The following is a 54,373-nucleotide window of genomic DNA, read 5'->3' as shown; positions in this document are numbered from 1 at the left end:
ATACGGCGGTTTTGTTACTTTTGTCAAAAGTAACGCAAAAGCACTTTCGACAGCCGTACCGTCCATCAAAAGTACCCTTGCGCCCTGCCGGGGGCTATTCCTCCCGTTGGTCGGTTCACTCCTGCGTTACTTGTATGGCTGAATTATCCCGGTATCCTTGCCCGGATATATTCCAGATCACCACAATACGGTGTTCCTACAAGATACCATTCTCTTGCAGGATTCATTTCCATTCTAGTCTGAACCCATTCATCATCAAGCAACACTTCCAGGCATTCTCCACAGTGAAATCCTGTATCAATCCATAGATCTGATGATAATAATCCATATCTTTTGTTATAACTGTTATATCCTAATCTTCCTTCTCGCATTATGCCATTCTCCTTTCATTTAGCGTTTCCGCAGGGACGCCCTGAATCAGGGCTCCCTTTTGAAAATTCTCTTCTCCACCAACAAACTCCCGGCTACATCTTACCAGCTTTCTACTTGTCTGCTATCTACAGGTGCGTGACACGCTCCTGTAATAAAGTAGTCAGAAAGAACCTTTACCATCGAAAGTTCTCCGGTATTCCCCGTCTGTCCAGATATTCCTGCCGGAACTTTTCCCTTTCTTCTTCCGTTGGTGCTGTTTTGGATTTGCTATACACTTCACGATTCACCATTGCATCCAGTTTTTTCTCCAATCCCAACCGGATTATTTCTTCGCCATCGTAGTTATCCATCAAAAAATATTGCAGGAGTTGAAAAAATAACTCGTATGGAATCTGTACATTTTTATTTTGCATCTGTTCTCCTTTCAAGGTGGCAAGATTCCCTCTTCTTAAGAAATGGTAATCTTGCCATCTTCCATTTTTATTCTGGCAGCATCCAATACCATTGCTTTCCACGTTTTACAGAATCAATTTCAAGTTCCCGTTTGGCATTCCATAACGTTTTACTTTTTATTCCTCTGGTTTCGGCTTCTTCTGCAATTTTCTTTTGAGTCATTCCTCCATTTGCCAGTATTTCAAGGAGAAATTCTTTTGCTTTCCGACTTTTCTGCCCTCTGCCGTCTCCATTAAGAAGTTCATCGGCACTGATATCATATTCTCCAATCCATTCAAAGCCATTATTCTTATCCAGTCTGAATGCAATGGACGTTCCTTCCGGTGCAAGAGAACTCTTCGTATGACATACCACTCTTACTTCTGGTTCATCTTTCACTCGCCCGACAATCAGGACACTTCTTGCAGCAGCCTGAAAATCAATGGAGCCAAGTCCTCGATAAGAAGATTTGCCGTTACTGTTTTTGTTCATATGACCGATTAAAATGACTGCACAATGATATTTTTCTGCCAGCACTGCGACACGCTTCATCAATGGCCTGATCTCATTTGCCCTGTGCATGTCTACCTCTGCTCCCAGGAATCCCTGAATCGGATCAAGAACAACCATTTTGGCTTTTGTCTGCACGATTGCTTCTTCTAATCTGGCATCTGCCATTGTCAGTGGCTGGTCACTGTCATCAATCACCAGCACCCTCGAACAATCTGCACCTGCAGCAAGTAATCTGGGTTTGATAGTATCTCCTAGACCATCTTCCGCTGTCTGATAAATCACATTTACAGGTGACATAGAAGACTGTTCCTGAATATTATCTTTGGCATCTAGATCTTCATTCTCACTACCGACTTCATCACTTCGTTTTTCTTTTGTTGTATCAGTAACAGGAAGAATCGGCTCTCCTCTGGTCAGTTTTGCAATAATCTGAAGTACCATTGTTGTCTTTCCTTCTCCTGGATCTCCCTGTATAATGGTCACTTTTCCATAAGGAATAAACGGATAAAGCAGCCATTCTACCTGTTCCACCTCTACTGAATCCATATTGATCAGTTTCAGTTTTGGTTCTATTCTGCAATTCTTAATTTTGTTTTTTTCATTCATATTCATTCCATCATCTCCTCCTGCCCTTCCGGGCAAGTCTCTGATGAACAGATATTCGGGAATTGTCGTATTTCTCGATTCGTGATATACTGAATCTGCCAAGATGGTATATCAGTTAATCTGATTATCAGAGAACTTGCTCAGATTATTTATCTGGGCTTTTTCTTTTGCCTTTTCAACATTCATCTCTTTCTTCTCCCAATCCGGTAACTGCATTTTCATTATCCAGCAGATTTGCAATCTTCCTCTGCTGATTTGGATAAAGATGTCCATAAGTATTCAATGTGATACGAATATCTTTATGACCCAATCTGTCCCGGATCAGTAACGGTTCTACACCTTTCTCAATGAGATAAGCCACATGACTGTGTCTGAGATCATGCACTCGGATTTTCTTTACTCCTGCCAGTTCAATCTGCCGTTTCATCTTATGCTGTACCGCTTCCTGAACAACTGGAAACAATCTTTCTGTATCCGGCATTCCGTAGTGACCATCTACAAATTCCTTAATTTCCTCTTTCAAAAATTCTGGAATTTCGATTGTTCGAAATGACTGTTTTGTTTTTGGTTCTGTGATAATATCCTGCATTCCTGTTCGGTAATAAGTCTTATTGATACTAAGCTGATTCTTTTCAAAATTGATATCAGCTTTTGTAATCGCAAGCAGCTCCCCAATCCTGCACCCAGTCCAGAACAGCATCTCAAATATAAGATAATATCTTGTTCCCGGCTCCATTGTCTGTATAAACTGTTTGTACTCGTCCAGTGTCCAGAAGTTCAAACTTCTCGAATCCGAATTTCCCATTCGTTTCACTTTCTTGCATGGATTAACTGGCAAATCATATATTTTAGCTGCATGTGTAAACAGACTGGTCAACTGATTCTGAATCATTCTCAGATAAGAATCTGAATATCCTTTTTTCTGAATTTCATTCTGCCACTGAATAATCTGTGAAGCCTTGATCTCACTCATCATCTGATTTCCAAAGTATGGAACGATATGCTGTTGCATCATATATCTTTTATTTTTGATTGTTCGATCTTTTAGGTCATTCTGTTTGTCTGAAAAATAAATCTCAATAAAATCGCTCAGTTTCATATCCATACTTCGCTCAGTGCTCAACTTTTTACTTCGTTCAAACTCCAATGCTTCTCGCTTTGTTTCAAATCCACGCTTTCTGCGTTTTTTCTTCTCACCCATAACATTTGTCTCAAACCACTGGGCTGTCCATTTTTTTGTGTCTTTTTCTCTGTAAGCCATATTAATCCTCCCTAATTTCCTGCTATTTCATAGCCATACATCTTTTTTGCCCAAAACGCCTTTGGTATTCTTCCAGCCATCGTAATATATCCCTGTGCAGCCAGTTCCTTATTCATAGCTTTCACCAGTTTATAAGCATAAGATTTTGAGCAGTTTAATTCCTGTGCCACTTCATCAGCACTCATCATATAATTGTAGCTTGCCATACTGCATCCTCCTTTCCTCTCCAGATACAGAATACGTTTACTGTATTTCTATGTCTGTACGATTTTCGTAAATTGATAATATCATGTATTTATTTCATTGTCAATATTTCGTAAACATATTTTTACGAACTTCGTATATTATTTTCTCTTTATTTTATTCCAGGTCTGTGCTATGATATTCTATAGATTTATGTTTTTCGTAATTTTGCAATATATGAAAAAGGAGGATTCTATGGGTGACGGTAAAAATTTAAAGAAATATCTTGATGAAAACGGCACAAATGTCCGTAAAATTGCAAAGGCAACCGGAATCAGTGCCACAACCTTATATTCAATTATTCAAAAAGATTCCAATATTCGATTTGATTTTGCTTTAAGACTTGCAAATGAATTACAAATTGATGTGAATGAGATATGTTCTGCCAGTCCATTTTCTGGCACAATTAAGGAAGAAGAGATTTATCCTACACTTCCAGACGGTTTGAACGGAGCATTAGACGCAAGCCGTGTAAAGACTTATTTAAAAAATTCTATGTACCCGTTGATGTATCTTTTCGGTAAGAACAGTATGCCTGATGTAGATAATCTGCTCACATCGTTCTATCAGCTTGATGATGAAGCCAGACAGGAAGTTGTGGAAACGATCCGTCTGAAACTGCAATATCATCGTGATCCGGAACGTGCTGAACAGATCAAACAGATCAAAGGCTGGTAAAAAAATTACTCCTGTGAATAGCAAATATTCGCAGGAGTTTCTTTTTGGCACCGTTTTGGCACCGCTAGACTGATTTTTCAATTTTAAATTTATCCGTATTTCATCTTTCTGATAAACGTTTCACTGTTTCTAATCTGATAATTTTACAAACAATTCTTTTCTTAGAGTACAGAAAAACCCCAGAAACACAAGGTTTCTGGGGTATCTTACGTTTGGACACAAGTTATCTTGCGATAACAAATCTATTTTCAGATTGTATTACTCGATGATTGTAGCAACACGTCCTGATCCTACAGTACGTCCACCTTCACGGATAGCGAAACGAAGTCCCTGCTCCATAGCTACTGGATGGATCAGTTCGATTGTCATTTCTACGTTATCTCCAGGCATGCACATTTCTACACCTTCTGGCAGATCGCAAACACCTGTTACGTCTGTTGTTCTGAAGTAGAACTGTGGACGATAGTTGTTGAAGAATGGAGTATGACGTCCACCTTCATCTTTTGTCAGTACATAAACCTGAGCTGTGAATTTGTGGTGGCATGTTACTGAACCTGGTTTAACAAGAACCTGTCCTCTTTCGATTTCAGTTCTCTGGATACCACGAAGCAGAGCTCCGATGTTATCTCCAGCCTGAGCCTCATCAAGAAGCTTACGGAACATCTCAACACCTGTTACAACAGTTTTCTTTGTTTCTTCGTGAATACCAACGATTTCAACCTCGTCAGATACATGAAGAACACCACGCTCTACTCTACCAGTAGCAACTGTTCCACGTCCTGTGATAGAGAATACATCCTCTACAGGCATCAGGAATGGCTGGTCTGTTGCACGCTGTGGGTCTGGAATGTAGCTGTCAACAGCATCCATAAGTTCCATGATCTTGTCTCCCCACTCTCCTGAAGGATCTTCAAGAGCTTTAAGAGCTGATCCCTGGATGATCGGTGTGTCATCTCCTGGGAATTCATACTCGTCTAACAGTTCACGAATTTCCATCTCTACTAATTCAAGAAGTTCTTCGTCATCTACCATATCACATTTGTTCATGAATACTACGATGTACGGTACACCTACCTGACGAGAAAGCAGGATATGCTCTCTTGTCTGAGCCATAACACCATCAGTAGCAGCTACAACAAGGATAGCTCCATCCATCTGAGCAGCACCAGTGATCATGTTCTTAACGTAGTCAGCATGTCCTGGGCAGTCAACGTGTGCATAGTGACGTTTCTCTGTCTCATACTCAACGTGAGCTGTAGAAATAGTGATTCCACGCTCTCTCTCTTCTGGAGCCTTATCAATGTTTTCAAAATCTACAGCAGCGTTTCCTGCTACTCTCTGAGAAAGAGTTTTTGTGATAGCAGCTGTAAGAGTTGTTTTACCGTGGTCAACGTGACCGATAGTACCGATATTACAATGCGGTTTTGTTCTTTCAAATTTAGCTTTAGCCATTTTGAATAATCCTCCTTATTATAGTGCCATAAAAGGCAAATTTATAATTTACGTTTGCTCGGCTATCTCTGATTATATTTCATATCAGTAGGTTTTTCAAGCACTTTTCAAGCTTTTTTCAAGCTTTTTAACGATTATTAGTCGTTTTTGCTGGATAATACTTTTTCCTGTACAGACTTCGGAACTGGTTCATATTTCTCGAAGAACATTGAGTAGTTACCACGTCCCTGTGTTCTGGAACGAAGATCTGTAGAATATCCGAACATCTCGGACAACGGAACATATCCACGAACGATCTTACCGCCGCCAAGATCATCCATTCCTTCGATACGTCCACGACGTGAGTTAATGTCACCAATAACGTCACCCATGTACTCTTCCGGCATAGTAACTTCAACCTTCATAATAGGCTCAAGAAGTACCGGAGATGCCTTCTTCATAGCATCCTTGAATGCTAATGATCCGGCAATGTGGAATGCCATTTCACTTGAATCGACTTCATGGTAAGAACCATCATATACGTTAGCCTTAAGACCAACAACCGGGAATCCTCCAAGGATACCAGACTGCATAGCCTCTTCGATACCTTCACCGATCTTCGGAATGTATTCTTTCGGAATAGCTCCTCCGACTACAGAAGATTCGAATTTGAATGTCTCCTCACCGTTAACATCCATTGGCTCAAATTTAACTTTACAGTGTCCGTACTGTCCACGTCCACCTGACTGTTTAGCATATTTGCTGTCAACGTCAACTGCTTTTGTAAATGCTTCTTTGTAAGCAACCTGTGGAGCACCCACATTAGCCTCTACCTTAAACTCACGCAGAAGTCTGTCTACGATGATTTCCAGGTGAAGCTCACCCATTCCGGCGATGATTGTCTGACCAGTTTCCTGATCTGTATGAGCACGGAATGTCGGGTCTTCTTCAGCAAGTTTTGCTAAAGACTCACCAAGTTTACCCTGAGAAGCTTTTGTCTTAGGCTCGATAGCGAGCTCGATAACCGGCTCTGGGAATTCCATGGACTCCAGAATTACCGGATGCTGCTCGTCACAGATTGTATCACCTGTTGAAGTGAACTTAAATCCGATTGCTGCAGCAATATCTCCAGAATATACTTTTGAAAGTTCTTCTCTCTTATTAGCATGCATCTGCAGGATACGTCCCACACGCTCTTTTTTGTTCTTTGTTGCATTCAGTACATAGGAACCTGCGTTCATTGTACCAGAGTAAACTCTGAAGTATGCCAGTTTACCAACGAATGGGTCTGTCATAATCTTAAATGCAAGTGCTGAGAACGGTTCTTCGTCTGAAGAATGTCTTACAACATCATTTCCGTCTTCGTCAACACCCTCGATTGGAGGAATGTCTGTCGGAGCCGGCATGTATTCAAGAATAGCATCCAACAGTTTCTGTACACCTTTGTTTCTGTAAGCAGATCCGCAGCATACCGGAACAGCTGTACACTCACATGTAGCTTTTCTTAAAACTTTCTTCATATCTTCGATAGAAGGTTCGTTTCCTTCCAGATACTCCATCATAAGATCATCATCCAGATCACAGATCTTCTCTACTAATTCTGTACGATAAAGTTCTGCATCATCTTTCATATCTTCCGGAATATCTACGATAGAAATGTCATCACCTTTTTCATCATTGTAGATGTAAGCTTTCATTTCCATCAGGTCAATGATTCCCTTGAAATCATCTTCTTTACCGATTGGCAGCTGCAGACAGATAGCATTCTTGCCAAGTCTTGTCTTAATCTGCTCTACGGCATTGTAAAAATCTGCACCAAGGATATCCATCTTATTGATGAATGCCATACGTGGTACGTTATATGTGTCAGCCTGACGCCAAACGTTCTCTGACTGTGGCTCAACACCACCCTTTGCGCAGAACACACCTACAGCTCCGTCAAGTACACGAAGTGAACGCTCAACCTCAACTGTAAAGTCAACGTGTCCCGGTGTATCAATGATATTGATACGGTGCTCTAAAGCGCCCGGTTTCGGTTTGCAATTCTCTTCCAATGTCCAGTGACAAGTTGTAGCTGCTGAAGTGATTGTGATACCTCTTTCCTGCTCCTGTTCCATCCAGTCCATGGTAGCAGTTCCTTCATGAGTATCACCAATTTTATAGTTTACACCGGTATAGTAAAGAATACGCTCTGTAAGTGTAGTCTTTCCTGCATCAATATGAGCCATGATACCGATATTTCTGGTTCTCTCTAATGGGTATTCTCTTCCAGCCATTGTAGCCTCCTAAATAATTAGAAACGATAATGAGCAAATGCTTTGTTTGCTTCTGCCATCTTGTGCATATCTTCTTTCTTCTTTACAGATGCGCCTGTATTGTTTGCTGCATCCAGAAGTTCGTTTGCCAGTCTCTCTTCCATTGTCTTTTCTCCTCTTTTACGAGAATACAATGTGATCCAACGAAGTGCTAAAGCCTGTCTTCTGTCAGCTCTAACCTCGATCGGTACCTGGTATGTTGCTCCACCGATACGTCTTGCCTTTACCTCAAGTACTGGCATGATGTTGTTCATAGCCTCTTCGAATACTTCGATAGCTGGCTTATCGGCTTTTTCCGCAATTCTTTCAAATGCTCCATATACAATCTTCTGAGCTACGCCTTTCTTACCATCAAGCATGATGTTGTTGATCAGCTTTGTAACCACTTTATTGTTGTATAACGGATCCGCTAATACGTCTCTTTTCTGAGTATGTCCTTTACGTGGCACGGTCCTTCCCTCCTTAAACATATAATTTAATTCATCGGTACTCACATGTGTCTTTCTAATGATCATGTGTAGCGCTGGGCATACATATCTATATACCTTGCAGCTTACTTAATCATAGTTCTGTTTGTGACTACAGTTTCTAGATTCTAGATTCGCTAATTATTTGATTTATTTCTTAGCGTCTTTTGGTCTCTTAGCACCGTATTTAGAACGTGCCTGTCTTCTCTTGGCTACACCTGCTGTATCAAGTGTACCTCTGACGATGTGATAACGTGTACCTGGAAGGTCTTTTACTCTTCCTCCACGAATCAGAACAACGCTATGCTCCTGAAGGTTGTGTCCTTCACCTGGGATGTAGCTTGTTACTTCAATACCGTTTGAAAGACGAACTCTGGCGATTTTTCTAAGTGCTGAGTTAGGCTTCTTCGGTGTTGCTGTCTTAACAGCTGTACATACACCTCTCTTCTGTGGGGAAGATGCGTCTGTACTTCTCTTTCTTAAAGAGTTATACCCTTTCTGAAGCGCTGGAGCTGTAGACTTCTTTACAGATGTCTGACGTCCCTTCTTTACTAACTGGTTAAATGTTGGCATTCTCTTTCACCTCCTATGATTTTAATAAGCTGCTTCATTTTCATGAATCTTTGGCGCACAAAAACACAATGCATTTTCATGCACGCCTGTTTATCTTAGTACGAATCCTCGCTGTTGTCAAGGGTTTTCACTAGTTTTTCCTGTTTTTTTAGCGGAACCTTTCTCTTGCTTTTTCACTGTAAAGCGTCACGTTTTAAAGTCCCAGTTCATCTGCAATCGCACACATTTCTTCCAGCGCCACATCGATCAGATTGTCCAGGCTCAGACCTGTAAATTCGATTGCTTCCATATAATCTCTGTTAGCGCCTGCTGCAAAACGCAATTCGTTAAATCGTTTCATCACGGATTTATGTTTTACACTTGCGACTTTTTTATCCGGATAAATCTGTGCTACAGCCTTTACAAATCCGCTCATCGGATCTGCTGCCAGAAGTGCATACTGGATATTTGTCTTTGCCTTCACTCCGCTTTTCGGATTGTGTGCACAGATCGCATCAAACAGCACCTGATCTTCCACACCTTCTTTTTTCAGGATTTCCACAGAAGTCGGTCCGTGTACGCTCAGGTCATTCTGCCAGTCGCACTGTTCCTCATCCAGGTCATGCAGAAGTCCTGCGATTCCCCAGTATTCCACATCATCCGGAGCCAGTTTCTTCGCAAGCCCTCTCATAATCGCTTCCACTGCATAAGAATGTTGAAGGTAACGCTCTCCTTTCATATATTTGTGTAAAATCTCATATGCCTGTTCTCTGTTCATTTTCTGTTCCTCCCTTGCGTTTCTTATTTTATGATGTTTGCCGATCACTTTTCATTGTGTACTCTCACAGTTCATTTTCTTTATTCATTATATAGCATTTTCTTAACTTCATTATCATTCAGATTACTCTTCGTAATCCATGTATATCCGGTATCCACGACAGATTCATTTCCCATGGAAAGGGCTGATCTCGCCGCTGCAATCACAGATGCATATCCCATTGCGTATGGATTCTGTACAACCAGGCCATCAACTTTTCCTTTTTTGAGCATATCGATTTCTTCTTTGTCTGCATCATAGCCAACTACCATAACATTGTCTTTTTTTGTTCTGTCCATGCCGGAAACAATGGTCTTTACAGCAGTCGCGTTCGTTGCAAAGCATCCGCACACATCTGGATGTTTCTGCAAATAATAATCAATGATATCATCTTCTGTGATATCAGTCGGATTGATTTTCTCATCACCGGTACGCAGTCTTGCGTCTCCGTCCGTACTTCTTGCATAAGTACCAGTGTTGATCTCAGCAGCAACATTTTTCTGTAATTTTTCAATGTTATCCATATAATAAACGCTTGCAACTGACATCTTTGGATATTTCTTTTTTAATTCTGCCTTGAATCCTGCAACTCTCTCTTTTGCCGCCATGGATTTTGAATCATGTGCAAGGATAAGAACCTTTCCTTTGCTGCTCATCGCCTCTGCCAGTTTATCTGCTGCTTCTTTTGCCGACTTGGTGTTATCTGTCGATACCGTTGCCATCAGTCCCTGATAATCACTTCCGCAGTCATATGCCACGATCGGGATCTCATTGTCTGCCGCCATATCAAACTGTACTTTACAGGACTGCTCATCGGCTATGGAAATTGCAAGTGCCGCCGGCTCTCTCGCCAGTTCTTCGTCCAGAAGATTCACCTGCTGGTCTACATCGTCCGCATCCGCCGGTGCATTGAAAGTTATTTTCACTTTATCTTTGCCTGTATAGCCCAGATTCTCATTGATATCATCAGTGGCTTTCTCTACACCTTTCTTTACTTCGCTCCAGTACTCACCGGTACTCGCCTTACCTATAATAGAAATATAAGTTCCTTTTTCCAGTTTTAATCCTTTTGCATTATTGTAAGCAGCCGGATTAACCACATCCAGCTTCGCCTGCGCAGATTCTTCTTTAGTAATTTTTTTATTCTCTGCTTTCTTCGTCGTTTCTTTCTCCTCTTCAGAAGAACTCTTCTGCAAACCGCATCCTGCTGCCAGAAGTGTTATGCTTATCAATAACGCAACGATCTTTTTGAAATTTTTCATGATTTCTTCTCTCCCTCTTCTGATCTGTCACATTTTTTTCATATTATTAAATGCAGATGTAATCTTAACAACAAACACTATACACCATAATTTTGAAAATTTGTTGAAAAAATTCTTAAATTTTCTTTTGAATTGATTTTTCTTTTGTCCTCTTGTATATTTTTTTCATTTGTATTATTATAGTGAGAGACGTAAATTGTCAATCATAAAAAGGAGGTACATACCTATGGCACACGTAATTGGTGATGAATGTGTTAGCTGTGGAGCATGCGAAGCAGAATGTCCAGTAGGAGCTATTTCTCAGGGAGCAGATCATTACGAGATCAATGCTGATTCTTGTGTTGACTGTGGAGCTTGTGCAGCTCAGTGTCCTACAGGAGCTATCTCTCAGGGCTAATCGTTATTCATATGAACGTAACAAAGAGCATTGTTTCCGGATTTTCCGGGAGCAGTGCTCTTTTCATGTAATTAAGAAACTTCGTTTTTATTTATTCACCTTTCACCGTTTGACGTATTTCGCACATTGCACATGCTATACTTGTCCCGTCAGAAGTTCTATTATTATAATAAGGGGGTTTTACAATGAGCAAGGCACTGGAACAACTCAGACGTGAAACAAAGGACGATGCCAGACTGTATAACTGTGTAAAAGAATTATACGAACAGGGAGTACCTTTTTCCGAACTCAAAGCATTGATCCCGGATATCCGCCGCACAAAAGAACAGTTACATATGAAGCGGATGCTGGAAAATAACAACGAAGTACTACTCTCCATGTTCAGTAAGGAAATGTCATTCCTACTGGATGCAAAGGAGCGTCAGGAAGAACAGGAGTTTAAAAAACTGGACCAGCTAATCCGGCAACAGCAATCCTTCCGGAGAGCCGCCGCAGACCACGGTCCAGTCAGTAAACTAAGGCGTATTTTCCTGCCTGCTTAGATTTGCGAACTTCGTGTATTCGCCGAGCCAAGCCAGATGAACGGTCCCTACCGGGCCGTTTCTTTGTTTTGCAATAATAATCTCTGCCTGCTTCTTATATTCAGAATCTTTGTTGTAATATTCATCACGATAAATAAACATAACAACGTCCGCATCCTGTTCGATTGCTCCGGATTCACGCAGATCCGAAAGCATTGGACGCTTATCCGGTCGCTGTTCTACTGCACGGCTAAGCTGTGACAGTGCGATCACCGGCACATTCAGCTCTCTGGCGAGCGCTTTTAAAGATCTGGAAATATCCGAAATCTCCTGCTGTCTCGATTCGGAACGTCCTCCGACACTTCCGCTCATCAACTGCAAGTAGTCAATGATGATCAAATCCAGTCCGTGTTCCATCTTGTATTTTCTGCATTTGGACCGCAGTTCTGAAATCGAAATACTCGGTGTATCATCAATGATCAAATTCGACTGCCCGATAATTCCTGCTGCTTCAATCAGTTTCTCCCAGTCAGAATCCTTCATATTACCGGTTCTGAGTGCCTGCGCATCTACCTGTGATTCCAACGAGAACAGTCGGTTTACCAGCTGTTCCTTCGACATCTCAAGGCTGAAAATAGCGGTGCATTTATCTTTCTTAAATGCAACGTACTGTGCAATATTCAAAACAAACGCCGTCTTACCCATGGAAGGTCTTGCCGCAACCAGAACGAGATCCGATGGCTGCAATCCGGACAGTTTATAATCCAGATCAATAAATCCGGTCGGAATTCCCGTAACAGTTCCCTTGCTCTTCGATGCTTTTTCAACTTTCTCCAGTGCATTCATAACAACCTGTCTGATTGGCACATACTCTCCGGCATTCCGGTTCTGAAGTAGCTGAAATACAGATTTTTCTGTCTTCTCCAACACAGATTCCAGTGGTTCATTTCCCGCATAGCAGATATTCGACAACTCGTCATTCATCTTGATCAGCTTACGCATGACTGCTTTATCCGATACGATCTGCGCATAGTAACGCACATTTGCCGATGTCGGCACTGCCGCAACCAGATCACGCACAAATTCCAGACTGGAGATCTCCGGCGGCACTTCCTTCTCTTTCAGACGTTCCTGCAAAGTGATCAGATCCACCGGCTTGCCTTCATTAAAAAGCTCTACCATAGAATCAAAGATTACACCGTACGCATTCTGGTAAAAATCGTCACCGCAAATAATCTCCGAAGCTGCAAGAATGGCATCCTTGTCCATCAGCATCGCACCAACTACTGACTGCTCTGCTTCCACGCTGTGAGGCATCACCCGTTTGATGAGTGTCTCTTCCATCGTTTTCCTCCTACGCTTCCTCTTTCACGACAACCTTTAATTTGGCTGTTACTTTCGGATGTAATTTGATCGGCACTTCGTATGTTCCAAGTGCTTTGATCGCATCTTTCAACTGCACTTTCTTCTTATCTACTTCCAGTTCCATCTGTGCTTTTACTTCTGTTGCGATCTCTTTGGAAGATACAGAACCAAAGGCTTTTCCGCCTTCTCCTGTCTTAATGGAAACCTCGATCTTACCTGCTTCGATCTTCTTGCCAAGTTCTACAGCAGCCTCGTAATGCTCCTGTGCTACTTTGTCATCATTTGCTTTCTTGAGTTTCAGATCGTTCAGGTTCTTTGTATTTGCTTCGATACCTTTTCCTGTCTTCAGGATAAAGTTTCTTGCATATCCGTCACTTACATTTACAATCTCACCTTTTTTCCCAAGGGATTTTACATCTTCTTTTAAAATTACTTTCATTATTCGATTTCTCCTCCTTCTATCACGTCATCGATGACCTGTTTCAAATCTGCAACAGCCTCATCCATGTCTGTGTGGTCAAACTGTGCCCCGGATGCGTTCATATGACCGCCACCGCCGAGACGCTCCATAATGATCTGTACATTAACTTCATCAATTGATCTGGCGCTTACATAGATTCTTCCGTTGTAAGTAGTCAGTACAAAAGAAGCTTTCACTTCGTTAATATCCAATAATTCATTTGCCGCCTGTGCACCGATAATCGTCGGGCTCTCAATCGTCAGATTCTCTCCTCTGGCGATCGCATATTTGTTATGGTATACTTCCGCACTGCTGATGATCTGCGCTTTTGCACGGTAAGATTCCATATCGTCACGGAACATCTTACGCACCAGTGTAATATCCGCACCGCTTCTTCTCAGAAATGCGGCTGCTTCAAATGTACGCACACCTGTCTTATTCATAAAATTATTCGTGTCGATCATAATACCGGCATAGAGACTGCTTGCCTCCAGATTCGGAATCTTAATATCATCCACAATATACTGCAGAACTTCCGAAACCATCTCGCACGCCGAAGACGCATACGGTTCAATGTAAGACAGCAGCGCATTGTCAATATTATCACTGCTCTGTCTGTGGTGGTCAAGCACAACGATCGTCTTCGCAACATGAAGCAGTTCTTCACATTCTGTCATACCCGGGCGGTTCGTATCCACAACAACTACCATCGAACTTTCATCTGCGAGTTCCAGCGCTTCTGCCGAATTTAGGAACAGGCGCTCCGGATAATCCGGATTGTTCTCATAAGCAGTATACAGTGGTTTCAGAGAGGCAGACACTTCGTTGATAACGATATATGCTCGTTTCTCCAGTGCGTTTGCCGCACGGTAAATACCGATCGCCGCACCAAAAGAATCCACGTCTGTAAGCTGATGTCCCATAACAAAGATCTTATCCTTGACGGTAATGAACTCACGCAGCGCTTCTGCTTTCACGCGGGCTTTTACACGTGTATTACGGGAAGTCTGATCCCGCTTACCACCGTAATATGTAATTCCATTGCAGTCTTTGATAACCGCCTGATCGCCGCCTCTTGCAAGTGCCAGGTCAATAGCTACACGGGCATAGTTATAACTCTGCGAATATGCTTCACTGCTAAGTCCCAGTCCGATACTTAATGTCGCCGGTATTCCATTTCCTATATTCACAGACTTCACATCTTCCAGAATCGAAAAACGGTCGTCTTCCAGCTGTTTGAAATATTGTTTCTGGACAACGATAAAGTATTTATCATTCTCCATCTTCTTCACAATTCCATCTACTTTGGCAATATACTGATTGATCTTACGATCCACAAGCGCCATCAGAAGTGACTGTCGGACTTCTTCTACACTGTTGATCACTTCATCATAATTATCAATATAAATAAGTCCCGCTACAAGCCTCTGTTCTTCATTTGCACGGATCGCCTTATTCAGATTCGTCACATCCTGTAAATAAACAGCGATAAAATATTCTTTTTCCTCCGGCAGTTCCAGAACCTGTTCCCTCTCGCTGAATCCTCTTGCAGAAACTCTCCTGAGTTCTGCCTGATACTCCCGTTCCTCAAAAAACACATCCATATGTACCACATCATTCTCCTGACGCGGGTAAATAGAACGGTTCAGTTCCGGCATGATCTTGCTGATATATGTGTCACCTTTTGCACGGTCGCCTATCAGCTCTTCAAACTGACTGTTCAGCCATATGATCTTCCCGTCTTCAAGCAGAATCGCATACGGAACTGCCAGTTCCTTCAGCAGCGTATTCTGTATAATGCCATATTGCGCAGCAAATTCGATCAGATCCTTTACCATCAGCGAGTTCGTGTACAAATACATAACCGCCGAAAGTATAATATAGATCAGCACAAATACACCCATTAAAAGACCTGCGCCCTTATTGATGGCATAAATCCATATGTTAAGCGCTACCAGTACGACCGCCATGATCGCCGGCCACTGCATATAGAATTTGAGCTGTCCTTTCAATCGAATCTTCTGTCTGTCTTTCTTCTTTTCTTCCATGACTATCCCCTAATTTGTGAATTCAGACTTTTCAACATATGGTAACATTATACCACTCCTGCCAGAAAATGAAAAGCAACAAAAAGATCAAAAAATGCGAAGGCTTTTTCATCCTTCGCATTCTCATCTCATATTTATTTTTTTGTTATAAATCTATGCTTCATATCCTTTCGGATTTGCAGACTGCCATCTCCAGGAATCTGCACACATCTCATCCAGACCTCTCTCCGCTTTCCAGCCAAGCACTTTCCATGCCTTCTCCGGATCCGCATAGCACATAGCAATATCTCCGGCTCTGCGAGGCTTGATCTCATACGGAATCTCTTTGCCACATGCCTTTGAAAATGCTTTTACCATATCAAGAACAGAATATCCGACGCCGGTTCCGAGGTTGATCACTTCCAATCCCGGATTTGTAAAAATGTAGTTGATCGCTTTTACATGTCCGATTGCAAGGTCTACAACATGGATGTAATCGCGGACACCGGTTCCGTCCGGTGTGTCGTAATCGTCTCCGAATACACCCAGTTTTTCAAGTTTACCGACTGCAACCTGTGAAATATATGGCATCAAATTGTTCGGGATACCTTTCGGATCTTCTCCGATTCTTCCGCTCTCATGCGCGCCAACCGGATTGAAATAACGAAGCAGGATTACATTCATCTTCGGATTGGCTTTCTGCACATCTGTCATGATCTGCTCCATCATGGATTTAGTCCATCCATACGGATTCGTGCACTGTCCTTTTGGGCAGTCCTCTGTGATCGGCATTGTCTCCGGATTGCCATATACTGTTGCGGAAGAACTGAATACGATATTCTTCACGCCAACCTGCTGCATAACTTCCATTAGCGTCAGTGTACCTGTTATATTATTACGATAGTATTCCAATGGCTTCTGCACAGATTCTCCAACTGCTTTTAATGCTGCGCAATGGATAACCGCATCGATCTTCTCTGCTTCAAACATTGCTTTCAAAGCTTCTGCATCCATTACATCTCCTTCATAAAATGTAATGCTCTTTCCAGTCAGCTCTTCCACTCTCTTCAGTGATTCTCTAGAAGAATTGCAGAGATTATCGTATACAACAACCTCATAACCTTCTTTCAGAAGTTCCAGTGCAGTGTGACTTCCAATATATCCTGCGCCACCTGTTATTAATATCTTTGCCATTTTATTGCCTCCTAATCGTCCTGTGCTCATTTCATTTCCTGCAAAGTATAGCACTTTTCGCCTGTACTCTTCAAGAAATCTGCACATTCCTGCTAATATCCTTTTATTTTTCCCATAAATTCTTAGGATACAACCCTTCCTCTTTCATACGTTTCATCGCCGCAACAACAACCGGTTTATCTTCTTTGTAAGTAACACCGTACCATTTATCCTTTGATTCCAGAACTGCTGCCGTTGCCTTCTCCTCTCCGAGCAGTCTGCTGACAACTGCCGGCAGGAAATATTCACATTTCATCGGATTTTCTTTTAATCCTTCATCCAAAAATGCCGGAAATCCTGCTTTAATCTCACGCAGAATACTCTCTGTAAATCCCCACATATTCATGGAAACAAGTGTATCTGCCGGAACTTCCGTCCAGTTTGCGCCGTCATCTTCTGTATAAGCGATGCCACCATTTCTCTTCTCAATACGGGTTCTCTCGTTGATCGCCTCCAGCTCGCCACTCTCATTTAACGTGCATACACCACGCGCTACATGTCCGTTGTCAGTCACAGTATTTCCAAGATGGTATCCGACCATTGCATAGCGGTATTTCTCATCGTCCGGATGACTGGATAGATAATCGTAGATCAGGCGGAATGCTTCAACGCCATAGTAGTCATCTGCGTTGATGACGGCAAATGGTCCATCAATCTGATCGATGCAGCTTAACACTGCGTGCGCAGTTCCCCATGGTTTCACTCTTCCTTCCGGAACTTCATATCCCTCCGGAATGTTAGAAAGCTCTTGAAATGCATATGAAACTTCCATGTATTCTGACATCCGGTCACCGACTGCTGCCCGGAAACTTTCTTCATTTTCTCTCTTAATAATAAAAATTACCTTTTCAAATCCGGCTCTCTTTGCATCATACATGGAAAAATCCATAATGATATGTCCTTCTTCATCTACCGGGTCAATCTGTTTCAATCCACCATAACGGCTACCCATTCCTGCCGCCATAATGACCAATACTGGTTTGTTCATAAATCTGTACCTCCATATCAATATCAAAAAATCTGATACTATTTCTTATCATAACGAAACGCGCAAAAAAAAGCAATCCCACAACTTGTTTTCCCTACTATTGCGTCCGGGAAATCTGTGGTATACTGATGATATCAGGGTTCCAAAGTCATACGACCACATGAGCTTGCTCATAAGTGGATGTATGACTTTGGAACCCGCCCCGACATGAGCATAAAAGCGGGATTTTAATCCTGCGATATGCGAATGGTGGGGATAGATTGTGAGAGTGCGTAGCACGGAGCAATCTATAGATATCATAGCCGAGAGTTTTAACTATAACATTACCATATTACGCAATATAAGGGGAGATATATTATGTCAAGAACCAGAGGCAGAGTGACTCTGCCAGTCCAATCTATTTTTTCAGAAGATGCGAAAACATTCATCGAGCGTTGGGGCGCTGATGTGCTTCGTCTTGATGGAAACAAAACACCGGATGAACACTCCAAATCTCTGGATGTTAAGATCTGTACAACATACACACCCGTAAAAGGTGACAACGATTTTGCCATGGAGCATATGGATGAATGCCAGCAGGTACTTCTGATGTCCAGACATTTTCTGGCAAAAAATACAACTTTAACAATTGATTTTCTGGACGGATTTTACCGTGAACAATTCGTTGCCGATTATATCCACGATCCGAAGAGATGGTGGGAAGTCATCGACCGCACAGCCGGCAAGACCGTTCCTTCCCACAAATGGGAATACGACCGCATACATGACAATCTGACGATCACAGATGCCATTCCATTTCACGAATATACGGTATCTTTCTTCGTCTTTATCATATGGGATCCGACGCAGATGTACGAGCTTCTCTCAGATGATCTGACAAATGAGCCGCATCACATTCCGATTGATGTACGCCAGCCACTCTCAGCAGCTTATTCCAAAGAACGTTTGAAGAAATGGCTCAGCGAACATTCTCATACCGATATTGTGCGTTTTACTTCTTTCTTCTATCATTATATTTTGATTTTCAACGAAGAAGCAAACGAACAGTATACGAACTGGTTCGGCTATGGCACTACTGTTTCCACACAGGCGCTGGAAACTTTCGAGCAAGAATACGGATATGCCCTGAAGCCGGAAGATCTGGTCGATAACGGATACTTCAACTCTACTTTCCGTGTGCCGACCAAGGCTTACCGGGATTACACTCATTTTATCCAGAGATTCGTATCCCGCCGTGCAAAAGAACTGGTGGACATGGTACATGCAGCTGGCAAACAGGCTTCCATGTTCTTCGGTGAGAGCTGGATCGGAACAGAGCCTTACGGCCCATATTTTCAGGATATCAGCGTAGACTGCATTTCCGGAAATGTATATAACGGAACAACGCTCCGGATGCTCTCTGATATTCCGGGTATCCATGACACAGAGGGACGGCTTCTTCCATATCTGTCCGAAGAGACATTTGAAGATGAGAATCATGCATGTATCACGGCTTCTGCAAACTGGATCGCAGCAAGACGTGCCATGATGCGAAGCCCGCTGGACCGCCTTACTTTTGACGGTGATCCTGGAACTGCCACATCTTCAACCACTTTTGTAAACTACATTGAGAAAATAACCGACGAATACCGTACCATTTACGACAATGTAAAGGGACGCAAACCATACAGCGGACTGAAAGTTGCCGTCCTTAATTCCTGGGGTACACTTCGTTCCTGGCAGGCGTACACCGTCCTTCCGGGACGAAGTTACAAGAAAACCAATCCTTATTTCGGTATTCTAGAAGCACTCAGCGGTTCGCCTGTCGATGTATGCTTTTTAAGCTTTGCGGATATCCGCAGGGACGGTGTGCCGGATGATGTTGATGTGATCATCAATGCCGGAGATGCTGGAACTGCTTTTTCCGGTGGAAGAGAATGGCTGGATGCAGACCTCGTTACGATCATACGAAAATGGGTTTATGACGGCGGCGGATTTATCGGTATCGGAGAACCATCGGCTGTTTTACACGGTGGTCGTTTCTTCCAGCTTGCCGATGTACTCGGTGTAGACCGTGAACTTGGCTTCACCCTTTCGACTGCCAAATACCACATTGTTCCGAGGCTTGCGCATTTTATTACAGATGAGCACTGGGGAGCTTACCAGCTCGGTGAAGGCACACCAGACGTGTACGCACTTACCGGCAGTACAGAGATCATTGATTATTCCAATGATGAAGTCCACATTGCCGCAAATGCATACGGAGACGGACGCGGTGTATATTTCTCTGCACTCGCTAACGATCCGGACAACACAAGACTTCTTCTGCGCGCCTTATATTACGCTTCCCACAAGGAAGATAATTATTACATCTGGAACGCAGACAATATCAACTGCGAAGTCCACGCTTATCCGGAAAGCGGTAAATACGCAATCCTGAACAACTCCGATTCCCCGCAAACAACCGATGTCTACGACGGAAACGGATCCCGCGAAACCATCAACCTCGAACCACGCGAGATCATGTGGAGAATCATGTAATACCAAGGTTTCAGGGATTTTCATCGGTATGAGCTTGCTCATATATAGATGAAATCCCTTGAAACCTGCCCCGTCATGAGCAATACAGCAGGATGCTAATCCTGCGTTTTGCGAATGTCGGGTAGGATTGCGAGAGTGCTCTGCACGCAGCAATCCGATGGTATCACATTAACTCCCTCGAGCACATCTGCAGGATGCTAATCCTGCGTTTTTTTGCGAATGAAACTTCATTATATAAAAAGAACAACTGCTCCACGGAAACTCCACAGAGCAGTTGTTCTTTTATTTTAAATTATTGAAATTCAATGAGTACTCCGGCGCCTACTGGATCTTCACTTTGCAAACAACTTTCTTTCCAGAACCATCTGTTGCTTTAACAGTAATCTTCACCGTCTTACCTTTTCCAGCTTTCAGCGCATGCACTACACCTTTAGAAGATACTGTTGCATATCTCTTGTTGCTGGATGTGTAAGATAACTTCTTATTCACCGCACTCTTCGGTGTGACTTTCACCTGAATCTTTGCTTTCTTTCCGGCTTTTAAAGTCAGCTCTTTGTCTTTCAGTGTCAGTTTGGAAACTGCTTTGCCAAAGCTTGCAGAAGCAGTTGTATTTCCAGTCAGGCGGATCGTTTTAGACGTACCGCTTACTTTCTTACCTGCCACTTTGAAAGATTTCACTGCATAACCTTTATTTGCTTTTGCAGTAAGTCTTACTTTATTTCCCGGAAGGATACCTCTGTTCGCTCCGGAAATCTTACCGGCTTTGGATGCCTTTGCAGTTACTTTTACAAGCCCACTGCCGATTGTTGCCTTGTAACCCTGTCCATCTTCGTCAAAGATGTAAAGTGTACTTCCGACAGTGATAGCGTCGTAATCTATGCATTCTTCATCTTCATCATCGTCATAGTCATAATCATAATCCTCATCATAAACATCCAGATTTGTTATCTGATTATATTTCGTAGAATTATAAGTATCTTTTGCTACATTATAAGTAAATGTATCACCTAATCCAACCATAGGATTACCCACATATACAAGTCCTCCCGCACAGATATTTACACTGACATCATACTTTTTAAATGCTTTACTTCCATTTACGACTTTTGTAACAGCTCCATATGTCGATAAGGTCTTCTTGGATGCTGTCCACTTATTTCCACTTAATATCAAATTAACCGGACAAGTCTGTTTTTCATATTCCACACCGTCCTGTTTTTCACCATACCCAAGTGTATAAACCAGTTTCCCACCGCTCTGCAATGCTTTTCCACCGGCTCTTCCTTCCGGAAGGGATGGTCCCTGACTCCATTTCTTTGTACCCGGATTATAGATGTAAACTTTCTTGCTGCATGCTTTCTGTTGGTAATCATATCCGCCAATTAGATAGATTCTTCCATTATAAGCCGCAAGCGTCCAGTCTTCTGTTTTCATTACTGCTGACGGAAGTGTTCCAATACACTGTACCTTTCCGTTTGAAGTATTAAATGCAAATAATTTATATTCGGAAGAATATGCCGATTCCGTAGTATCGTCATCATCATCGTCGTCATCACCCTCATCTATATCCTCATCTGTACTTCCCTGTACTTCTGAATATGCACCAATGTTGTACAACATTCCATCCGCATAGACAAGATCATTTCCAAATGCAAAATCATATCTGCCCTGACTGCCTGCCTCTTTCTTGAAATATTTTGTCGGCTTTACAACTGTCAGTGGGTATTCATCCACTTCTTCCGGATCAGACTGGTCTAATATATTGATGCTGTCTGAACTAGAATCAGCCATGTAAATATTTCGACCATCTGTTGCCATATTAGATGAACTTTCTACTTCCAGACCTTTTACTTTTTTGTAAGAAGATTTTCCGTCTACCAGATAAATATTCTTCTTTGTTGCCGTCCTTCCATTCCCTGTAACCGCAATAGATGCCACTCGATTCAGCCATGCTTTTCCATCAATAACTACCTGTTTTTCTGTTTTCTTTACAATCTTTGCTGCTTTTGCAGTCGTGCTGCCTTTTTCGGTTACATTTACGCTCAGATCTGTTGCATCCAGCCCACTTCCATTAATCGTAATCTGTCCGTTACTCTGATTTACTTTCACAGTACTGATTCTTGGCGCATTTGCTACTTTTTGTGTATAATCCAACGCGCCTCCGGTTGCTACCTTTCCTTCCAGTACATCTGTTCGTTTCACCTGAGATAATACTGCTGAAATACGTTCCAACGCTGTACTCTTTGGATTCTCTGCTGCTTCCAATGCGACTGCTCCTGTAACAAACGGCGTTGCCATAGATGTTCCACTTTCATATTCATATTTGCCAAAATTGGAAGAAGCAACATTTTCTTTGCTGAGTCCCAGATCATCCAGTGTAATTGTATAATCGCCTTTTTTAGCTGCCATAAGCGATAGAAAGATAGAACGTTCTCCTGTTTTTGGATTTTTTTCTTCCTGTGGTACTTCCAGATGTACCCAATCTTCCATTTCGCCACTAACTGGATAGCCGTTAAAATTATATGCGAGTTCCGAATCTTCACTAATTAAGTCATCTTCACTTACCGGTAAATCACGGTCAGCAGCACATTCTCCAACGATTAACAAACTTCCATTTGAGAAAAGAGACTCGGATGATTTTGGACCGCTTACTTTCGTCATTGCACTAAATTCCGGAAATTCTTTTGTTCCTTCACTTACTGTATATGGAATCCGAACAGAAACCGTCTCACCTGCACTGACACCTTTCAGAGAAATTTTCAAAGATTTTCCTTTTGTTTCTCCCAAATTATCATCACTTAACTCTGCCTTGTACCCGGATTCTTTTTCATTCAATGTACTTGTGATCTGAATATTTTCAGGACTCCAGTCAGCCCATGTACTCTCTCCATTGAAATTTTCAAACTTCTGCGTTACTTCCTTCTGTTTTTCTGCTGAATAAATAGATGGATTATAACAATCCATTGCATAAGTAGAGAGAATATCACTTCCAGGTGCGGCAATATCAACCTTTTCACTTCCATAGTTCGAATAATTGCTGAGCTCACCCTTTTCATTTGTAGCAGCTACACTGATCTTATAAGCGCAATCATCGTTTGCCGGATAAATAGCCGTTTCATCATTATCTGCCGACTCATTTCCTGCTGCACATACAGATACCGCGCCCTTTGCTCCAACCAGATCCATCAGTTTCTTAAAAATGGCGCTCTTTCCTTCTCCGCCCCAAGAATCGTTGATTGCCGCAACATTTACTCCCAGGTTTATAGCTTTGTTAATATAATTATAAGCATCAATCAAATCACTATCGGAACCACTGCCTCTTTCATCTAATGCTTTCAGTGCCATAATCTTCACATTGTGGTTCATACCACTGACACCGACACCATTATCGCCCTTTGCTCCGATAATTCCGGCGCAGTGTGTTCCGTGTCCTTCATCATCCATCGGATCTGTATCAGCATTCGCAAAGTCATATCCATATTCGCCTCTTAACTTCGGCTGGTATGTATTCTCCCACATATTGTCTTTCAGATCTTCATGTGTATAATCTACACCGGTATCTACAACAGCAACGACAACATCATCAGAACCTTTGGTCTTTTCCCATTTCTTCTCTACGTTCGTGGCATTTCCTTCCACGCCGCCATTCTGACCCGTATTTTTAAGTCCCCACTGCTTACTGAAATATGAATCATTTGTCAGCGCATGTACACGGTAGTTTGGCTCTGCTATCTGCACATCACTGTCCGCGGATAATTTCTCAATTAACTTCTTCGTGCTTAATGTCTTCGAAGTAACCAATCCGACTGTAAGTGATGTTGTAGTCGCACTTGACTGTGCAGAAGCCGCACTCTGCGTACTTGCCCTTCCCTTTGATTCTTCTGCTGCATCAAAATTCCATACCTTTGACACGCTGATATCGCTTACATTAAGCGCTCTCTGCGCAGCCGCTTTCGTTGAAATCTTGTTGTCCTTATACAAAACCAGCGCCTGTCCTTCTACATAATCGCCTTTATTCGCGCTCTCTTTCTTGCTAATCTTATCTCCGGTCTTAATCTTCTGATACGCACCCGTCCCGGCTGCTTCCGTTGTTATCGTACTGGTCGCCAGAAATGTGGTCACCATCATGAGCGATAACAATTTTACCGTTCTTTTCTTCATATGATTCCTCCTTTTTCTCCCCTCAGGTTCTATTCTCTCCTCTTCAAACGGGTTATTTACACTCATTATCCTTTATTTTATCAGAAAAATCTTCCATTTTGTGTCTTTTTTGTGAAAATTAAGAATATCTTAACTTTTATCGTTTTATGTATTTGAAACTGTAGAAATAAGTGAATTCTTATAAAGAGTTCTTATTGTGTTCTATAACGGAATGCAAAAGAGACCGGAAAAACAGGGTTTTATCCTAACAGCAAAAATGCCTGTATATAACTACAGGCATTCACAACAAATAAAAATGTAGAAAATCAGGTGTCAATGACATCCATTTTCTTATCTATACGTCACCAGTTCATCCAGACTGATTCGCTCTGTTTTATGACGATCCGGTCCTTTTTCTTCTGTATCCGCATAACCAAGTGCCAGCAGATTGATCGGTTCCAGATTATCCGGAAGTTCGAACTCTTCTCTGACAATCTTTGGATCAAACCAGCATACCCACAAGCTTCCAAGTCCCTGTTCGGTTGCTTCCAGCATCATGTGATCCGTCAGAATCGAAGCATCGATATCTGTCGTCTGCATCTGGTCGTATTTGCGCACCCATGCTTTATCGTGATCGGCGCATACGATAATAACTGTCGGTGCACCATAAAGGCGCGCAGCTTTGTCCAGTTTCGCTCTGCCTTCTTCACTCTGTACCACGATCAGCCGCACCGGCTGCGCATTGGTAGCTGTTGGTGCAACGTGTGCTGCTTCCAGGATTTTCGCCAGCTTCTCCGGCTCTACCTGCTGCTCTTTGTATTTGCGTACTGAAAATCTTTTTTTCATTACATCAAGTAATTCCATTGTCATATCCTCCTGCTATCCGTTCCTGTAATACTGCTCTGCTTTTTATTGCCATATGTAAATATTTATTGCGACAGATTAACCAAGCAGTTCATTTACCATTTCTCTTGTGTATGTGACCGCACCTTTATGCTCCACTTCGATTTGATAAAGTGCATTTGCTGCAATATGCTCTGCTGCCTGCTCCAGATCACGGATACCTGTCGTATCTGCATATTTTTCAATAATCGCATCCAGTGCATCGTCTGTCACGATACACTCTTCTTCTTTCAGGCTCATTCGTTTGAGCACTTTTGGAAGTGAGAATTTTGAGAAAATCACTTTTTTCTCTTCAAATGAGTAATCCGGAATGTCGATCACTGCGAAACGTGACATCAGTGGCGCACTGATCTGTTCTTTGTCATTAGCTGTTGCGATCGGATAAACACCCACAGTCGGCACCATACATTCCATATAGTTGTCTGTAAATCCAAGGTTATCTAACAATGTCAGCAGAACATCTGCCGGGTTGCCGTTGCCTTTTCCGGATGCGGCCTTGTCCAGCTCATTAATAATAAATACAAGATTGGATTCTCCTGCCATTGCAAATGCATCCATAATAATTCCCGGTTTTGCGTTGGAATAGATTCGAGAACTTCCGGTAAGCTGCTCCGGATCGTTGATCGAACTCATATCCAGTGTTGTCCACGGCAGTTTCAGAATTCTTGCTACTGCGTAGGCAATCTGGGATTTACCGGTTCCCGCAGGACCTACCAGCAATAACCCATATGCCGGTAGTGTATGTGTACGATTGATTTGAATGATCGTCTCAATGATACGCTGTTTTACTTTTTCCATTCCATATAATTCTTCATCCAGAATCCGTCTTGCTTCTTCCGGATCGATTGCTTCAAAATAATCGCTCTTCCACTGCACATTCATCATAATAGAAAGTGCTCTCTGTGCATGTCTGCGCTCTTCCGGTGAGACTTCGTGGGATCTTGCAACCGCCAGGTTTCTTCTCGCCCAGAGACGGATATTATCCGGCAGTGTATTTCCGGCACAGTCCATAAAATCAATGATGCTCTGTAAGCTGGTGAGCTTCATGCTGTCACCCATCTCTTCCAGTTCTTCGTCACTGACCTGTGAAGTCGGCGCATCGCTGGCAAGCAGACGCTCAATCATAAACTGTAAAAATCCATCTTCCGCCGAAAGCTTTGTTCCACCGCCGAAAGCAATCTCACGGATCTTGTAAACTGCATAACCTTCTTCTGTATTCTCTCCTGACAGGCGGACATTGATATGATTTTCGCCGAGCCATTTCAGAAGGCTTACAAATCTTGCGTCAATTTTCAGAATGTCCGCACTGACAGTTCCCGTCTCCTGCTGAAATTCAAATGCAGTACGTTTTACCGGATTTGTAAACATTCCAAGGGAATGATGTTCCCATTTTTTCATCTGGTTATCCAGCACCATCATTGGTTTTTCCGGTGTTGCTTCTCCTTCACCGGAGTAAAAAATCGTGTATGTGCACTCCGCTGCTTTCTTGTCATCCGGAGTATTGTTAAAATCAAATACTGGCATAGCGCTCTCCTTTTATATCTTTGTAAATATTTATATTTCTTTTCTTATGTATTACCTTACTTTTATGCATATCCATGCATAATTATAACGTATCTACCGGAGTGCGTCCACCCTTAAAATACTTCTTTTATGTTCACGAAACTTTATCACCTGCAGAAATGCCAATAGATACTTTCTTTCTAACATCAAAAAAGCTTTAGGAATTAACCTAAAGCTTTTTTAGAGGCGCCAACCAGATTTGAACTGGTGATAGAGGTGTTGCAGACCTTTGCCTTACCACTTGGCTATGGCGCCATATTATAGATACTATATATGAAAAAGCCCGAAAGCTCTGAGTGACTCCAACGGGAATCGAACCCGTGTTACCGCCGTGAAAGGGCGATGTCTTAACCGCTTGACCATGGAGCCTTATATAAATCACTATCAAACGTGACCGAAGATTAATATAACACACTCACATACAGATTGCAAGTATTTTTTAACTTTTTTTGCAATTTTTTTTGCAAATATCTGAACAGTTGACACCCCGCCCGAAATCCGCTATGTTGAATAAAAAAACTCTTATTTAAGGAGACTTACATCTATGAAATCACTCGTTTTAGCAGAAAAGCCTTCGGTCGCACGCGATATTGCACGCGTGCTGAAGTGTCATAAAAATCTGCCCGGTGCAATCGAAGGCAATTCCTACGTTGTCACATGGGCGCTCGGGCACCTGGTCACACTGGCTGATCCGGAAAGCTACGATAAAAAATTCAAAGAATGGAATATGTCTGTCCTGCCAATGATTCCGAAGAAATGGGATCTTGTCGTCATAAAACAGACTTCTAAACAATACCAGCATGTAAAAACACAACTATTCCGGAAGGACATTTCAGAAATCATTATCGCAACCGATGCCGGTCGCGAGGGCGAGCTGGTCGCACGTTGGATTCTGGATATGTCCGGCTGCCGCAAACCGATCAAGAGGCTCTGGATTTCTTCTGTCACGGACAAAGCGATCCGGGAAGGATTCCAGAATTTAAAAGACGGCAGAAAATATAACAATCTTTATTATGCAGCAAGAAGCCGCTCCGAAGCGGACTGGCTTGTCGGCATCAACGCAACCCGTGCCTTAACCTGTAAATACAATGCGCAGCTCTCCTGCGGACGTGTCCAGACACCGACGCTTGCTATGATCGCCGCAAGAGAGACGGAGATCCGCTCTTTCAAACCACAGGATTATTATGGTATGACTCTGCAGGCAGGCGGAATTACCTGGACATGGCAGAGTGAAAAATCCAAAAGCACCCGTTCTTTTCACAAAGAACATCTGGAACAATTACGTGAAGCACTGACAAAAAACCGCACAGCCGATGTAACCTCACAAACCAACTCCGCAAACCGGCAGTCTTTACAGATTACAGATGTGCACAAAACAAAGAAAAAAACATTTTCACCAGGTCTCTATGATCTGACCGAATTACAGCGGGATGCCAACCGCCGTTTTGGTTTCTCCGCAAAAGAGACGCTGAACATTATGCAGCGCCTGTATGAAAATCATAAAGTACTGACTTATCCGCGGACAGACAGCCGCTATATTAGCTCGGATGTTGTTCCGACGATCAAAGAGCGTCTGAAAGCTATCAACTTCGGTCCGTATAAAGCCTTTGTTCCAACACTTTTAAAAGCTCCGATCCACACAAGCAAATCTTTTGTCGATGACAGGAAGGTCAGCGATCACCATGCGATCATTCCAACAGAGGAATTTGTCCAGCTGGATCATATGACAAATGAAGAGCGAAAAATCTATGACCTCGTCGTGCGCCGTTTTATCAGTGTCCTTTATCCTGCTTATGAGTATGAGCAGACTTCCCTCAAGGGAACTGCCGCCGGTCAGTCATTTTCTTCCAAAGGAAATAAAATCCTTACTCCCGGTTGGAAAGCGGTGTATGAGAATGACAGCAATGCACATTGGGAGGACGATTTCGATAGTGAAACGCACAATTTTTCCGTATCCGGGCAGAATCTTTCAGAGCTTAAAAAAGGAGAATATCTTACAATTGACCGCGCCACTCTGACTTCCGGCAAAACAAAACCTCCGGCAAGATTTACCGAAGCCACACTACTTAGTGCAATGGAAAATCCCGTCAAATATATGGAATCAAAAGACGCTGCTGCCCGCAAAACACTTGGCGAAACCGGCGGACTCGGAACCGTTGCGACAAGAGCTGATATTATAGAGAAATTATTCCACACATTTTTGATAGAAAAAAAGGGACAGGAAATCTTGATCACTTCCAAAGGAAAGCAACTGCTTGAACTGGTTCCGGAAGATCTGAAAAAGCCGGAGCTTACCGCCTCCTGGGAGATGGAATTGTCCCACATCGCGAAAGGCACACAGAAAGAGCAGGTTTTCCTGCATGATATTCAGGATTACACCCGATCTCTGATCCAGGATATCAAAACAGCGGACGGCACCTTTAAGCATGATAATCTTACCAATCATAAATGCCCACGTTGCGGAAAGCGCATGCTTGCCGTGAACGGCAAAAACGCAAGACTTCTCGTCTGCCAGGACCGCGAATGCGGCTACCGCGAGACAATCGCACGCACAAGCAATGCCCGCTGTCCGAACTGCCATAAGAAAATGGAGCTTATCAAGAAAGGAGATACGGAGACATTTGTATGCTCCTGCGGACACAAAGAAAAACTGGAAGCATTTAAAGCAAGACGCCAGAAAGAAGGCGCAGGTGTTTCCAAAAAAGATGTCCGCAAATATCTGAACAAACAAAAAGAAGAACCTGTCAACAATGCCTTTGCACAGGCATTGTCCGGGATCAAATTAGATAATTAAACCATGTATCCGGGCAGTTCTTATATTGCCCGGAACTGTACACCGTATTCCTCCACTGCCTCTATGCGCACCTGTGCGTGCAATGGCAGTGTCATGGAATCTCCGATATGCCCGGCCCTCACTCCATAGATGACCGGGCATTTTACATCTTCAAGTACCTCTTTCACCGCTTCCAGTGCTGTTCCCGGACGGTCTTTCGTATCACAACCACTCAGATCTCCGACAATGATTCCTTTTACTTCTTCAAATTTTCCTGCCATCTTAAGCTGCGTCAGCATGCCATGCAGCCTGTATGGCTTCTCGCCTATTTCTTCAAAAAACAGGATTTTCTCACGCGTATTCACTTCATAAGGCGTTCCGGTAAGCCGGCTTAATAGTGTCAGATTGCCACCTGTCAGAATTCCTTCGCCAATTCCTTCTTTATATATATGAAAAGGTTCTCCGTTAAAATTAGAAAACGCTTTTCCTCTGACCGGTGTCGTCACACTCTGATATACCGCTTCTTTGGCATCTTCTGTTATCGTCCTCGTCCTTCCATAAACTGCACCTCCGTGAAATGTTACCAGCCCGGTCTTCTGCCCGATTGCAAGATGCAGCGCTGTAATATCACTGAATCCGGTAAATACAGGCTTTCTTTCCCGGATCATTTCATAATCCAGATAATCAAGAAGTGTCATGGTGCCATAACCGCCCCAGATGCACATAACTGCTTTATTTTCTTCATCAGCAAATACTTTATTTAATTTTGCCGCGCGCTCTTTCGGTGTTCCCCTTTTAAATGCCATCTCCGGTGCACAGATCACTTGAAAACCTCTCCCTTTCCAATAACTGCTGACCGCTTCGATGGCTTCCTCTGTGTATGCATTTGCCGGATCGATCAGACAGATCTGATTACCCGCCTTCAACGGCTTTGGATAAAGGATTCTTTTTTTTATTTCTTCCATATTTATACCTCTTTTTCTGTCACTAATGATCGCCTTCATATTCATTATATCGGCTAATTTTTCATTTGACAATTCAGTTCACTGATACCTTGCGCCATAATATTCGTAACTCTTGTTTAACGTTTTGTTACTCCTCCTAAAAACAGAGGTGTTTATACTTAAAATACACATTTTTATACAGTAAATCTACAAATATTTCAGCACCTGCTAAGCACTAACAGAGAAAAATCCACGCTTTCTGCGAAAATGGGCTAAAAAGGTTGACAAACATAGGCTTCCGCGTTAAGATAAGTGTAGTTTCGCACTTTAAACAGCTAAAATTTTACAGTGCGAATATGGAGGAGAACGCTTATGATTATTGTATTAAAACAACACTCCGGTCAGAAAGAAATTGACCGCGTAGAGAATCTGATCAAAACAAAAGGTCTGGACACCCATATTGTAAAAGGTGCGGGTCAGACAATCATCGGCTGTATCGGTGATACAAGCCGTATCGATGCAAAGCTTTTCGAAGTAAACCCATACGTTGACAAAGTTATCCATGTACAGGAGCCTTACAAACTGGCAAACCGTGCTTTCCACCCGGAAGACACTGTTGTAGATGTATCTGGTGTGAAAGTTGGAAGCGGCAACATGGCTTACATCGCAGGGCCTTGCTCCGTTGAGACTTACGAGCAGGTATTATCCATTGCAAAGGATATCAAAGCTGCCGGAGCGAATATGTTACGAGGCGGTGCATTCAAACCTAGAACAAGCCCGTATTCTTTCCAGGGACTTGGACCGGAAGGTCTTGACATCTTATGCGCAGTAAAAGAAGAAGTCGGACTTCCGATCGTTACAGAACTGATGTCTCCGGAATATCTGGATGTCTTCAACGAGAAAGTAGATCTGATCCAGATCGGCGCAAGAAATATGCAGAACTTTGATCTGTTAAAACAGCTCGGTCAGGTTGACCGCCCGATCCTCTTAAAGAGAGGTCTGAATGCGACATATGAAGAATGGATAATGTCCGCAGAGTATATTATGGCTTCCGGTAATGAGAATGTCATTCTGTGCGAACGTGGTATCCGTACTTTTGAAACATATACAAGAAATACACTGGATCTGCAGAGCGTTCCTGTACTGCGGAAGCTGACACACCTCCCGGTTATCATCGATCCAAGCCATGCCGGTGGAAAATGGTGGCTCGTAGATTCTATGGCAAAAGCATCTGTTGCAGCCGGTGCTGACGGACTGATGATCGAAGTACATAATAATCCGGAAGCTGCTCTCTGCGATGGAGCACAGTCCTTAAAACCAGAAAAATACAGTGAACTGCTGAAAGATGTAAAACAGATTGCTGACATCATTCACAGACAATAGAACAGGAGTAAAGCTACAATGAAACTAACCGTTAATCTTGAAAAAAACAGTTATCCAATCTATATCGAGAATCACATTCTTGCAGATGCCGGAACTTATATTAAGGAAGTCTTTCATGGCAGAAAGATCATGATCGTCTCTGACGATAACGTCTATCCGATCTACGGAGATGCATTGTCGGAAGTACTGGAAGCTAACTTTGAAGTCTTTCATCTTGTGCTTCCGCATGGAGAGGCCACGAAGAAATTTGAGTCTCTTCCTCTGATCTATGACGCATTGCTTCAGACACGATTTTCCCGCAGCGATCTTCTGATCGCTCTGGGCGGCGGCGTGATTGGTGATCTGGCAGGATTTGCAGCGGCAAGTTTCTTACGTGGAATCAAACTGGTACAGATTCCAACTTCCCTGCTTGCGCAGGTTGACTCTTCCGTTGGCGGAAAAGTTGCTGTTGATCTGCCGCAGGGCAAGAATCTGGTTGGTGCATTTTATCAGCCTTCCCTCGTCCTGATAGATCCGGAAGTATTACAGACACTGCCGGACCATTTCATTCACGATGGCATGGGCGAAGTGATCAAATATGGATGCATCCAGGATCCGGAATTATTTTCCCTTCTGGAAACACATACTTCCTTTGCCGACTTAAAGGACGAACTTGGCAATATCATTTACCGTTGTGTAGACTGCAAACGTGTTGTAGTCGAAGAAGATCAGTTTGACACAGGAAGCCGTATGCTCCTGAATTTCGGACATACGCTGGCACATACGATCGAACAGTATTATCATTATGAGCGTGAGAGCCATGGTGAAGCGGTTGCGATCGGTATGTATCAACTGACGAAACTCGCAGAAGAGAAAGGTCTTACACCGGACGGAACCTCTATACGGATCCAGGATCTGCTTACAATCTACGGACTTCCTTCTTCCTGCGGTGTTGCTCTTGGCGCTTTGACAGAAGCCATTGCACTGGATAAGAAGAATCTGAACAATCACTTGAATCTGATTCTCCTCCATGGGATCGGCGACAGTTATATCTATCCGGCTGCTTTGGATTTCTTTGACGATACTGAACGAATTGTTTAGGTAAATGATTGATTATATATTGATAACTACTTATTTTTGGAGGCTGAATAAATGAAATTAGAAGGTAAAATTGCAATTGTAACAGGTGCCGGAAAGGGCATCGGAAGAGAAGCGGCTCTCGCGATTGCCGCAGAAGGCGCAACTGTTGTCTGTGTCGCAAGAACGCAGGCAAACCTGGATGAGACGGTACAGATGATCGAAGAAAAAGGAGGAAAAGCTACTTCCCTTTCCCGTGATCTGACAGATGCAGCACAGGTACAGTCCATGGTTGATGCTATTGTAGAACAATTTGGACGCATTGACATCCTGATCAATAATGCCGGTGGATACCCATCTGAGATTTATGAAAAAGTCGGACATCAGGCAATCAAGATCTGGGAGTGGAGCGAAGAGCAGTGGGATCAGATCATCAAGTCAAATCTGAAGATTCCGTTCCTCTGCATCAACAAAGTGGTGCCGGTTATGATCAAACAGCACAGTGGTGACATCGTAAGTGTTTCTTCCCGCATGGGACGTATCGCTTCCCAGATGGGTGGCTACGCAGTAGCAAAAGGCGGTATCGTGACACTGACAAAGACAACCGCAATCCAGACAAAAGAATATGGCATTAAAGTCAATGCTGTTGCCCCTGGTATGGTAGATACACCGGGACAGCGGGTATACAACCACAATGTCGGTCAGGACAATGCTGTTATGGACAGTGCTGCAGATGTAGCAAAAGGTATTATCTACCTTTTATGCGACTCACCGAAAGTCATGACCGGACAGGTGATCGATATGTTTACCACACTTTAATTTAAGGCAAATCTTCATTATATGAATTTTCCTCAAAAGAATAGGAACGGCAATTACTTTGCCGTTCCTATTCTTTCGCCCATCTTTACGATAGTTTCATATCCTTCTTCTGTATTACGGATGAGATCGCTATCCAGCACTGCTGCATCCTTTTGCAATAACAGGATAATCGTCGACCCACCAAACTCAAACTTTCCTTTTTCCTGCCCCTTACGGACTGTTCCTGCTTCTTCATAGTTTGTGATCCGTCCAACCATAAGAGCGCCGACTTCCATCATTAAAATCGTCTTAAACCGCTTTGTCTTAAGCAGGCTGTACTCTCTTGTATTCTCTTTGTAAATCGGATACACATCATTGGCTACCGGATTCACCGTATGAAATACTCCCTGAATATGATAATTCTGGGATTTCTCTCCGTCTGCCACGTAACAATATCTGTGATAATCATCCACTGTCAGACGGAACACAAGCGCCATGCCGCCCTCATACTGCTTTGCCAGTTTGCCGGATCTCAGAAGTGATGAGGTTGTATAAAGTGTATCCTTGATCCGGAATGTATTCTCTCTACCTGCTATATCACTGATCGGATATACACTTAATTTCCCATCGCAAGGACTGATCAACGTCTTTTCATCTCCCTGTGGTATGCGTGCTTCTTCTCTTAATTTTCTTGTAAAGAAATCATTATATGAACGAAACTTTGTCTTCTCACACATAGACAAGTCAATATTGTTCTTTTTTACAAACGGACGGATGCCGATCTTGGATATGAAACTGTCCAGAACATATCCGCCAAGCCTGCTCACCCACGGACGGATCATAATCCGGATAATAGCTCTTCCAAATGCATTTCCATATAAATGTTTTAAAAACTGATCCTGTCCGGTCTCAACACCGACATCTCTGCCTTCCCGGTCTCTGTATTTCATTTGTGTTCTCCTCATATCCTGCCGTCTTCTGATCTCTTATGTAACCTTTTATCTTCCGCAAAGCCATGGCCAGTTCATCTGCATATTTATTTTGTACTTTGTAAATATCATCATAATGATCACTGCCGCGCCAACGATCAGCACAAGAAGTGCAAGTGTTTTATTACCTGGTTTTTTTAATTTAAAGTCTACAACAAATAACAGTCCGACAATAAACAGTGCCAGATGCAGGCAGATACGGAAAACAAAATCCGGTACAAAAAACTGGATCATGAATACCAATGGCAATACAATTGCCATGGATGTGATCGGCAATCCCTTATAGAACTTCTCTCCGCTCTCTGTTACCAGTGCCTGTTTTGCTTCCATTACATTAAAATAAGCAAGCCGGATCACCGAATTGATACAATAAAATGCAATTAAAAGCAGACCAATTGGTCCACGTACTCCCAGCAGATAACAAATCATTGCCGGAAAGATTCCGAAACAGACTACATCACACAGTGAATCAATCTGGATACCAAAAGCTTTCTCATCATCTGTACGGTCTTTCTTAGAACGCGCAACTTTGCCGTCAAACATATCGCAAAGCCCGGATAATGCAAGGCAGAAAATCGCGATCTTAAAATGTCCGTGTATTGCCTGTGTCATTCCAAAAACGGAAGAGCAAAGACTCATATAAGTCAGCACAACCGTATAATTATAAATTCCTATCATTTTTTCCCTCTTTTCTTTCCGCTGAATTAGCCAGCCTGTTGTTCACAAGTTTCTGTTGTCTCTTCCCGCCCTCGTCCTATCCGAACATGCGCAACCAATGTCAGTGTTGCGCTGAAGAGAAGTTGTACATAAAACGCAATTCCTCTGCTCAGTACCATTCCCGGTAACAGAAGTCCTGCTGTAAATACTGTTTTAAAAATAATCAGGAACAGATTCTCACTAATTCCCATTCCTCCCGGAAGTGGGAGCATATCCACTGATACAGATACGACTGCCTGCAGCATCACTACATCATATATGCTCGTTCCGTGCAGTCCGAAAGCTTTGTATACAAACCATGTTACAAAAAATAATGAAAATCTCTGAAAAAATGTAATCAGTATAACATTAAAGATCACTTTCTTATGCGTTCCGAAATAAGCCGCCGTAGCCTTATACTGTTCCATAGAATCTGCAAGCTTTTTCGTTCTCTTTTCCTTATGTTTCATAAGCCGGCTCTTTTCCAGAAGCCTGAGACCTTTCATCATGATCCATTTGGCAAGCTCCGGATGAAATGCCAGAATCGACATTGCAACACAACAGCCTACATTTAATGCAACTCCCAGATAAAAAATCGGCAGTATTCCTTCCAGATATCTGTGAACAAATCCTCTCTGGAAAAATGCAACGAACAGACCAACAAATACCAGTACAGATTTGTATGTAATCGTAACGATCATCAGTACAAGCGTTGCTACCGGAATCGGTATTTTATTCTTTCTCATATAATAGATCTGCATCGGCTGTCCGCCGCTTGCAGACGGTGTCACCGCACTAAAGAAGAAACCTACACAGGAATATAAAAAACACGTCCGTTTCTTTTCATGAATATCCAGTGTACCGAACATATACCAGATAATGATCGATTCCCCCCAGATAAACAGGATTACACCTGCTGTTCCCGGTATCAGATACCACGGATTCACTTCACCGATCGTCCTGAGCACCGCCGGAAGATCTTCACCATGGAATACACTGTAAAGTGTTAATGCGAAAATCAAAACCAGAAAAATGGTATTCGCAATACTTTTCTTCTTATTTAACAATCTTTTTCCCCTTTTCCCGGCTTCGCCGCTCCATAATCTTACCGGAAATCCGGTAACAGATCTCTGCTACAGCAATGCCTCCAAAAACATCCACAATATAATGCTGCTTTGTTACCTGCGTTGATACACAGACTAAAATTGCAAATACAAGACTGAACCTCTGATACCACTTCGGTATCTGCTTCTGTCCACGGATTCCGATATAACAGAACCAGCTTACCAGACAATGAATTGACGGAAACAATCTGGTCGGATCATCTATCTGATACACCCATCTTAACATCTGGCTGAAAATATCTGTTCCATTCACTACCGGACGCACATTCGTTGTCGGCATTACAATATAAAAGAAACCACATACAAGTCTTGACATAACATCCGCCAGAATAAAACGATAACAGTGGCTTCTGTCCATTCTGGTAATCATAATATAATTTACGATCCAGAATAAATAACATCCGATATAAATGACTGAAAATGCCGGAATCACCGGAACCATTCTGTCAACCGGTAAGGTCAGATCATAAAAATTGCGGTGTTCCGTCAGCTTATCTGTTCCTATATAAACTGTGAAATTCACGGCTACACAGATCAGCAGCGGAAGTATTGCATAAGAAGATATCATTTTTTTCTTCTGTGTCGTGTCTTTCTTCATAATGCACCTCTTTTCACCGTATGTTGTTCATTATAGCAGACTTTTTCCTGCTTGTGCACATTCTTCTTATTTCTTTAAAATATCTTTAATGTTTCTTCAGAATTTAAGATGCCAGGGTCATAAGCCTGCAACCACGATGGGCTTGCTCAGGAGTGGGTTTGTGGCTTAATGGCTTTTTATAAGAAAATGTATTTGTTAACATTTTTTTCTTAATCTCATCACACTTTCATCACAATTTCTGCCTATACTATAATTGTTCGAAGAAAACGAACACTTATAATTCTTTTTCATAACTTTTTCCTCAGGACTGCAAACCTCCCAATCTGCAGTCCTATTTTAATATGCCAGACTGTTCCAGAGATCTCTCAAATCCAATTTCAATTCCTGCCTGCACTGCAACATGCTCGCGGAATTCTTTCTCATCTCTTCCTTCCAGAAGGATCTCGTATTTGTCATAATATTCTTCAACCAGCGTATCGATATCTGCCTGTGATACTGCATTCTATGTGCAGAAGATCCGTCTGGAACATGCGGAATCCATGCCGGAACACACGGATAAAACCGTAGACGAGATTATGCACACTATCGGTTATAACAACAAAGGATATTTTTATAAAATATTCCAGTAAAAATATGACACAACCCCTGCGAAATACCACCATAGCCATTGATTTCCTAACATGTGACCGGCAGACACTATGATTTTTGTCCCCTTTTCATATGATAAAGATAGAGAAGTGAACGTTAAAACCTATACTTATCAAAATCATGAAAAGGGGGCGCACTATGAACAGACTGCATCTTAAGAAAATATTCTCCGGCATCTTTCTTGCCTCGGTTCTTACCGTGACAGGAACGTTGTCCTCACTTATCTGTCCGGCGGAGACCGTCCGGGCATCCGACACTTTATCCAATCCGAAAATCACCGATGATTCTTCTCTCTATGCCGGGAAGAAAGTCACCTGGGACTGCGTCTGGCTCGGAAGCTATCCGCAGTCTGAAGTCACAGCAGAAAATGGACAAATTTACGAAAAATTAAAAGCTGCCGACGACTCCCAGTGGGATGAAAACGGAAATATTACCATTGGAAACTACAAATATCGGAGGCTTTGCCGCAGCCAGACGGATGTTTCTTATCTCCTGGCTCCGGACTACTGGCCAACCACTAAATATTCCCAGACTTATGATATTTTCCCTTGGGAAGATGACAGCACCTGGCACTATTTTCGATACGAGCCATTGAAATGGCGTGTGTTAAAAATGAATAAATCCACCGCTTTTCTTCTTGCTGACAAGATTTTCTACCGGGGAAGTCTGACAGATATTCCTGACTTCTTTAATAACAAACTATTTTTCCAGATATTTTCTTCCGAAGAACAGGCTGCTGTCGTTGATACAACCCGCAATAATTATAAGCCTTCTGTAAATAAACTTTTTCTGTTAAGCAACTCGGAAGCCTACGGTTCGGGAGCTCTGGCATACGGATTCACAGATGTCACCCTGCTAGAAGATAATGCAAGACGCGCGAAGTGTACAGACTTTGCATTTGCACAGAATGTCTGGCGTGACAAACGTCCACAATATGCCGGAAACTGCAACTGGAGATTAGAAACTTATGGTACAACGAGAGCATTGTATGACAGTGTCCAAACGACAGGTGAAATCATGAAAACCAGCATGGCATCCCAGGATTACTATCCTTTACGTCCTGCAATGTATGTTGATCTTTCAAAAGTAAATTATTTATCAGCTGGTACGGTTTCTTCCAATAATACCATGTTCGAAAAGAATGCAATGGTAATCAACGAAAATGAAACGCCAAAGCCTAACAAACCAGAAAATCCGGTTTATAAAGTAAAGAAAATCCGGTTATCCGGTCTTTCCCACAAGATTGCTGCCGGGAAAAAGCTCACTTTAAAAGCCACGATTTCTCCTTCCAGCGCAACCAATAAAGCTCTGCAATGGAAATCAAGTAACACTAAAGTTGCTACTATTTCTTCCAAAGGTGTTGTCACTTTAAAGAAAAACAGCGGTGGAAAATCCGTTACCATCACTGCCTTATCCAAAGATGGCAGTAAAGTACAAGGCTCTTTTAAGATTACTTCCATGAAGGGGATTGTAAAGAAGCTGAAAGTCACTGCACCGTCAAAAATAAAAGCCGGAAAAAGTACGAAATTAAAGGCAGTTGTCACTGCATCCGCAGGTGCAAATAAAACTTTAACCTTCACTTCTTCAAACACGAAATATATGACTGTTTCCTCCAAAGGTGTCGCGAAGGCTTTAAAAGCCGGAAAAGGAAAAACTGTAAAGATTACAGCCGCCGCAACCGATGGCAGTGGCAGAAAAGCAACAATTTCCGTCAAGATATATTAGAAAGGATGGTGCATTATGAAAAAGAATGATAAACGAAAAATAAGAATCTGGAAGAAAACATTTGCCCTGGCACTTTCCTCTGTCATGATTTTTTCCTGTATTCCAATGACTCAGGTAAAGGCCGGAGATGAATCGCCGGAAGCGATTATAAATGGGCTTGTGGATCTTCCGAAAACTTTCATCGACAAAGACTCACAGGATCTCGGCAGTGACCGCGTTTTTTACCGTAATACTAATACAGATCTCTCCATGCTTCCGGCGGAATGTTATAAAAAAGCACTACAATCTTACATTATAGATGATGACGTTCCTATGGGCACACGCAAGGGCGACTATCTGCTGTCCGACTGGGATTATCTTGGATGGATCTTATCTGTCGAAAAAGGGCAAGGAAATTATGGTTATCTGAATGATACACTTTGTAATATGACCATTTATGGAAATCGGCGGAAATCTGAACTGAAACTGGACGATGCCTGGTATAACTGGGGCGGGTATTTCAGTGAAAGCAGTCTTGCGAATGCACAACAGCATATCGCAAATGATCTTACGAGTACACCGCTTGGATCGCTTCCATTAAAAAAACTCGATTCCATTTCCAATGATACCGAAGAATCTCCGGTTGTTGTCCGCTGGCATGGCGCACTCCGTGCAAAAGACAGTGATATCGCCGGACGCTACAAAGCTTACGCTGTGTACTTTCATAATTTCCGTGTGTCACCGATTTTCCCAATGTACGATAACTCCTACAAGCGGGTGATCAGTGACGAGAAAAAGACCAGTAATATTTACAGCTCCGATATCCGCAACAACAGTGGCGTGGAAGTGTCCGGCACGCAGTCGCTGACAAATTCAACTACTTACGGTGCTTTGAGCAGCATCAGTGGATCCAAATCTTATACTTATGAAGAATCCGTTACAGTTACACATTCCAAGAGTCTTCCATTCTTCGGAGATTTGGAAACTTCCATCGGATTTTCTGCCAGCCAGTCCATTGAGAAAGGCTGGTCAAAAGAGGAGAGCGAAGAGCGCTCAACGGAAAATACTTCCGAAGTATCTCTTTCACTCCTGCCTTATACTGCAGCTCTTATCCAGCAGCAGACAAAAACACAGACTGCAACGACTTATTATAAATGTCCGGTCTATATCAATTACGATGTTACAATCGTTGAATATGACCGCAACTTAAGAGGCGGTAAATTAAATTCTTACGTTCTCGCCAGCTTCAACGGCGCAGGTTCTAAGAATGCCCGCACGAATCTTAAGAAACGAAGCTACATCCAGGCAAGCATGACGGATCCGGATGGCATCAACTGGGGAACTGTAAAAAAATATAAATATGGAGATGAATTATTGAAACGTATCCGCAGAAACGGACTGATGAGCGCAGCAGGCGGCTCTTACACAGAAACATTATCTTCCGTTTCCAGCAAAGTAGATGATCTTATTCCGACACTTCCGCTTAGTGATATCAGTGTGAAAAGCGGTGCGCCAAAATCAGTCAATATAAAGCAGAACTATTCTTTATCAAAGATTAAACTGGTAGCAACCAACACAAAAGGTGCTGACTATTACGGTTTTAACGCCAAAAAAGGAATCTGGAAGATTACAAATGCCAAAGAAACTCCGGTAAAGAGCAGCACTGCCACGCTTTCCGGAAATGCCGGAAAGCAAGTGCTGACCGGTAAGAAAAAAGGGACGCTGTATCTGACATATTTTATCAATGATAACACTTACAGCACTGCAGATTTTATAGAGAAATATTCTACAAATAACTCCGTGGACCGCCCGACGCTCCGCATCAGCATTGCCGGCAATACCGCTCCGAAGATCAGTGGTAACACAACATACAAACCTTCAAAGAAAGCATCCGGCATGGTTACAATACCGACGTATGTCAAGCGTGACGGCAAAACTTACCGTGTAACTAAGATTGCGAGCAATGCTTTTAAAGGTAACACGAAAGTTAAGAAAATCGTTATCCCGTCAACCGTAACAAACATCGGCAAGAAAGCATTCTATGGCTGCAAGAATTTAAAGGCTGTCACCATCAAAACCTCGCAGCTTACAACTGCCCGCGTCGGCAGCCAGGCATTTACGAAAACACATGCAAAAGCGATCATCACTGTGCCGAAAGGGAAAGTAAAATCTTATAAGAAAATCTTCCTGAAAAAAGGGCTTTCGAAAAATGCGACGGTGAAATAACTGGCTTACTCTCTGTAATCTCATAACGACTTAAAAGGGGACGGGGCTTTTCCAGAAAAGCCCCGTCCCCTTTTATTAAATCCGCCAGTCTTTTTCCTTCGATGCACGAAGTCTTGCCATAGCTCTTGCAAGCGATGCCTGCGACAGCTGGTATTCCTGAATACTCTGCTTCTGCCGGAGCTGCTCCTGGGCACGCTCTTTGGCTTCTGTCGCACGTCTGACATCAATCTCTTCCGGGCTCTCCGCTGTATTTACCAGTACGGAAACACGGTTGTTCATGATCTCTGCAAAACCTTTAGAAACCGAAGCGGTGATCCAGTTTCCTTCTTCATCCTGCAGATGCAGTTCACCGATTTCCACTGCAATGATCATATTTTCATGATGCGGCAGGATGCCTTTCTGTCCGTCCGGTGCCGGAATGATAAGCTGTTTACAGCGTCCTTCGTAGAACACTCTGTCGCTGGATATGACTTTCAACTGAAATGTATCCATAATTTCACTCCTTCACTGGTACTAAGCTTCCATTGCAGCTTCTTCTGCTTTGGCTTTCTCGATGACTTCATCGATTGTTCCGACATTAAAGAATGCATTTTCCGGATACTCATCCATCTCACCGTCAATGATTGCTTTGAATCCACGGATCGTCTCTTTTAACGGTACATATTTTCCAGGGATTCCGGTAAATGTTTCTGCTACTGAGAATGGCTGTGACAGGAATTTCTGCACTTTACGCGCACGGTTTACTGTCATCTTGTCTTCCTCGGAAAGTTCTTCCATACCAAGGATTGCGATGATATCCTGCAATTCTTTATATTTCTGCAGGATTTCCTGTACTTTACGTGCAACCTGATAATGTTCTTCTCCAACTACGTCCGGCTCCAGGATTCTGGATGTGGAATCCAGCGGATCTACCGCCGGATAAATACCCTGCTCCACGATCTTTCTGGATAATACGGTTGTCGCATCCAGATGGGAGAATGTTGTTGCCGGTGCCGGGTCTGTCAAGTCATCGGCCGGCACATAAACTGCCTGTACAGATGTGACAGATCCGTTCTTCGTAGAAGCAATACGCTCCTGCAGTGCTCCCATTTCATTTGCCAACGTCGGCTGATAACCTACGGCTGACGGCATACGTCCGAGAAGTGCGGACACCTCGGAACCTGCCTGTACGAAACGGAAAATATTATCAATGAATAACAATACGTTCTGATGTTCCTGGTCACGGAAATATTCTGCCATCGTAAGTCCCGTCTCAGCAACACGCATACGTGCTCCAGGTGGCTCGTTCATCTGACCGAATACCAAAGCGGTTTTGTCCAGAACTCCCGATGCACTCATCTCTGTCCAGAGGTCATTACCTTCACGTGAACGCTCTCCGACTCCTGTGAAAATAGAATATCCACCATGTTCGGTTGCAATATTGTGAATCAACTCCTGGATCAGCACGGTTTTACCAACTCCGGCACCACCAAACAGACCGATCTTACCACCTTTGGCATATGGCGTCAGAAGGTCGATGACTTTAATTCCTGTCTCCAATACTTCTACTGCCGGACTCTGCTCCTCGAAAGAAGGAGCTTTTCTGTGGATTACCCAATGCTCTTTATCTTTGGCGATCGGTTCTCCATTATCAATTGTCTCACCTAATACATTAAACAGACGTCCCAGAGTCTGTTCTCCTACCGGCACTTTAATACCTGCTCCGGTAGCGGTTACTTCCATATCTTTGCACAGTCCGTCACTGGAAGCCAGCATGATACAACGTGCAATATTATTTCCGATGTGCTGCGCTACTTCCATGACACAGCGTTTTCCGCCATTGTCAACCTCCAGCGCATCTTTGATATATGGAAGTTCTTCTTTGCTTTTAAATTCTACGTCTACGACAGGTCCCATAACCTGTACGATTTTTCCTTTTGTCATAGCGCTTATCACTTCCTTTTCTGTGCATTCGCTCCACCGATAACCTCAGTCAGTTCCTGTGTGATATCGGCCTGGCGCACACGGTTATAAGTTATATTTAACTCATCCAGCATCTTTGTGGCACTGTCTGTCGCATTCTGCATCGCCTGCATTCTGGAATTCTGCTCACTGCAGTAAGATTCAACCAGACAGCCATAGATCATACCATTAATATAATTCGGCACAATATTTGCCATCACACTGTGTGTGGATGGATAGAACACCATACCTTCCTGATAGACATCTGCAAGTGCGTTCAATGTTTCCTTCGGAAGGAAATCTGCCTTGTGAAGCGGCAGAAGTTTTACTGTATCTGTCTCTACCTGCATTGCATTTACCATGCGGGTATAAATCACATAAACTTCGTCCAGCTCTCCGCTCCGGAACTGTTCGATCATCTCACTGGTGATCGTTCTGGAACGGTACAACGTCGGATTCTGTACGGTATACCGGAAACTCATATCCAGCTCCACATCTGTACGCTTTGTAAAATACTGCCGTCCCAGTTCACCTAATACAAATAACTTATGCTGTCCCGGTCCTTTTATTTTCTCTTCCACCATGCGAAGTACATTATGGTTATAAGCTCCGGCAAGCCCTTTATCTGCGGTGACTACAATGTAGCCGATTTTCCTGTCTTCCGGTTTCTTCTCTTCTCTCTGATCAAAAAACTGGCTGTGCATATCCGGAACGTGTCTTAAGATTCGGGCAATCTCTGCCTGCATCCTATAGAAAAATGGTTCCGTATCTGACAGTTTTTTCTTTGCCTGTTTCATCTTGGAAGAAGAGATCAGATACATGGCATTGGTGATCTTTTTTGTCTCCTGAATGCTGCCCATTCGTTCTTTGATTTCTTTTGCATTCGACATATTTTCACCTGCTTATCTATTTTCTTTGAACTTTTTAGCTACCTCAATAATCTGTTCTGTCAGTTCGTCATCCAGTACTTTCTTCTCTTCGATTGCCTGTCCGATCTCCGGATGTTCTTGGTCAAAATATGCCAGCATATCCATCTGGAACTCTTTGACTTTCGCATCTTCCACATCCATCATCAGATGGTGCGTTGCCACACATAACGTAATTACCTGTTCATGCAGTTTTAACGGACGTCCCAGTGGCTGTTTCAGGAGCTCTGTCAGTGTACTTCCGTATTTCAGCTGTGCTTTTGTCGCATCATCCAGATCTGAACTGAACTGTGTAAAGGACTCCATTTCTCTTGCCTGCGCAAGATCGATACGGATACTTCCACTTGCCTTCTTCATCGCTTTTGTCTGCGCCGCACCACCCACACGGGATACGGAAAGTCCAACATTGACCGCCGGACGCATACCTGCATTAAAGAGCGCACTCTCCAGGAAAATCTGTCCGTCTGTAATAGAAATAACGTTGGTCGGAATATATGCAGATACATCTCCTGCCTGCGTCTCGATGATCGGCAGTGCCGTGATCGAGCCGCCACCGGCTTCCTCACTCAGTCTGCTGCTTCGCTCCAGAAGTCTGGAATGTAGATAGAAGACATCTCCCGGATAAGCCTCACGTCCCGGAGATCTTCCAAGAAGCAGTGAGATCGCACGGTACGCTACTGCATGTTTGGACAGATCATCATAAACGATCAATACGTCTTTTCCTTTATACATGAAATACTCTGCAAGTGCGGTTGCGGAATATGGAACGATATACTGCATCGGTGCACACTCACTTGCTGTCGAACAAAATACGGTCGTGTAATCCAGTGCATCGTGTTTCTTTAATGTATTTACAAGCTGTGCTACCGTTGATGCTTTCTGACCGATCGCTACATAAATACAGATACAGTCTTTTCCTTTCTGGTTCAGGATCGCATCCATTGCAATCGAAGTCTTACCGGTCTGTCTGTCACCGATGATAAGTTCACGCTGTCCACGTCCGATTGGGAACATGGAGTCAATCGATAAGATTCCTGTTTCCAGCGGTACGCTTACCGATTTACGGTCTACGATTCCCGGCGCTTCCTGCTCGATCGGGCGGTACTCGGTTGCCTCGATCTCACCTTTTCCATCTATCGGCGCTCCCAGCGGATCTACAATACGTCCAATGTATGCTTCTCCTACCGGAATACCTGCCTTTTTACCGGTACGGACAACTTTTGTTCCCTGTTTTACTTCAGCATCATCACCGAACAGGATACAGCTGATTTCATTCTGTTTGATGTCCTGCACCATTCCTTTTAATCCATTTTCCAGAGTTACGATCTCGCCATACATTGCATGGTCAATTCCATAAATGGAGGCGATACCGTCGCCGACAGAGATGACTGTGCCGACTTCCTGGTCTTTGCATATTTCATCATAATTCTCAATCTCTTCTTTCAGGATCGAGATAATCTCATCTGAGCTTATTGTACTCACTATTTTCACCTCCGCATTAATGTCTGCTCTAAGCGGTTCAGACGTCCTGCCATGCTGTAATCATATTCCTTTCCATCAACAAGGAGTATGAAGCCGCCAAGCAGTTCCGGATCTTCTTTCATTTCCCAGCTCACGCCATCTGCCGCAAATGTTTTACATATAAATGTTTCCATCTTTTTCTTCTGTTCTTCGGACGGAAGCGTTACATATCGTAATTTTGCTGTCGCGATCTTTGCTCTTTTTTTCTCCAGCTCTTCGTATGCGCCGAAGATCTCCATGACGATATCTACTTTTCCGTTATCTACGACAACCTTCAGAAAATTCTTCATTTCTTCCGGAAATATCCGGTCGATGATATCATGTTTATTTTCTTTAGTAATAACCGGATGTTCCAGGATTTCCTTCAACTCTTTTGTCTGCTCCAGAATTTCTTCTGTCTCTTCAACTGCTGTCCCGGAAATCCCAAGTTCTGAAAGTACATGTGCATAACGGATTGCCGGCATGGAGTAGAATCCGGCATTTTCTTTTTTATTTGTCGTCATGGGCGTCACCTGCTTCTTTCAGAAATTGGTCATATGCCGCCTGATCTGCATCCGCCCCATATTGCTGTTTTACCATTTTTTTTGCAGCACTTACTGCAAGAGCGGCAACTTCTGACTGCATGTCTCTCAGTGTCTTTTCTTTCTCCAGATCAATCGTCTCTCTGGCATCCTTCATGAGTTTGCCTGCTGCCTGATCTGCCTCATCCAGAATACGGTCGTATTCTGCTTTTGCATCTTTCTTTGCCTGACCGATGATCCGGGTTGATTCTTCTTTTGCCCCGCCAAGAGCTGACTCATACTGACTTTTCAATGCGTAAGCTTCTTTTTTTGTATCTTCTGCATGCTGAAGTCCGTCTGCGATCATCGTTCTTCTCTGTTCCATAATGTTCATCAGTGGGCGAAATAAAAACTTACGCAGGATGAGGTAGAGGACCACGAGGTTGATCATGGTAAGAACCAGATTAAAATCTAATCTCAGCACTTCTTATTACCTGCCTTTCTTTCGTTCTTTTACACGCCTTATTTCAAGAAGAAGATAATCAGAAGTCCAATGATGAAACCATAAATAGCGGTTGCCTCTGCAAGTGCACAACCAAGAATCAGGTTCTTACTGATCTTGCCCTCTGCTTCCGGCTGTCTTGCTACTGCATCTACTGCTTTACCTGTTGCAATACCGATACCTACACCGGCTCCAACACCTGTTAATACTGCTACTGCTGCTCCAATTGCAATAATTGTTCCTGTCATAATCTTAAATCTCCTTTTCTTTATTCCATTTCTTCATTCATAAATAATCCTGTTAAAAATACAAACACATATGCCTGTAATAATCCGTCAAAGATATCAAAGTAAAAACTAAGCGGTATCGGAACAAAAAGTGGTACTACCTGTTCAACTAATTCCATAACTACAAATCCGCCAAGCATATTACCAAACAGTCGCATACATAATGACAGTGGACGGATAAATATTTCCAATATCATGATCGGTGCTACAAGCGGTACCGGTTTGGCGAAATGTCCACACCAGTGCTTTACACCGTTTTTATGGATTCCACTGTATTCAATCAGCAGCATACTCATAATTGCAAGTCCCGCTGTAATGTTCAAATCTTTTGTCGGTGGTTTAAATCCAAAAAGTCCGATCAGATTCGCACATGCAAGATACAGTGCAACTGTCATTAACCAGGGTATGTAACGTTTGTTTTCTTCCCCTATGATGTCTTTGAAAAAGTTCTCGCCCCACTCGATCACAGATTCTAAAGCAAGCTGAACTTTTCCCGGATTCTCCACTTTGAGGTTTCGCACAAAAAGAATCGAAAGTAATGCCAGTACCATCATGATGATCCATGTTACGACAACGCCTTCGTCTACTGCGATCCCACCAAAGACCGGAATTGTAAATACTGTTTTGCAGTTCAATTCCTCTATGAGAGCCTTTGTTAAATCTTCCGTATGATCCCCTTCCTTCCTGAATTTTTTGATTATATTAGTTCTATTTTTCCCATTTGTCAATAAAAGCAGCCTCAATAAGAGACTGCTTTTAAATTCGATTTTTTTATTTATTTTTTTAGTGAACATTCGTCATTTTTTATGATTTTTTTATGATTCTGACAGAAAAATGTTAAAATTTTATTACAATCTAATTTTTAATAGGAATATCGCACAACTTTTTATCATTTATTCCAATTATTTTCGTTAATATGTCTATAAACTTTCCGTTTTGCAGATTTTGAAACTGAAAAGGGAAATCATCTGGAGGGATCATGGCATTGGAAAAAAAACCAGCCCTTTTCAGTTTCTCTGCTATACAAAACAACGAAGAATACCTCTTAAATACATCCTTATCTCATATCTTTTAAGAATGCTCTATAAGCCTTGTAAGACTCATAAATATCAGCTTTGCTTGTCAGTTCCCAAGGTGCATGCATAGACATTACTGCCACACCGCTGTCAAGCACACGCATACCATAGTTTGCCATAATATATGCGATGGTTCCACCGCCGCCAAGATCGATACGTCCCATCTCTGCAGTCTGGAATCCGACTCCGTTTTCATCAAACACATGACGAACCTGTGCCAGATATTCTGCACTTGCGTCACTGGCATTGTTCTTTCCGCGGCTTCCGGTATACTTGTTCAATACAATTCCCTTTCCGAAATAAGCAGAATTTTTCTTTTCAAATGCATCTGCATACAATGGATCAAATGCTGCACTTACGTCAGATGACAGCATTGCAGAGTTACCAAGTGCACGTCTTACATGAAGTGCATTTCCTCCTGTCAGGGCAACCACCTCGGCAACTGTATCTTCAAAGAATCTGGAATGCATACCGGTAGCCCCCACACTTCCGATTTCTTCCTTATCTACTAAAATACAGCAGGTTGTCTTCTCCGGCTCCTCCGTCTCAAACATTGCAAAAAGAGACGGGAATGCGCAGACTCTGTCGTCCTGTCCGTATCCTAAGATCATGCTACGGTCCAGACCGCACTCTCTGGATTCTCCTGCCGGTACAACTTCCAGTTCGGCAGAAAGGAAATCCTCTTCATCCACACCGTATTCTTTTTTCAGATAATCAAGCACCATATTCTTAACGGACGCTTTGGCTTCTTTCTCTTCCCTGCTGTCCCCAAGTACCGGTTTAGAACCGATCAGCAGATCAAGACCTTCGCCTTCGATCACAACAGATGCTTTTTTCTCTAACTGTTCCTGTGAAATATGAATCAACAGATCAGAAATAACGAATACAGGATCTTCTTTCTTTTCCCCAATTGAAACTTCCTGTACTGTTCCGTCTTTCTTTGCAAATACACCATGCAGAGCCAGCGGAATTGTTACCCACTGGTATTTTTTGATACCGCCATAATAATGCGTATCCAGATATGCTAACTGAGAATCCTCATATAATGGATTCTGTTTTACATCCAGACGCGGAGAATCCACATGTGCACCCAGAATGTTCATTCCCTTTTCCATCGGTTCTTTACCGATCTGGAATAAGACAATTGTTTTCCCCATACATTCTGCATACACTTTGTCTCCGGCTTTTAAAGATGTGCCATTTTCGATAAATGTTTTCAGGTTCTGATAGCCCTGTTCTTCTGCCAGTCTGCGAGTAAGTTTTACACATTCTCTCTCTGTCTTGGCAACGTCCAGACATTCTCTGTAACGGGCATTCACCGCTTCTAATTCTTTCAGTTCTGCCTCCGAATATCCTTCCCACATGTTTTTACGCTCCATGTTCGTTTGTCCTCCTTGAAGTATCAATCTTATAAGACTATTCTACTGTTTCGGGAGGACAAATACCAACGTCAAAAACTTATCTCATAATAAGGTAAGGTTATTTTAATTCTTCTCTCAATTTTTTCATAAATTCAAATGCTGTCTTTTTATTACAGTCCGCTTTATAATACATCTTTAACACACATTCTTTTTCATAATCTTTTAAATCCCTGATCTCACCGTCATTCCGATAAAAATAATCTCTGTCTACAAAAGCAAAGCCATCATTAAATTCGACTTTCAGTTTCATCGTCTCCACATTACCAGTCTCTATAATCGGACAGGATCCCTTCAGATATTCTTCTGCTTCTTCCTGTAAGCTGACGCCGTACTGGTTTGCGCAATAGCAAAGATGATTTTTTAATTCATTCAGAGAAATCTCGCCATAAGGAATGGTCGTCTGCTTCCCAACGTATATACCTACCGACTGACGGCACAATTCTTTTTTCTCGATTGCCGGAATCCGCCTGAGAACTTCTGTCGGATATCCAACAAATACATCCAGATCCCTGCTCTCCAGCATCAAGGCTCCCATCGCGCAATCTACTTTCGTAAAAACAATCGGAAGATTTGGAAAATAAGTCTCATAGACATTCTCTACCATCATCCACATACGCTTATTAATTGCACTGTCCATTCCAACCAGAAGCATTCCTTTATTTTTAATATGCTCCACTTCCCGGAGCATCTGCTGTTCCAGAGACAGAATCTCTTTTGCGCGCTTGTACACAACTTCCCCAATCTCGGTCAGTATGATTTCTCCGTTTCCACGGTTTAAAAGCTTTCCCCCGATGCTCTTCTCCAGTGATGAAATATTCTGACTAATCGCTGTCTGCGATACATAATTAATCGTTCCCGCTTTTGTAAAGCTTTTATTTTCTACTACATCTATGAAATATTTATATTTCCATGTACTGCTCATTTTTTATCCCTCTCTTATATCAAATTTCAGATTATTATAATATTTATTCTTTAACCAGACCGGACAGCCGTTTGTCCAACATAAAAAGTATTAACCCCGCTGCCACTGCCGTCACGGTAATCCCCACACAGACCTTTGTGAAAGGCAGTCCGCTTTCAAACAAACGTCCGTAAACTTTTCCATAGCATAATGATGCAAGGAAAATTGCCAGTCCCCACACCGCCATCATTGTTGACAGATACCTGCTCGGTGCATATTTACTGATAAATGCATGTCCGAGCGGCGCAAAAAACATTTCCCCCAGTGTCAGCGTAAATGTGAAAAATATCAGCCATACAGCAGATGGTTTTCCATTTCCCCGGACAATATCGAGAACTGCATAATACAGATATGCCAGCCCAAGAAGGAACAATGCGATCCCTGTCTTCCGGAACAGGCTCATATCCCCTTCCGGCCTTCTGGAAAGCCTGAGCCATACTCCTGCCATTACAGGTCCTAATATGACACAGAACAGCGAATTACTGGAATCAAACCAGCTCACCGGTATCTCATATCCTGCTATCGTCCAGTCCATATATTTTGTCCAGTAATAGTATGCCGGCAGATATGCAAGATCCCACAGCATCCAGAAAATAACAGAAAATCCGGACACAAGAAAGATTGCGCCAATCCGTTTCTTTTCGATTGCCGTAACCGGAAGTTTTTCCTTTTCCCAGTTCTTTTCTTCTGCTGTTTTCTCTGTCTTGAACGGTCGTTTCCCAACCTCACCGATCTTTCTCCATCCACTGATAAACCAGATCGTTCCAAGGAACATGGCACATGCTGCCACACGGAAACATGCTGAAAACCCAAAGACGCCGTTCACTGCAAATACATCTTTATATAAGATTCCAAGAGAAAATGTTCCCAGAAAACCGCCTACATTCATTAATGTATAGCGGATTGAATATGCCGCATCCATCCGGTCTTTGTCAACCACGATCCGCCCCAGCATCGCACTGACTTGAAACAGGCTCCGCCCGGCACACACGAAAAAGATCATGACATATACAAGCGTCACAGATCTTGCCATAGAGCCGCACCAGTATCCGATTCCGACCAGCACCATACCAATTGGTGTCGCATATCTCGCACCCAGCCAGCGGTCTGTTATCGCTCCGCCGACCAGAGGCCCGAAAAATGCAAAAGCAATAAACAATGATTGTAATGCCGCCCCCTGCGCCGCAGTCAGTCCCAGTCCACCCTGCGCTACAGATTCAGTTGTAAAAATCAGGATCAGAGATTTGCCCATATAATAAGAAATACATTCAAATATCTCTGTACAGCCCGTCTGCCAGAAGCCTCTGCTGAAGCTTCTCTGTCCGTGTTTTTTTCCGTGCTTCATCTTTTATCTCCTTTCAACTGAAAGGCTGAATGGTTCTAAAGCTCACCTCTGCGACACGTCTCCAGAAGTTCTTCCAAAGTGCTCTGATAATTCGCTTTGACATCTTTCGTAAGATCCAGTCCCTCTCCATGTTCCAGACAATCTGTTACAAGCCATGTCTTTATCCCCAATTGTCCTGCTGCCAGATCTTCTTTTACATCATTACCAACCATCAGACATTCTTTCGGATTTAAATGATTATCCCTTAATACTTCTTCAAAATACTTCACATTCGGCTTGCAGTAATGACTGTTCTCATAAGTTGTGACAGCTTCAAAATCCGACGCATCCAGCCCTGCCCATTTGATACGGTTCATAGTCGCACATTCCGGAAATACCGGATTCGTTGCCAGATAGATCTTTTTCCCCTGTTCTTTTAATGTATGGATGATCTCTGCTGCCATTCCGGTCGGATCTGTCGAAACAACTGCCTGATTAAATTCATTCTGGTAAAAATCGGTTACATCCGGCTCTACTACTGTTCTCTCCCATCCGGTTACTGCATCAAATGCTTCCCAGAATGCATCTTCATTTGTCTGGTGTCCGTCATTTGCCACCATTGCATAGAACCCTTTCCACACTGCAGAGATCAGGTCATTTGTACTTATGTCATATTTCTTCATCTTTTCTGCAAGAAGCGGCAGATAAAAAGTAACAAACTTCTCCTGATTCATCGGTAATAAAGTTCCATCCAGATCAAATAATATATTTTGCATGTAATTCTCCAGTTCTTTTCTATGTTCAAATTATGGTTTTCATTCTGTCTTATATTGTTATCTCTTCAATTCTTCTACCCGACAGTTCACATCCGCATACAGCCGTTCCACATCTTCCGGAACATAAAATTCTCCTTTTTCATAGAGAATCTTTCCGGCGATCATCGTCATCACTACATTCTGCTTACTTCCGCTGTATACAATATTCTTTGTAAGATTATTGAGTGGCTGCATATTCGGCTGATGCAGGTCGATCATAATAAGATCTGCCTGTTTGCCCGGCGCCAGGCTGTCACAGTCCGCAAGCCCTATCGCCCGTGCGCCCTGCACGGCTGCCATATATAACACTTCCTTTGCATCAACAACTGCCGCATCTTTCTCTTTAAGCTTTGCAAGCCCTGTCACAAGAAACATCTCCCGGAACATGTCCAGACAGTTGTTGCTTGCCGGTCCGTCCGTTCCGATCGCAACCGGGATTCCCATTTGAAGCATCTTCGTAAGTGGAGGTATCCCGCTTGCCAGCTTCATATTAGATGCTGGATTTGTCACAACGTATAATCCGCGTTCTTTAAAAATCTCCAGATCTTCTTCTGTCATGTGGATACAGTGAAAGCCACCGCCGCCATGTGCGAACATTCCAAGACTGTCCAGATACGCTGTCGGTGTCATTCCAGTTCTGTCAATACATTGTTCCGTTTCGGAACAACTTTCTGAATTATGCATATAAACAGGTGCTTTTAAATCCTTTGCGAGCGCTGCTATGTCCTCCAAAACCGGCTTTGATGTCGTATATTCTGCATGGAATCCAAGCTGATACGAGATCAGCGGATCAAACTGATTGTATGTTTTGTACCATTTTTCCATCTCGGGCACGGACTGTACGAAATCATTTACTGCACCACAGATAACTGTGCGGAATCCAAGATCCTTTGATGCCTGTGCCATCGTATCCGGTGTCAGATACATATCAAAATTCGCCGTAATCCCACTTGTCAGATATTCTAAAACTGCCAGTTTTGAAAACAAATATACATCTTCCGGTGTCAGCTTCGCCTCCATTGGGAATACCTGTTTGTTCAGCCAGTCCAGAAGCGGCAGATCATCCGCGTACGAACGCAAGAACGTCATACCCG

48 protein-coding genes, 2 tRNA genes and 1 pseudogene (1 of these 51 only partly in view) are annotated in these 54,373 nt (G+C 42.9%); 11 read left to right on the top strand and 40 right to left on the bottom strand.

Annotated features, from left to right (window positions below; translation table 11 throughout):
- Positions 1 to 143 precede the first annotated feature (143 nt).
- The 5 genes from DXC04_RS04130 to DXC04_RS04110 form a co-directional block, all read right to left on the bottom strand.
- Positions 144 to 371, bottom strand: coding sequence for a DUF5348 domain-containing protein (locus tag DXC04_RS04130; protein ID WP_055258605.1), 228 nt, complete (start codon positions 369 to 371; stop codon positions 144 to 146).
- A 174-nt stretch (positions 372 to 545) separates the two neighbouring features.
- Positions 546 to 785 carry a hypothetical protein gene (locus DXC04_RS04125; RefSeq protein ID WP_055258607.1) on the bottom strand — a complete coding sequence of 80 codons (240 nt, stop codon included), beginning with the start codon at positions 783 to 785 and terminating at the stop codon, positions 546 to 548.
- Positions 786 to 852: 67 nt separating this feature from the next.
- Positions 853 to 1,929 carry an AAA family ATPase gene (locus DXC04_RS04120; protein ID WP_055258609.1) on the bottom strand — a complete coding sequence of 359 codons (1,077 nt, stop codon included), beginning with the start codon at positions 1,927 to 1,929 and terminating at the stop codon, positions 853 to 855.
- Positions 1,930 to 2,098: 169 nt separating this feature from the next.
- Positions 2,099 to 3,184, bottom strand: a complete 1,086-nt coding sequence (locus DXC04_RS04115; protein WP_055258611.1) for a site-specific integrase — start codon at positions 3,182 to 3,184, stop codon at positions 2,099 to 2,101.
- Between the two features lie 11 nt (positions 3,185 to 3,195).
- On the bottom strand, positions 3,196 to 3,390 hold the full coding sequence (locus tag DXC04_RS04110; protein WP_055258613.1) for a hypothetical protein: 195 nt from the start codon (positions 3,388 to 3,390) through the stop codon (positions 3,196 to 3,198).
- Positions 3,391 to 3,622: 232 nt separating this feature from the next.
- Here DXC04_RS04110 and DXC04_RS04105 point away from each other — a divergent pair, with 232 nt between their 5' ends.
- Positions 3,623 to 4,105, top strand: coding sequence for a helix-turn-helix domain-containing protein (locus DXC04_RS04105; protein WP_118660065.1), 483 nt, complete (start codon positions 3,623 to 3,625; stop codon positions 4,103 to 4,105).
- Between the two features lie 258 nt (positions 4,106 to 4,363).
- Here DXC04_RS04105 and tuf read toward each other — a convergent pair whose 3' ends face one another.
- The 6 genes from tuf to DXC04_RS04075 form a co-directional block, all read right to left on the bottom strand.
- On the bottom strand, positions 4,364 to 5,557 hold the full coding sequence (gene tuf / locus DXC04_RS04100) for an elongation factor Tu (RefSeq protein ID WP_118660063.1): 1,194 nt from the start codon (positions 5,555 to 5,557) through the stop codon (positions 4,364 to 4,366).
- A 137-nt stretch (positions 5,558 to 5,694) separates the two neighbouring features.
- Positions 5,695 to 7,812: an elongation factor G gene (fusA, locus tag DXC04_RS04095; protein ID WP_118519782.1), complete on the bottom strand. Its 2,118-nt coding sequence runs from the start codon at positions 7,810 to 7,812 to the stop codon at positions 5,695 to 5,697.
- A 17-nt stretch (positions 7,813 to 7,829) separates the two neighbouring features.
- Positions 7,830 to 8,300, bottom strand: coding sequence for a 30S ribosomal protein S7 (gene rpsG, locus DXC04_RS04090; RefSeq protein ID WP_021861466.1), 471 nt, complete (start codon positions 8,298 to 8,300; stop codon positions 7,830 to 7,832).
- 168 nt (positions 8,301 to 8,468) lie between these two features.
- Positions 8,469 to 8,891: a 30S ribosomal protein S12 gene (gene rpsL, locus DXC04_RS04085; protein WP_021861467.1), complete on the bottom strand. Its 423-nt coding sequence runs from the start codon at positions 8,889 to 8,891 to the stop codon at positions 8,469 to 8,471.
- A gap of 193 nt (positions 8,892 to 9,084) precedes the next feature.
- Positions 9,085 to 9,648 carry an HD domain-containing protein gene (locus DXC04_RS04080; protein WP_021861468.1) on the bottom strand — a complete coding sequence of 188 codons (564 nt, stop codon included), beginning with the start codon at positions 9,646 to 9,648 and terminating at the stop codon, positions 9,085 to 9,087.
- 80 nt (positions 9,649 to 9,728) lie between these two features.
- Positions 9,729 to 10,949 (bottom strand): substrate-binding domain-containing protein, encoded by a 1,221-nt coding sequence (locus DXC04_RS04075; protein ID WP_118660061.1) that lies wholly within the window; start codon positions 10,947 to 10,949, stop codon positions 9,729 to 9,731.
- A gap of 226 nt (positions 10,950 to 11,175) precedes the next feature.
- Here DXC04_RS04075 and DXC04_RS04070 point away from each other — a divergent pair, with 226 nt between their 5' ends.
- Complete coding sequence (locus tag DXC04_RS04070; protein WP_021861470.1) at positions 11,176 to 11,346, top strand: DUF362 domain-containing protein; 171 nt, start codon at positions 11,176 to 11,178, stop codon at positions 11,344 to 11,346.
- 185 nt (positions 11,347 to 11,531) lie between these two features.
- Positions 11,532 to 11,888 (top strand): hypothetical protein, encoded by a 357-nt coding sequence (locus DXC04_RS04065; protein WP_021861471.1) that lies wholly within the window; start codon positions 11,532 to 11,534, stop codon positions 11,886 to 11,888.
- On the opposite strand, the gene dnaB is transcribed toward DXC04_RS04065, so the two are convergent.
- From dnaB to DXC04_RS04040, 5 genes are all read right to left on the bottom strand, one after another.
- A complete protein-coding gene (gene dnaB / locus DXC04_RS04060) occupies positions 11,862 to 13,211 on the bottom strand; it encodes a replicative DNA helicase (protein ID WP_021861472.1) in 1,350 nt (449 codons plus the stop codon). The genes DXC04_RS04065 and dnaB overlap by 27 nt on opposite strands.
- Positions 13,212 to 13,221: 10 nt before the next feature.
- Positions 13,222 to 13,671: a 50S ribosomal protein L9 gene (rplI, locus tag DXC04_RS04055; protein ID WP_021861473.1), complete on the bottom strand. Its 450-nt coding sequence runs from the start codon at positions 13,669 to 13,671 to the stop codon at positions 13,222 to 13,224.
- Positions 13,671 to 15,740, bottom strand: a complete 2,070-nt coding sequence (locus DXC04_RS04050) for a DHH family phosphoesterase (protein ID WP_118660059.1) — start codon at positions 15,738 to 15,740, stop codon at positions 13,671 to 13,673. Before DXC04_RS04050 ends, rplI begins: the two co-directional genes overlap by 1 nt.
- Before the next feature lie 153 nt (positions 15,741 to 15,893).
- Positions 15,894 to 16,913: a UDP-glucose 4-epimerase GalE gene (gene galE, locus DXC04_RS04045; protein WP_021861475.1), complete on the bottom strand. Its 1,020-nt coding sequence runs from the start codon at positions 16,911 to 16,913 to the stop codon at positions 15,894 to 15,896.
- Between the two features lie 103 nt (positions 16,914 to 17,016).
- Positions 17,017 to 17,940, bottom strand: a complete 924-nt coding sequence (locus DXC04_RS04040) for a sugar phosphate nucleotidyltransferase (protein WP_117537558.1) — start codon at positions 17,938 to 17,940, stop codon at positions 17,017 to 17,019.
- A 357-nt stretch (positions 17,941 to 18,297) separates the two neighbouring features.
- Between DXC04_RS04040 and gnpA the strand changes: the two genes are divergently transcribed.
- Positions 18,298 to 20,460, top strand: a complete 2,163-nt coding sequence (gene gnpA, locus DXC04_RS04035; RefSeq protein WP_118660057.1) for a 1,3-beta-galactosyl-N-acetylhexosamine phosphorylase — start codon at positions 18,298 to 18,300, stop codon at positions 20,458 to 20,460.
- A gap of 321 nt (positions 20,461 to 20,781) precedes the next feature.
- Here the strand turns inward: gnpA and DXC04_RS04030 are convergent, their stop codons facing one another.
- From DXC04_RS04030 to DXC04_RS04010, 5 genes are all read right to left on the bottom strand, one after another.
- On the bottom strand, positions 20,782 to 24,621 hold the full coding sequence (locus DXC04_RS04030) for a S8 family serine peptidase (RefSeq protein WP_158580434.1): 3,840 nt from the start codon (positions 24,619 to 24,621) through the stop codon (positions 20,782 to 20,784).
- A gap of 330 nt (positions 24,622 to 24,951) precedes the next feature.
- A complete protein-coding gene (locus DXC04_RS04025) occupies positions 24,952 to 25,464 on the bottom strand; it encodes a nitroreductase family protein (RefSeq protein WP_118660053.1) in 513 nt (170 codons plus the stop codon).
- A gap of 78 nt (positions 25,465 to 25,542) precedes the next feature.
- Complete coding sequence (locus tag DXC04_RS04020; RefSeq protein ID WP_118660051.1) at positions 25,543 to 27,027, bottom strand: AAA family ATPase; 1,485 nt, start codon at positions 27,025 to 27,027, stop codon at positions 25,543 to 25,545.
- Positions 27,028 to 27,250: 223 nt separating this feature from the next.
- Positions 27,251 to 27,321: transfer RNA gene (locus DXC04_RS04015), tRNA-Cys, on the bottom strand.
- A 42-nt stretch (positions 27,322 to 27,363) separates the two neighbouring features.
- Positions 27,364 to 27,435, bottom strand: a tRNA-Glu gene (locus DXC04_RS04010).
- 175 nt (positions 27,436 to 27,610) lie between these two features.
- Between DXC04_RS04010 and DXC04_RS04005 the strand changes: the two genes are divergently transcribed.
- Positions 27,611 to 29,860 (top strand): DNA topoisomerase III, encoded by a 2,250-nt coding sequence (locus DXC04_RS04005; protein ID WP_118660049.1) that lies wholly within the window; start codon positions 27,611 to 27,613, stop codon positions 29,858 to 29,860.
- A gap of 20 nt (positions 29,861 to 29,880) precedes the next feature.
- Here the strand turns inward: DXC04_RS04005 and DXC04_RS04000 are convergent, their stop codons facing one another.
- Entirely contained in the window at positions 29,881 to 30,804 is a 924-nt protein-coding gene (locus DXC04_RS04000; RefSeq protein ID WP_021859575.1) for a S66 peptidase family protein, read from the bottom strand.
- Between the two features lie 351 nt (positions 30,805 to 31,155).
- Here DXC04_RS04000 and aroF point away from each other — a divergent pair, with 351 nt between their 5' ends.
- From aroF to DXC04_RS03985, 3 genes are read left to right on the top strand one after another with little or no spacing between them, the layout of a single operon-like run.
- The gene (aroF, locus tag DXC04_RS03995) at positions 31,156 to 32,166 is read left to right on the top strand and encodes a 3-deoxy-7-phosphoheptulonate synthase (RefSeq protein WP_021859576.1); all 1,011 of its coding nucleotides are present in this window, start codon (positions 31,156 to 31,158) and stop codon (positions 32,164 to 32,166) included.
- A gap of 18 nt (positions 32,167 to 32,184) precedes the next feature.
- Entirely contained in the window at positions 32,185 to 33,246 is a 1,062-nt protein-coding gene (gene aroB, locus DXC04_RS03990; protein ID WP_118660047.1) for a 3-dehydroquinate synthase, read from the top strand.
- A 51-nt stretch (positions 33,247 to 33,297) separates the two neighbouring features.
- Positions 33,298 to 34,041 carry an SDR family NAD(P)-dependent oxidoreductase gene (locus DXC04_RS03985; RefSeq protein ID WP_118660045.1) on the top strand — a complete coding sequence of 248 codons (744 nt, stop codon included), beginning with the start codon at positions 33,298 to 33,300 and terminating at the stop codon, positions 34,039 to 34,041.
- A gap of 53 nt (positions 34,042 to 34,094) precedes the next feature.
- On the opposite strand, the gene DXC04_RS03980 is transcribed toward DXC04_RS03985, so the two are convergent.
- The 5 genes and pseudogenes from DXC04_RS03980 to DXC04_RS03960 all read right to left on the bottom strand — a co-directional run.
- Complete coding sequence (locus DXC04_RS03980; RefSeq protein ID WP_118660043.1) at positions 34,095 to 34,970, bottom strand: phosphatidylserine decarboxylase; 876 nt, start codon at positions 34,968 to 34,970, stop codon at positions 34,095 to 34,097.
- Between the two features lie 48 nt (positions 34,971 to 35,018).
- Positions 35,019 to 35,687 carry a CDP-alcohol phosphatidyltransferase family protein gene (locus DXC04_RS03975; RefSeq protein ID WP_118660041.1) on the bottom strand — a complete coding sequence of 223 codons (669 nt, stop codon included), beginning with the start codon at positions 35,685 to 35,687 and terminating at the stop codon, positions 35,019 to 35,021.
- Between the two features lie 26 nt (positions 35,688 to 35,713).
- Positions 35,714 to 36,772: a lysylphosphatidylglycerol synthase transmembrane domain-containing protein gene (locus DXC04_RS03970; protein ID WP_118660039.1), complete on the bottom strand. Its 1,059-nt coding sequence runs from the start codon at positions 36,770 to 36,772 to the stop codon at positions 35,714 to 35,716.
- On the bottom strand, positions 36,762 to 37,427 hold the full coding sequence (locus tag DXC04_RS03965) for a phosphatase PAP2 family protein (protein ID WP_118660037.1): 666 nt from the start codon (positions 37,425 to 37,427) through the stop codon (positions 36,762 to 36,764). The genes DXC04_RS03970 and DXC04_RS03965 overlap by 11 nt, the downstream gene beginning before the upstream one ends.
- Positions 37,428 to 37,776: 349 nt before the next feature.
- Positions 37,777 to 37,929: pseudogene (locus DXC04_RS03960) on the bottom strand (L-arabinose isomerase family protein); the annotation flags it as partial.
- A gap of 4 nt (positions 37,930 to 37,933) precedes the next feature.
- Here DXC04_RS03960 and DXC04_RS16025 point away from each other — a divergent pair.
- The 3 genes from DXC04_RS16025 to DXC04_RS03950 all read left to right on the top strand — a co-directional run bounded on the left by DXC04_RS16025 (position 37,934) and on the right by DXC04_RS03950 (position 42,005).
- On the top strand, positions 37,934 to 38,056 hold the full coding sequence (locus DXC04_RS16025; RefSeq protein ID WP_279220485.1) for a hypothetical protein: 123 nt from the start codon (positions 37,934 to 37,936) through the stop codon (positions 38,054 to 38,056).
- 157 nt (positions 38,057 to 38,213) lie between these two features.
- A complete protein-coding gene (locus DXC04_RS03955; RefSeq protein WP_158580432.1) occupies positions 38,214 to 39,800 on the top strand; it encodes an Ig-like domain-containing protein in 1,587 nt (528 codons plus the stop codon).
- Positions 39,801 to 39,815: 15 nt separating this feature from the next.
- Positions 39,816 to 42,005, top strand: coding sequence for a leucine-rich repeat protein (locus DXC04_RS03950; protein ID WP_118660033.1), 2,190 nt, complete (start codon positions 39,816 to 39,818; stop codon positions 42,003 to 42,005).
- A 75-nt stretch (positions 42,006 to 42,080) separates the two neighbouring features.
- On the opposite strand, the gene atpC is transcribed toward DXC04_RS03950, so the two are convergent.
- The 13 genes from atpC to DXC04_RS03885 form a co-directional block, all read right to left on the bottom strand.
- Positions 42,081 to 42,497 (bottom strand): ATP synthase F1 subunit epsilon, encoded by a 417-nt coding sequence (gene atpC / locus DXC04_RS03945; RefSeq protein WP_117537530.1) that lies wholly within the window; start codon positions 42,495 to 42,497, stop codon positions 42,081 to 42,083.
- Positions 42,498 to 42,518: 21 nt separating this feature from the next.
- Entirely contained in the window at positions 42,519 to 43,928 is a 1,410-nt protein-coding gene (gene atpD / locus DXC04_RS03940) for a F0F1 ATP synthase subunit beta (RefSeq protein WP_021860096.1), read from the bottom strand.
- An 8-nt stretch (positions 43,929 to 43,936) separates the two neighbouring features.
- Complete coding sequence (gene atpG, locus DXC04_RS03935) at positions 43,937 to 44,836, bottom strand: ATP synthase F1 subunit gamma (RefSeq protein ID WP_118660031.1); 900 nt, start codon at positions 44,834 to 44,836, stop codon at positions 43,937 to 43,939.
- Between the two features lie 12 nt (positions 44,837 to 44,848).
- On the bottom strand, positions 44,849 to 46,354 hold the full coding sequence (gene atpA / locus DXC04_RS03930; RefSeq protein WP_021860094.1) for a F0F1 ATP synthase subunit alpha: 1,506 nt from the start codon (positions 46,352 to 46,354) through the stop codon (positions 44,849 to 44,851).
- 5 nt (positions 46,355 to 46,359) lie between these two features.
- Positions 46,360 to 46,896 (bottom strand): ATP synthase F1 subunit delta, encoded by a 537-nt coding sequence (atpH, locus tag DXC04_RS03925; RefSeq protein ID WP_243112094.1) that lies wholly within the window; start codon positions 46,894 to 46,896, stop codon positions 46,360 to 46,362.
- Positions 46,883 to 47,377 carry a F0F1 ATP synthase subunit B gene (gene atpF, locus DXC04_RS03920; RefSeq protein ID WP_021860092.1) on the bottom strand — a complete coding sequence of 165 codons (495 nt, stop codon included), beginning with the start codon at positions 47,375 to 47,377 and terminating at the stop codon, positions 46,883 to 46,885. Before atpF ends, atpH begins: the two co-directional genes overlap by 14 nt.
- Before the next feature lie 38 nt (positions 47,378 to 47,415).
- On the bottom strand, positions 47,416 to 47,643 hold the full coding sequence (gene atpE, locus DXC04_RS03915; RefSeq protein WP_021860091.1) for an ATP synthase F0 subunit C: 228 nt from the start codon (positions 47,641 to 47,643) through the stop codon (positions 47,416 to 47,418).
- A 20-nt stretch (positions 47,644 to 47,663) separates the two neighbouring features.
- Positions 47,664 to 48,326, bottom strand: coding sequence for a F0F1 ATP synthase subunit A (locus tag DXC04_RS03910; protein ID WP_117537526.1), 663 nt, complete (start codon positions 48,324 to 48,326; stop codon positions 47,664 to 47,666).
- A 413-nt stretch (positions 48,327 to 48,739) separates the two neighbouring features.
- Positions 48,740 to 50,137, bottom strand: a complete 1,398-nt coding sequence (locus DXC04_RS03905; protein WP_118660029.1) for an aminopeptidase — start codon at positions 50,135 to 50,137, stop codon at positions 48,740 to 48,742.
- A gap of 100 nt (positions 50,138 to 50,237) precedes the next feature.
- On the bottom strand, positions 50,238 to 51,101 hold the full coding sequence (locus DXC04_RS03900; RefSeq protein ID WP_118660027.1) for a LysR family transcriptional regulator: 864 nt from the start codon (positions 51,099 to 51,101) through the stop codon (positions 50,238 to 50,240).
- Between the two features lie 43 nt (positions 51,102 to 51,144).
- A complete protein-coding gene (locus tag DXC04_RS03895; RefSeq protein WP_243112093.1) occupies positions 51,145 to 52,485 on the bottom strand; it encodes a peptide MFS transporter in 1,341 nt (446 codons plus the stop codon).
- A gap of 35 nt (positions 52,486 to 52,520) precedes the next feature.
- Positions 52,521 to 53,240 (bottom strand): HAD family hydrolase, encoded by a 720-nt coding sequence (locus DXC04_RS03890; RefSeq protein WP_021860086.1) that lies wholly within the window; start codon positions 53,238 to 53,240, stop codon positions 52,521 to 52,523.
- A 57-nt stretch (positions 53,241 to 53,297) separates the two neighbouring features.
- Positions 53,298 to 54,373: the 3' portion of an amidohydrolase family protein gene (locus tag DXC04_RS03885; RefSeq protein ID WP_199692522.1), read on the bottom strand. It continues 256 nt past the right edge of the window; only the last 1,076 of its 1,332 coding nucleotides appear in the window; the start codon falls outside the window, past its right edge — the gene reads right to left on this strand; it ends in the stop codon at positions 53,298 to 53,300.

Source organism: Dorea sp. OM07-5 (assembly GCF_003481355.1).
Classification (GTDB): domain Bacteria; phylum Bacillota; class Clostridia; order Lachnospirales; family Lachnospiraceae; genus Dorea_D; species Dorea_D hominis.
The sequence above is the reverse complement of the archived record's forward strand: the minus strand, read 5'-3'. Positions and strand labels throughout refer to the sequence as shown.

Coding starts and splice junctions, on each gene's coding strand:
- DXC04_RS04105 (WP_118660065.1), top strand. CDS start 3,623: ATGGGTGACGGTAAAAATTTAAAGAAATATCTTGATGAAAACGGCACA.
- atpD (WP_021860096.1), bottom strand. CDS start 43,928: ATGACAAAAGGAAAAATCGTACAGGTTATGGGACCTGTCGTAGACGTA.
- DXC04_RS04110 (WP_055258613.1), bottom strand. CDS start 3,390: ATGGCAAGCTACAATTATATGATGAGTGCTGATGAAGTGGCACAGGAA.
- aroF (WP_021859576.1), top strand. CDS start 31,156: ATGATTATTGTATTAAAACAACACTCCGGTCAGAAAGAAATTGACCGC.
- aroB (WP_118660047.1), top strand. CDS start 32,185: ATGAAACTAACCGTTAATCTTGAAAAAAACAGTTATCCAATCTATATC.
- gnpA (WP_118660057.1), top strand. CDS start 18,298: ATGTCAAGAACCAGAGGCAGAGTGACTCTGCCAGTCCAATCTATTTTT.
- DXC04_RS04075 (WP_118660061.1), bottom strand. CDS start 10,949: ATGAAAAATTTCAAAAAGATCGTTGCGTTATTGATAAGCATAACACTT.
- DXC04_RS04120 (WP_055258609.1), bottom strand. CDS start 1,929: ATGAATATGAATGAAAAAAACAAAATTAAGAATTGCAGAATAGAACCA.
- DXC04_RS03905 (WP_118660029.1), bottom strand. CDS start 50,137: ATGGAGCGTAAAAACATGTGGGAAGGATATTCGGAGGCAGAACTGAAA.
- dnaB (WP_021861472.1), bottom strand. CDS start 13,211: ATGGAAGAGACACTCATCAAACGGGTGATGCCTCACAGCGTGGAAGCA.
- atpH (WP_243112094.1), bottom strand. CDS start 46,896: ATGACGACAAATAAAAAAGAAAATGCCGGATTCTACTCCATGCCGGCA.
- galE (WP_021861475.1), bottom strand. CDS start 16,913: ATGGCAAAGATATTAATAACAGGTGGCGCAGGATATATTGGAAGTCAC.
- tuf (WP_118660063.1), bottom strand. CDS start 5,557: ATGGCTAAAGCTAAATTTGAAAGAACAAAACCGCATTGTAATATCGGT.
- DXC04_RS03890 (WP_021860086.1), bottom strand. CDS start 53,240: ATGCAAAATATATTATTTGATCTGGATGGAACTTTATTACCGATGAAT.
- DXC04_RS04125 (WP_055258607.1), bottom strand. CDS start 785: ATGCAAAATAAAAATGTACAGATTCCATACGAGTTATTTTTTCAACTC.
- DXC04_RS03980 (WP_118660043.1), bottom strand. CDS start 34,970: ATGAAATACAGAGACCGGGAAGGCAGAGATGTCGGTGTTGAGACCGGA.
- DXC04_RS04025 (WP_118660053.1), bottom strand. CDS start 25,464: ATGGAATTACTTGATGTAATGAAAAAAAGATTTTCAGTACGCAAATAC.
- atpG (WP_118660031.1), bottom strand. CDS start 44,836: ATGTCGAATGCAAAAGAAATCAAAGAACGAATGGGCAGCATTCAGGAG.
- DXC04_RS03895 (WP_243112093.1), bottom strand. CDS start 52,485: ATGAAGCACGGAAAAAAACACGGACAGAGAAGCTTCAGCAGAGGCTTC.
- rpsL (WP_021861467.1), bottom strand. CDS start 8,891: ATGCCAACATTTAACCAGTTAGTAAAGAAGGGACGTCAGACATCTGTA.
- DXC04_RS03985 (WP_118660045.1), top strand. CDS start 33,298: ATGAAATTAGAAGGTAAAATTGCAATTGTAACAGGTGCCGGAAAGGGC.
- DXC04_RS04040 (WP_117537558.1), bottom strand. CDS start 17,940: ATGAACAAACCAGTATTGGTCATTATGGCGGCAGGAATGGGTAGCCGT.
- DXC04_RS03900 (WP_118660027.1), bottom strand. CDS start 51,101: ATGAGCAGTACATGGAAATATAAATATTTCATAGATGTAGTAGAAAAT.
- DXC04_RS04065 (WP_021861471.1), top strand. CDS start 11,532: ATGAGCAAGGCACTGGAACAACTCAGACGTGAAACAAAGGACGATGCC.
- DXC04_RS03975 (WP_118660041.1), bottom strand. CDS start 35,687: ATGATAGGAATTTATAATTATACGGTTGTGCTGACTTATATGAGTCTT.
- DXC04_RS04020 (WP_118660051.1), bottom strand. CDS start 27,027: ATGCCAGTATTTGATTTTAACAATACTCCGGATGACAAGAAAGCAGCG.
- rplI (WP_021861473.1), bottom strand. CDS start 13,671: ATGAAAGTAATTTTAAAAGAAGATGTAAAATCCCTTGGGAAAAAAGGT.
- DXC04_RS04030 (WP_158580434.1), bottom strand. CDS start 24,621: ATGAAGAAAAGAACGGTAAAATTGTTATCGCTCATGATGGTGACCACA.
- DXC04_RS03950 (WP_118660033.1), top strand. CDS start 39,816: ATGAAAAAGAATGATAAACGAAAAATAAGAATCTGGAAGAAAACATTT.
- DXC04_RS04070 (WP_021861470.1), top strand. CDS start 11,176: ATGGCACACGTAATTGGTGATGAATGTGTTAGCTGTGGAGCATGCGAA.
- DXC04_RS04005 (WP_118660049.1), top strand. CDS start 27,611: ATGAAATCACTCGTTTTAGCAGAAAAGCCTTCGGTCGCACGCGATATT.
- DXC04_RS04000 (WP_021859575.1), bottom strand. CDS start 30,804: ATGGAAGAAATAAAAAAAAGAATCCTTTATCCAAAGCCGTTGAAGGCG.
- DXC04_RS04050 (WP_118660059.1), bottom strand. CDS start 15,740: ATGGAAGAAAAGAAGAAAGACAGACAGAAGATTCGATTGAAAGGACAG.
- atpE (WP_021860091.1), bottom strand. CDS start 47,643: ATGACAGGAACAATTATTGCAATTGGAGCAGCAGTAGCAGTATTAACA.
- atpC (WP_117537530.1), bottom strand. CDS start 42,497: ATGGATACATTTCAGTTGAAAGTCATATCCAGCGACAGAGTGTTCTAC.
- DXC04_RS04130 (WP_055258605.1), bottom strand. CDS start 371: ATGCGAGAAGGAAGATTAGGATATAACAGTTATAACAAAAGATATGGA.
- DXC04_RS03965 (WP_118660037.1), bottom strand. CDS start 37,427: ATGAAGAAAGACACGACACAGAAGAAAAAAATGATATCTTCTTATGCA.
- DXC04_RS03955 (WP_158580432.1), top strand. CDS start 38,214: ATGAACAGACTGCATCTTAAGAAAATATTCTCCGGCATCTTTCTTGCC.
- DXC04_RS04080 (WP_021861468.1), bottom strand. CDS start 9,648: ATGAACAGAGAACAGGCATATGAGATTTTACACAAATATATGAAAGGA.
- DXC04_RS04115 (WP_055258611.1), bottom strand. CDS start 3,184: ATGGCTTACAGAGAAAAAGACACAAAAAAATGGACAGCCCAGTGGTTT.
- fusA (WP_118519782.1), bottom strand. CDS start 7,812: ATGGCTGGAAGAGAATACCCATTAGAGAGAACCAGAAATATCGGTATC.